This is a genomic window from Cyanobium sp. LEGE 06113, from assembly GCF_015207615.1.
Genome location: NZ_JADEWM010000005.1, coordinates 163424 through 221094, shown reverse-complemented (window position 1 = coordinate 221094; position 57671 = coordinate 163424). Strand labels below are relative to the sequence as shown.

The following is a 57671-nucleotide window of genomic DNA, read 5'->3' as shown; positions in this document are numbered from 1 at the left end:
GCCCGGCGGTTCAGCGCGGCCTCCAGCACCCGTATGAAGCGCAGCAGCTCCACCGGCTCACTGTTGCCCAGGTTGAACAGGCGATGGGGCGCCCAGCTGGTGGCGGGATCGGGAGCGGCCGGATCGAACTCCGGGTTGGGGGTGGCGGGTTGATCGAGGCAACGCACCAGCCCCTCCACGATGTCGTCGATGTAGGTGAAGTCGCGCCACATGGCGCCGTGGTTGAACACCCGGATCGGCTCGCCGGCCAGGATCGCCCGGGCGAACAGCATCGGCGCCATGTCCGGCCGTCCCCAGGGGCCATAGACCGTGAACAGGCGCAACCCCGTGGCCGGCAGTCCGTAGAGATGGCTGTAGCTGTGGGCCATCAGTTCATTGGCCTTCTTGGTGGCGGCGTAGAGACTCACCGGGTGGTTCACCGGCTGGGATTCCGTGAAGGGAAGCTGGGTGTTACCGCCATACACCGAGCTGCTGGAGGCATACACCAGGTGGGCCACCTGCTGCGCTCGGCAGGCCTCCAGCACCTGGGAGAAGCCCAGCAGATTGCTCTGGATGTAGGCCGCCGGGTTGGTGATCGAGTGGCGCACGCCGGCCTGGGCGGCCAGATGCACCACCCGGTCAAAGCGCTCCCGCTCGAACAGGGCGCTCATGAGGGAGGCCTCCTCAATGGCCCCGTCCACGAAGCGCCAGGCGCCCGAGGCGGCAAAGGGCTCCAGCCGCGTCAGCCGCGCCCGCTTGAGGTCCGGGTCGTAGTAGGGGCTGAGGTTATCGAGGCCCACCACCTGCTCCCCCCGCGCCAGCAGGCGCTCGCAGAGGGCCCCGCCGACGAAGCCAGCCGCCCCTGTCACCAGAACAGCCGTGGTCATGGGATGGGCATGGGGAGGCTGGCGCGAAAGAAGGCGATGGTGGGCTCGAGGCCCTGCTCAAGGGACACACCGGGCTCCCAGCCCAGCTCTCGCCGGGCCAGATCAATCACGGGCTGCCGCTGCAGGGGATCATCCTGGGGCAACGGTCGGCAGACAAGTTCCAGGGCTGGATTGATACGAGCCCGCACCTGTTCAGCCAACTGCCGAATCGTGAACTCGCCAGGGTTGCCCAGGTTGATCGGCCCCGTGGAGGCGCCGTTCATCAGGCGGATCAGGCCTTCCGCCAGGTCATCCACAAAACAGAACGAGCGGGTCTGGGAGCCATCGCCATAGAGGGTGAGCGGCTCGCCGCGCAGGGCCTGCACAATGAAATTGCTCACCACACGCCCGTCATCAGGGAGCATGCGCGGCCCGTAGGTGTTGAAGATGCGCGCCACCCGAATCTCGGTGCCGTGCATGCGGTGGTAATCGAAGCAGAGGGTCTCAGCCACCCGCTTGCCCTCGTCGTAGCAGCTGCGCGGGCCGATCGTGTTGACGCAGCCTCGGTAGCTCTCCGGCTGGGGATGCACTTCCGGATCGCCATACACCTCGCTGGTGGAGGCCAGCAGCAGCCGCGCCCCCACCCGCCGGGCCAGGCCCAGCATGTTGTAGGTGCCCAGGAAACTGGTCTTGGCCGTCTTGATCGGGTTGTGCTGGTAGTGCACCGGCGAAGCTGGACAGGCCAGATGCCAGATGCGGTCCACCTCCAGCCGGATCGGCTCGGTCACGTCGTGGCGCAGCAGCTCGAAACGCGGATGGCCGATCCACTGGGCGATGTTGGCTTTGCGGCCCGTGAAGTAGTTGTCGAGGCAGATCACCTCCTCGCCGGCCTCCATCAGCCGATCCACCAGGTGGGAGCCCACAAAGCCGGCTCCGCCGGTGATCAGGTTGCGCTGCAGCGCCTCCGCCATGGCCTCAGCCCTCCCCCACGCGCCAGACGTTCAGCCCAGCTGCCCGAGCGGCCTGCTGATCAGCACTGCCGCGGGCATCAAAGAGCCAGGCGGGACGGCGCATCAGGGCGGCGGTGGCGGCCCAGTCGATCCGGCTGAACTGCTGCCATTCGGTGAGCAGCAGCAGGGCGTCGGCTCCTGTCGCGCCCTGCTCCAGGGAGGCACAGGGCGCCCAGCTGGCCTCGCCCTGGCCGGGGGGCTGGCCGAGGTCGGCCTCGATCTGGGCTGGGCTCACCTTGGGATCGAGGATCTGCAGGTGGGCGCCCTCCTCGATCAGGTCGCGGGCGATCTGGATGGCGGGTGAGGCCCGGGTGTCGTTGGTGTCGGCCTTGAAGGCAAAGCCGAGCAGCACCAGGCGTTTACCGGTGACGGTGCCGAACAGGCGCTGCACCACCAGGCGGGCGATGCGGTGCTGCTGCCAGCTGTTGAGGCTCACCACCTGCTCCCAGTAGCCGGCCACCTCCTGCAGCCCGTAGTGGCGGCAGAGGTACACCAGGTTGAGGATGTCCTTCTGGAAGCAGCTGCCGCCAAAGCCCGGGCCGGCCTTGAGGAACTTGGGGCCGATGCGGCTGTCGCTGCCGATGGCGCGGGCCACCTCGTTGACGTCAGCGCCGCTGGCCTCGCAGAAGGCGGCGATGCTGTTGATCGAGCTCACCCGCTGGGCAAGGAAGGCATTGGCGGCCAGCTTGCCCAGTTCGCTGCTCCAGATGTTGGTGCGCAGGATGCGCTGCTGGGGCACCCAGTGGGCGTAGATGGCGGCGAGGGCCTCGATCGCCTCGGGGTCCTCACCGCCGATCAGCACCCGGTCAGGGGCCTCGAGATCGGCCACGGCCGTGCCCTCGGCGAGGAATTCGGGGTTGGAGAGCACTGCAAAGCTCTGGCCGGGCTCTGCGCAGCCGAGGATCGCCTTGACGGCCTCGGCGGTGCGCACCGGCAGGGTGCTCTTCTCCACCACGATCGTGTGGCCGCGGGCGGCCTTGGCCACAGTGCGGGCACTGGCCTCGATCCACTTGAGGTCACTGGCCTGACCGGCGCCCAGGCCCCTCGTCTTGGTGGGGGTGTTGACAGAGAGGAACACCATGTCGGCGGCGGCGATGGCCTCCTCCACGGCGGTGCTGAAGTGGAGATTGCGGCCGCGGCAGCGGGCCACCACGGCGTCGAGACCGGGCTCATAGACCGGCAGGCGGCTGAGGTCGTCGTGGTTCCAGAGGGCGATCCGCTCGGCGTTGAGGTCCACCACGGTGACGTCGATCTGCGGACAGCGATCGGCGATCACAGCCATGGTGGGCCCTCCCACGTAGCCCGCGCCGATGCAGCAGATGCGACGGGGTAGCTGTGCTGCCAAGGGAAGACACCTCGAATCCGATGAAGCTACGCCAGGCGTTTCTTGGCGCTCAGAGCTCGCCGAAGGCCCCTGGAGCAAACAGGAAGTTGTCACCGACGGTGCCGCACGGCAAGCGAGCCGGTCCACGCGTTGGCTGGCTGGAGACAGTGGGGTCGGCGTCAGCGAACCGCCGTGTGGGCGTCAGCCGTGATCGCCTGGTCGCTGGTGTTCGACATGGTGACGCCGAGGCCACGGTCTTCAGCGACGGATAGCGACAAGTGAAGTCCAGGGCCGAGAGAGATGTCACTCTCAAGGAGGCCAGCGTGAAGGCGAGACTCCCCCCACAGCCAAGTTTTCATCCTTCGCTTTTCCCGCCAGGGGGTGGCTGTTCAGAGGCTGATCCGGCTTGGCCCGGCAAAAAGGTCTTCCAGCCCAGATTGTTGATCGCCGCGAGTGGCCGGAAGTCGTCGTCTCCGGCCGCCGCCACCCCGAGATGATCAGGGCGGCCAGCCCGCACCCGCAAGCCTGTCCCCAGGGGAAAGCTGCGCTGATCGCCCTTGTTGAGCAGTTCAGCAAGAACAACCCGTCCACTCACTGTCTCCACTTCCACCCAGCAGGGTCCATCGGCTTTCAGCCGTAGATCCTGCGTGCCAGGTTTTGGGCTTACCGGCGGGTCATTGGGGCTGGGAGTGGCCGAGTCCGCCCCTTCGGCCTGGACGTTGCTCGCAGGCTTGCTGTCTACCCTGCTCCCGATGGACGGCCCTGCGCTAAGGGCATCCTGGCCCCTACGCCCCAGGGAGTCGACGCCCACCACCAGCAGGACAACTGCCGTCGTGGTGGTCATCAGCAGCGGCAACTGTTGTCGCAGCGACAACCGCCGAGTGGCCGATCTCCAGCGCCGGCGCAGGCCGATGCGCAAACGCCGCGTGCGCCTGGGAGGCAGCAGATCGGACCTGGCTGGGGCAGCATCCGCTGTGACTTCAGGCCTTGGAGAGGACGGGACCGCAGGGGGCGCAGGGCTCTCAGCAAGGGACAACTGGCCGGCGGGGAGCTGCTGATGCAGGCAGCGTCGCTCCTCAAGCAGCCGCCGGATTTCTAGGGCAAGGAGCTGAACTTGCTGACGAAACTTCGTCTCGTAGATGGAGGGGATTTCGTTAATCAGGGTCTGGTATTCCACCAGTTCAGCCTTGGCCCGCTCCAACTCCTGCTCCAGAAGCTGTGCAGCTTCCTCGCCAACAGAGGACTGATGGCTGGGTGATTCTGGGGAGGGTTGGGCCTTCAAAGCGGATGGATCATCAGAGGCAAGAGCAGAGATCAGCCTCTAAGCGATGGCGCCGCCGCAAGTAAAACCAGCCCATTAGAAGTCTCCATTGCCGAGGAATTCACGGCCTTGCCGGGTACCCGGCTGATAGCCATAGCCAAACGTGCCACCCGTTTCGTCGTTGATGATACGTGGTGTGACCATGATCACAAGTTCACGCTTTTCTTTTTGGTTGCCAGTGCTGCGGAAAAACTGACCGATCAAGGGAATATCCCCCAGAATCGGCCATTTGCTGACCACCGAGCGATCAAAGTCTGAAATCACACCGGTGAGAATGAGTGTCTGACCATCGCGCACCCGCAAGGCGCCGGTATCCAGACTTCGGATGCTGAGAATATTGAGATCCGAGCCACAACCTGCAGGAGCCGGTTCGCGATCGGTCACGGCAGAAACGCTCGGAGAAAGCACAAAGGTGATGAAGCCGTTGTCATCAATCTTCTCCACCCGTGCTCCCAGCACAAGCCCCGCGGTCGCCAGCCCCGGGGTGCACACCACATTTCCACCCTGGGCGGGAGTTTCCGTCTCGTAGCTGGTCACCACGTTCGTTCCTACCCTCACCACGCCTTCATTGGCCCGGCGCCGCCCAATCGGTGAATCAACACCAAATTCACGGATGCCCTGCCGCACTTCATCTGAATTCGTGCCGCTGGACATTTCATTCCCTTCCCTGAGCAAGGAAGGATTCTCCTGCAGGATCAGGGTGGGGCTAGCCAGCAGCTTGGTCGAACCCGAGACGATCTGGGCCCTGACAAAATCAAAGAACGTATCCGCAGGGTAGTTGGTACCAGGGTTGATCCTCCTGGTGCCCGTAAAGGTTGAGGATGAGATAGTGGATGTTTCTACATTGCGTCCGAGGGTGCGGGAGAGCACCCTGTTGACATTTCTCTGCAGAGAGTCGGAGCTGAGATTGGTGGAATTGTTAATCGGCTCCACGATGAACTGCCCGTCCTGCTCAACCAGGCGTGAGCCGGTTTCACTTGACAATGCCCGGTTGACATCCCGTAGCTGGCTGTTGGTGAGAGTCCTACCCAGCCCCCGCGTGATGGCAAGACTGTTGGAGGAGTTACGGGTAACGGTTTCCGTCTGTGCGAAGTCGGCCTCCCCGGGAGGCAAGAAACGACCGAAGGCCCCCAGCAGCTGGCCATTATCGTTGACGATAAAGTTATTACCGAATCGGAAAGCGAAGGAATTATCAATCGAGGCTTCATTCTCGAGATTAACATCGAGAATCCTCACATTCAAAGCAACCTGACGTTGCCTGAGGTCCAACTGTCTGAGGTACTGCTCACCGATGGCCACCACGGATGGATCACCCACCATGGTGATCGTGCCGAGGCGCGTATCAGTGGTGGCTCGCAGGCCGATGAGGGGGCCAGTGGTGGCGCCGAAGGCTTCCACGGTTTTGATTAAACTGGCCTGGGTGGTCTGGGCGTTGGGGGCGGAGGAGATCGCATCGGCCTGGGTCACACCCTGGGTGACCGAGGTGGTGACGGTGTTGGTCTTGGTGACCGTGGCTCCCAGGTTGGCCAGATAATCCGCAGCGGCATTCGGGCCCACCTGGTTGAGACGATACACTTTCGACACCTGGGCGCCGAAGCTCTTCGAAAGGGCATTCGGACCCGCCAGGATCATGTTGCCCTCAAGCTTTCCCTGCAGGCCTGCTGCCAGGAGGGTGGTATTCAAGGCGCGGGCATAGGACTCGCCGCGGAAGGCAATCGACAGGGGCCGATTATTCTGATTGGGCGGTGCTCCAGCGGGCGCCGCGGCGACAGAGGGCTCATCGACATAGGCAAAGCCGTAACCCCCCAGACTGGCCAGGGCCATCAGCGCGTCGCGGGCCGGCGCATTCTTGAGGGTCATCGTCACCGGCGGACCAGAGACATTGACGAAGCCGGGGTTGCGCAGGGTCATGGTGCCCACGGCCATGTCACCCAGGGGTGGCGCCACGGCCCTCGGCTGCAGGGGCGGCGCATAGGTGGGCAAGGGCACGGCGCCTAGACTGGCCAGGTTGAAGCTGTTGACCTGCAACGAGGCCTGGGGCTCAGGCGAGGGGAAGGAGAGGATCAGGGAGCGCCCATCGGCACTCACCACAGGCCTGCCCAGGGTGACCCCGGGCATGGGGGTGACGCTGATCGAGAACGAGGTGCCCCCGCCATCAAAGTTGATCGCCTGGAAGCCCACCTCCGGCAACGACAGACGCTGAGGACCCACCATCAAGGCCGCAGGCTCAGCGGTGAACAGCTGGCCCTGCCATCCAGCACCATCCGAATTCTGCTGCAGCTGGGGCGAGATCCCAGTGCCTTCAATCACCAGCTCCACCGTGTCCGGCAGGCGCCGCACCTTGAGCTGAACAGCGCCAGTCAGCTCCTCGGCTGGAGGGATGGTGCCCGCCGATGGCACCCTCGGAGCTGACCCAGCCGCTGTCTGGAGCAGTAGAGGCGTAAGACAGCCAGATGCGAGGATCAATGGCCAGCAGGTTTTTCCAGCGGCAGGCCCTAAACGCGTACCGCGCAGCACCACCATCACCTAAAGCGGGATTGGAAGAGCGTGAGCCTACGCGCGTTCAGGAGGCGAATACAGTCAATTGCTGTACAAAAACGGAGGCCTCCATCCCAGTAAACCGGTAGCAAATGCGGCAGCGACTCGCTTCTCTGTGAGTACGTCAACCTGCCGTGTTGCTCTGCTAGAGCCCTACTCGACCCCGGGCGGCGCCGGCGGAATAGGTGCTGGAGCGCTGGGAGCCGGAGGCGCCTCAGGGGCATCGGCGGCAGCCTCGACAGGCCGGGGCTTCAATCCTCCTTCGGGCACCTTGTAGTAGGTGAGCAGCAGCTTCAGCTCGGGCACGGCCGGAGTTCCGGGTGGGAGGCGGCCCTGCTGATTGGCTCCCGTGGCGGCTGCGGGGTTGACCAAAACCATCCTGAAGTCACTGGGGATGGCCAGCAGGCTGAGCTTCTCGACGGCCCGGAGAAAGCCGAGCAACCGCGGATAGCTTCCCCTGGCGCTGAGCAGCACCTGCTCCGCCGTCAATCCGGCCTGTTCAAGCGGGGTCTGGGACGGTGGAACCTGCTCCCCTTCCGCCTGGCCATCTGGCTGAGCAGCCGCACGGGTCGACACCGGCTCATAGAGCTCGAGCTGCACGCCGTTGCGGATGGCTTCGCGGTCGATCTGGCTCAGAAAGGTGAGAAACTCGCCGCTGCCCTGAATCAGGGCCAGGATTTTGCGCTGTTGCTGCTCGGCCTTGTCCCTGTCCAGGGCGGTCTGATCGAGCTGGCGGCGGATCAGCGGGATCCTCTGTTCCAGGACCTGGAGCTCGGCAAGCCGTTGGGAGTCCGAACGCAGACGCAGCAACTGGGGCACCAGCAAGCCTGCGCTGAGCACCGAAGCGATCAAGACCCCCACGCCGATCGGAACACCCAGCAGGATGCGCTGACGCAGGATCTGCTCCTCATGGGACTGGGAAGACTGGAGATTGGTCATGGCAGCAGTCCCTCCTTCTGGAGCAGGTCGAGGCGGCGGGAAAGGCCCTCGGCGCCCAGGTCTTCGAGGACGACCTTTTCAGCCGCCGCAGGGATCGGCTCGCGAAATGCAAAGCGAAGTTCGAACTCCACGGAAGGCGACACCCTGTTGTTGTTGGTCGCCGTCCGGTCACGGGCGGCCTTGATCAGGGTCACCCCCTTGTCGGCGTCGACCAGGGGCGAACGTTCGAGCACAAGCTGGAGGGCATTGATCCGAACGAAGGCTTCCGGATCGTTGGCCAGTCCTTTGAGCAGCATCTGCTGCTGGTCGTTCTGCTGGAGGGCGTCGGTGAGCTGAATCCCCTGCGGCACCCTCTGTTGCAGATCCCGCATCAGGCTGAGGAGGAGCGGGTTCCGATCAATCCGTTGACCAGAGCCGTGTTGCTCTGCTCCAGGGTCCGGAGGCCTTGGGCGCTGGCGGTGAACTTGCCCTGGAGCTGCTGCTCCTCTGCCTCCACCCTGGCGAGCCGATCGATCTCCGCCTCCACGAACAGGCCACGCAGCACCGCCAGACCGGTGAGACCAAGCAACAAGCCGATGAGGCCAGTACCGATCGCCGCGCCCTTGAGCATGGTCTGGCGATCGGACTGGCTGGCCAGCGCCGGTTGCTGAAGGCCCAGCTCCTCGCGCTTCTCGCGCAACAGATCGAAGGGGGCGCTGCTCATCGGGCCAACGCCACCTGAGCCAATCCTGCCAGCGCCAGGGTGCCGAAACCGCGCCGATCAACAAGTTCCAGCTCCAGGCCAGTCTCCTGCTCCACCGCTGCGGCGGCACTCAGCTCGTCGCTCACCAGCAGCCGGTCATGGGTGATGCCGAACTGATCACGGCAGAACTGCAGACAGCGTTGCAGGGCAGGCACCAGCTGGGTGGCCTCCAGGGGAAGCCGCCGCTGGAAGTGGGGGGCCCCGTCCACCCAAACGTCGAGCAGGCATTCGCTGCTGGTGGGCTGCAGCACGCCAAGCAGATCGCCTGGGGCCATCGCGTCAAGCTCTTCACGCAGGGCCAGCATCTGGCAGGCCTGGGAGGGCAGCAGGTGGCGCAGGCTTGAGCCGGCGATGGCGAACAGGTCGATCCAGGCTTCCACCGTGGTCCGCGGCGCCGCGACCACCACCGCCCTTCCCTCCCGACCGGGCACTGGTTGCACGTCGATGCGGGCCGCGCCCAAGGGATAAGGGAGCTTCAGATCGGGATTGAGCTCGCGCAGAGCTTCGATGGGGTCCTCAGGGCTGACGCCGCCGGGCCAGCTGATCAGGCGCCACTCACAGGCCTGGCGGGGCAGAGCCACCACCAGAGTCGCATTGGGAGCCTTCTGCTCCAACAACAGGTCTCCGACAAAATCCCCAAAGGCACCGGCAGCAATCGGCATGCCATCGCGCAGGGTGCGGGCCGGAACCGGTGCACTCCAGTTCTGTGCCTGAGGCTTGCCATTGCGCAACCCCTGACCCACCAGCAACTGCGGATCGGTGAAGTCCAGCAGCACAATCCTGGGCAACAGCTCAGCCCGCAGTTGCCGCCAGCGGTCCTTGATCCCGACGAGCACCACGTCAGGGAGCCCATGAACGTTTCAGAAATTAACCCATCCTTGCTCAATTGGATCTAACCAATCAGCCAACTCTCCACGGCAGGCCGGCCCCCACCGCCTGGCCCAGATGGGCCAGGCGGTGACACCCGAGCTGCCGACTGAGACCCTCCAGAATCCTGGGCACCAGAGCTGGGCCCCCATAGATCCAGCCGGTGTAGAGCTGAATCAGGGAGGCGCCGGCGGAGATCCGTTCCCAGGCGGCCTCTGGGGAGTCGATCCCTCCCACACCGATCAACGGCAGGGCAGGCCCCGCCGTGGCCCTGAGCCGGCGCAGCACTTCCAGGGCACGCCGTCGCAACGGAGCGCCGCTGAGCCCCCCCGCCTCCTCCGCCAGGCTGCGCCCCGTCTGGGCCAGGAGCCGCTGCTCCAGCCCGAGGCGGTTGAGGCTGGTGTTCACGGCAATCACCCCGGCCAGACCCTCCTCGTAGGCCATGCGGGCAATGGCGTCGATGGCATCGTCTTCGAGGTCGGGAGCGATCTTCACCAGCAGCGGGGGGCAGGCGGGCAAGCGCCGCAGCCGCTCCACCAAGCGGCGCAGCAGCACTTCGTCCTGAAGATCACGCAGCCCTGGGGTGTTGGGCGAGCTCACATTGATCACGGCGTAGTCGGCCTGGGGCGCCAGCAGCTCCAGAGAGGCGGCGTAGTCGTCCGGGGCCTGCTCCAGGGGAGTGAGCTTCGATTTGCCCAGGTTGATCCCCAGCACCGCGGGACGCTGGCCTGGCGCAGGCAGCCGCTGGCGCTCCAGGGTGCGCAGCGCTGCGGCCGCCCCCTGGTTGTTGAAGCCCATGCGGTTGAGGGCAGCCCGCTCTTCAGCCAGCCGAAACAGGCGAGGACGGGGATTACCGGGCTGGGCGTGCCAGGTGATCGTGCCCAGCTCGGCGAAGCCGAAGCCGAACTGGTGCCAGATCGCCGCCGCCACGGCGTCTTTGTCGAATCCCGCCGCCAGCCCAAGCGGGTTGCGGAAGCGGCAGCCGAACAGGGTCTGCTCCAGGCGCGGGTCAGGCCGGCACAGTTCCTGGCCGAGGCCGGCCAGGGCCCCGCTCAGCAGGGGCCAGCGCCGCCGCAACGAGGCCTGGCCCAGGGTCGTCAGGGTGAGGCGGCTGAGCTGTTCGGCGTCGGCCCCGGCATCGCGGCTGAGCAAAGGAGCCACGAAGCGGTCGTACAGCGCCCCTGTGGCGCTCTCTCCAGCCTTGGCGCCGGCCTGCTCACCATCTCCCATCACACCCGCCTACGGCCGATCGTCCAATCCTGCCGTCCCGCGCCGCAGGCGCCAGCGGCCATCCTCCAGTGGCTCCACCCGCCAGTCCCGCCAGGTCCAGGCACGGCTGCGGCGCTCCAGCGTGCGCAGGGGCTGCTCCACCAGCTGGGCAAGCTCCAGCAGGGAGAGGCCGTAGCCCCGATCCGCCACCCGGTCGGCCCACTCCAGCCGCGTCAGCAACTGCTGCAGTGGCGCCGGGGCAAGGCCCGCCTCGGGGGCGTCGGATCCATCAGCGCCGGAAACGACCTGTTCGGCCTGTCCGGAAGGAGCCGGCACTTCGGCCTCCAGCCTGGCGGTGGCCAGCACCTCTCCGGCCATCAGCGGCGGGATCTGGCCACGGGAAAAGGCCACGGCGATGGTGTCGCAACGCTCATTGTCCGGATCGCCGCTGTGGCCCTTCACGTGGCGCAGGGACACATCGGCAAGGCGGGCCCGGTCGAGCTGCTCCCAGAGATCACGGTTCAGCACCTGCCCACCGGAGGCAGTGCGCCAGCCCTTGCGCTTCCAGCCGTGAATCCACTTGCCGAGGCCATCAATCAGATAACGGCTGTCGGTTCGGATCGCCAGGTCGGGATGGCGGGGCAGATCGCGCAGAGCGTTCAGCAGCGCCAGGGCCGCCGTGAGCTCCATGCGGTTGTTGGTGGTGTGCTGGTCGGCGCCGCCCAGCTCATGGACGGAACCATCTTCAAAGCGCAGCAGCCCCCCCCAGCCGCCCGGGCCGGGGTTGCCACTGCAGGCCCCGTCACAGGCCGCCGCCACCACCCGCGCTGGCCGATCAGCCACTGGACATCCTCAAGATCGTCGCTAGACAGATCTTCCACTCTGAGCTGCCATCAGGGCAGAGCGTCGCCATGGTTAGCAGCCGAGCCTCAGTCAGCAGGCGTGCCTGCATGGCGCTTCGCGTCGCTATCACCGGCACGGCGATCACCGCCACAGGTGCCGCCGCCATCCTCAGTTCCAGCTGGCTGATGGGCCGCCAGGCCAGCGGCGCCAGGGCAGCGGCTCTGTTCGGAAGCGAGCCGATCGCTCCCGGTCAGGCCATCGCCGTAGCCCAGCCCCTGGCCGGCAACCGCTGGAACCTGATCGTGCTCGAGCAGCTTCAGGCGGCCCCGCCCTGCTGGCGGGAGTACCCGGATGGCTCGGTGATCTCCTACGACAACGACGTGGCCGAGGGCGTGTGCGGCCGCTACCTCTCCAGCAGTGCCTACTCGCTGAGGGTGGCCAACGACGATCTCAACAACCCCTGGCGGCTGCGGGTGGAGAGCGAGAACGGCCGCTTGCGGCTGCTGGCCTCCCACCCCCAGCAGACCACCCTGATCCCGGTGGCCAGCGGCAAGGCTCCTGCCAGTGGCCTGGCCAGCCTCAAGCTGGAGCCGGGCTGGACCTTCCAGCGCCGTACCTACGGCGAGCAAACCCTCAGGCATCTCTACATGGCCCACGCCGAGCCGCTTCCAGTCCTGCTGGCCCGGGCCCGGGGCGGCGGTCAGCTGGCGGCGCTGCCGTCCCTGGCCCCACCCCCGTTGCTGAACCAACCTGGCCCCGTGGCGGAGTCCAGCCCCAGCAGCACGCGGCGGGGCCTTGCCAGGGTGGAGCGCTCATCGGTGCTGTCCAGTCGATCCAGACTGCTGAGGCAGTCCAGCTCCAAGCGCCCCCGCCAGAGCGGCGTGATTGCCCTTGAGGTGGTGCCCTACGGCAGCTGAGCCGCCCCCGGGCCAGTTCAACGAGTGACCGACTCCCCCTGGCACCCTGAGATTCCCTCGTTAACGTCATGTTTGTGAGGAGTGGGGAACGACTCTTCCGGGTCGAAACGAGGACAGACTCCGAAAGACCGTTCCACAATCCTGCCCCGCCTTTGGCGGGGCATTTTTTTTGCAGATCAAGGTTCCTGAAGTTGGGGACCAGCAGGCTTCAGGTCGGGCGCGGGAGCTGCCAGCGGCCCAGCAAAAAGCCGGCCCACGAAGGAGCCGGCTGCTGAAGGCGCCGCCTGGGCGCCGGTGGGCGCGGGGCCGGCAAAGCCGACCCCAGGGTGATCACTTGATCGACACCTTGCCGCCCACCTCTTCGATGGCCTTCTTGAGGGCCTCGGCATCGGCCTTGGCGATGCCTTCCTTGACCGGCTTGGGAGCGGCCTCCACGAGGGCCTTGGCGTCGCCCAGGCCCAGGCCGGTGGCTTCGCGCACGGCCTTGAGCACCTTGATCTTGGCCGAATCTTCGAAACCCTCAAGGATCACGTCGAATTCGGTCTGCTCTTCAGCGGCCTCAGCGGCAGCGGCAGGAGCCGCGGCCATCATCACGCCAGCGGAAGCGGCGGCGGAGACGCCGAAGGCCTCCTCAATCTGCTTGACGAGCTCGGAAGCCTCAAGCAGGGAGAGGGATTTGAGTTGGTCGAGAATCTGGTCGGTCGTAGCAGACATGGTTGGGAATCAGCAACAGATCTGTGGGAAACAGTCGGATCGGTTGAACTCGGCAACAGCCGCTGGCATTGAGGCGGGCCTCAGGAGGCCTGGCCTTCGCCATCGGCGTGTTGCTGGAGCGCCCGAGCGAGACCGGAGGGAACCTCGTTGATGCCCACGGCCACCTTGGTGGCCACAGCGTTGATCGCACCGGCGATCTGAGCCATGAGCACCTCCTTGGAGGGCAGATCCCCGATGGCCTTGATGTCGGACTGGGAGAGGAGCTTGCCTTCGAAAAGGCCGCCCTTGGTTTCCGACTTCTTGCTGTCCTTCTGGAAGGACTGCACGGCCTTCACCGCACCACCCACGTCGCCCTTGACGAGCACGAAGGCGTTGGTGCCGGTGAGCAGGGATTCGAGATTCGACCAGGCACTGTCGCCATCAATAGCCCGACGCATCAAGGTGTTTTTGGTCACCTTGCACACACCGTTGCTGGCCTGCAGACGGGTCCGCAGATCAGACATCTCCTTGATGGACAGACCCTTGAAATCAAGGACCAGCGCCAGTTCGGCCTCGCCGAGGAGCCCCTTGAGCTCTTCGACGATCTGTTGCTTGTTCTCCAGCGTGCGGCCCATAGGAAAGGATCGGATCGGGGGAACAAGCCGGGTACGCGGCCCTGGACGCCAACGCCAACCACTCCGAGAGTGACTGCCGAAGGGCTCGAGGCCGCTGCATGCTCCTGACCCGATCAAGACACCCGTGGATCAACCCACTGGCGGCCTGGAGGCCGAAAACCTGTCGCGTACACCTCGGCAGGACTTACAGAAACGGATCATCCGGGGAACCGGAAGCCGTTCTCACCTGCTGTCTGGGGTAGGGCGCGTGCCCTTCTGGCCTAAGCCAGCTCATAAACATAACTCAGCGTGGGGCCAGCCTCTGATGCTGAACCCACCGGTTCCGGCTCAGCCCTCCTGCTTGATGTCCTGCAGGGCGGCGAAGTCCACCTGCACCGAGGGACCCATGGTGGAGGTGACGTAGAGGGAGCGCCAGTAGCGGCCCTTGGCACCGCTGGGCTTCTGGCGATCGATCGTCTCCTGCAGGGCCTTGAGGTTGTCGAGCAGCTTGGCGGAATCGAAGCTGGCCTTGCCGAAGCGCACGTGCACGATGCCACTGCGGTCGGCACGGAACTCGAGCTTGCCGGCCTTGAACTCGGCGATGGCGCCGACCAGGTCAGTGGTGACGGTGCCGGCCTTGGGGTTGGGCATCAGGCCCCGGGGGCCCAGCACCCGGCCCAGCTTGGCCACCTTGGGCATCATGTCCGGGGTGGCGATCAGCAGGTCGAAGTCGATCGTGCCACCGGCGATCTGATCCACCAGATCGTCGTCGCCGGAGAGCTCGGCGCCGGCGCTTGGCGGCAGCCACGGCCTCACCCCGGGCGATCACGGCAATGCGAATGCTCTGACCGGTGCCGTGGGGCAGGGCCACGGTGGTGCGCAGCTGCTGGTCGGTGTACTTGGGATCGATGCCGAGGCGCACGTGGGCCTCGATCGTCTCGTCGAACTTGGCGGTGGCATTGGCCTTCACCAGCTCGATGGCCTCCATGGGCTCATGGGCTCGCTCGGCGACCTTGGCCTGGAGGGCGGAAAAACGCTTGGAAACTTTTGGCATGGCGGGTATGGGGTGCGGGCGATGCAGGGCAGGGCTGGGGCGTCGTAGGCGCGGTGGGCCGCTGGCTGGATCTCCCCCTGGGGATGGATGGAAGGACTCAGTCGTTGACGGCGACGCCCATGTTGCGGGCGGTGCCTTCGATGATGCGCATGGCCGACTCGACGCTGGTGCAGTTGAGGTCGGGCAGCTTGGTCTTGGCGATCTCCTCGAGCTGGGCGCGGCTGATGGCACCCACCGCTCCTTTCGAGGAAGTGGCGGCACCCTTCTCAATGCCGGCAGCTTGGAGATCAGCACCGAGGCGGGAGGGGTCTTGGTGATGAAGGTGAAGCTGCGGTCTTCAAAGACCGAGATCTCCACCGGAATCACATAACCGGCCTTCTCCTGGGTGCGGGCGTTGTACTCCTTGCAGAACGCCATGATGTTGACGCCGTGCTGACCCAGGGCAGGACCCACAGGGGGTGCCGGGTTGGCTTTGCCGGCCTGGAGGGCCAGCTTGATCACGGCTACGATTTTCTTGGCCATCGTCTCGAACTACTGGGCGGAGCTGCGGATCACCTCCTGGAGGGAGGCGTGACGGGAACGGCCATCCTCCGCAGGGAGACGGCCGCTGAGCAGAGCCAGGGGCTCAGCTCTGCTTGCTGATCTGGGCGAATTCGAGTTCCACAGGCGTTTCCCGACCGAAGATCGAGAGCAGGGCCTTGAGCTTGTTGCGCTCGCCCGACACCTCGATCACCTCGCCCTGGAAGTCCTTGAAGGGCCCGGCCGTCACCAGGATCTGATCGCCCTCGGTGAGATCGACCTTCACCACTGCTTTCTTCTCAGCCGCCCGCTTGAAGATGCGGTCCACCTCCTGGCGGCTGAGGGGCCGCGGCTTGATGTGGCCGCGGGCGCGGGCCGTGGCCCGACGCTCCTCCGCCCCCACGAAGTTGATCACGTTGGGGGTGCTGCGCACCGCCATCATCGTGTCCTCGTCGAGCATCATCCGCACCAGCACATAGCCGGGGAACACCTTCTCCTCGGTGCTCTGGCGGCTGCCATCCTTCTTCAGCTTCACCCCGGGGGTCTGGGGGATCTCGATCTCCAGGATGCGGTTGTCCACCCCAAGGGTCACCGCCCTCTGCTCCAGGGTGGCCTTCACTTTCTTCTCGCAACTGGACGCCACCTGCACCGCATACCAGCGGGCCACCTGGCGCTTCTCGGTGGGGGCTTCAGCCGCGGGCTCAGAGCGCGTCTCTGCCTCCGGGCCAAGCGAGTCGGCAGCGGCGTCGGTTTGGGGTTCAGAGAGGGTCTCGGACACGGTGCTCAGGCTGGGGGCTCAGGAAAACAGGGGGGAGTGGGCGCTGCGGCTGGGGGCTGGAGGTCTGACAGGACTGGCGGAGGGTCAGCCGAACACCTGGGAGGAGGCCCAGCCGTAGAAGCGGTCGATGGCCGCGATCGCCGCCGCCGAGAGCCCCACCATCAGGATCACCGCCACCGACTCACTGAACAGCTGCTGGCGGCTGGGCCAGACCACCCGGCGCAGCTCCGCCAGGGTGGCGGCACCGAAACCCTTGGGGCTGGCCGCCTCGGCCGCTGCCAGCTGCTGGGCCTCCGAGCCGTCAGCGACCGCCGCTGCAGCTGCAGTGGACTCAGCCGCCACCTGGTCAGAGGCAGCCTGCTCAGCCGCAACGCTGCGTGGGGAGCGGTTGGGGTCGGAGCTGTTGGGATCGGGGCTGTTGGGGTCGGACAACACGGGCGCTGACGCACGCGGGCATCCGCGCGACTCGGCAAACAGTCACCCTACCGGACGCCCTTCCCCAGCGGCTCAAAGCACAGACCAGCGCCGGCGCCCTCGCCGAGGCTGATGTGAACGCCCCGGGCCCCCTCGTAGCGGTCCTCCAGCAGCTCAGTGGCCAGGGGATTCTCGATACGGCGCCGCAGCACCCGGCGCAGGGGCCTGGCGCCGTACTCCGGCTCATAGCCCTGGGCCGCGAGGGCCTGCACCACCGGCTCCTCCACCTCCAGCTGCAGCTGCTGCTCCGCCAGCAGGGCGGCCAGCTCGGCCAGCTGCAGCCGCACGATGCGCTCGAGATCGGCCTCCGAGAGAGGCCGGAAGCGGATCACCTCATCGATGCGGTTGAGGAACTCGGGCCGGAAGCTGGCCGCCAGGGCCTGGTCCATGGCCTGCTCCACCTGGGCTCCGTCCAAGGCGCCGCGGGCATGGTCGAGAATCGCCCGGCTGGCCAGGTTGCTGGTCATGATCACCACCGTGTGGCGGAAGTCCACGGTGCGGCCCTGGGAATCGGTGAGCCGGCCGTCATCGAGCACCTGCAGCAGCAGGTTGAACACCTCAGGGTGGGCTTTCTCCACTTCATCGAGCAGCAGCACGGCATAGGGACGGCGCCGCACGGCCTCGGTGAGCTGCCCCCCCTCCTCGTAGCCGACGTAGCCGGGCGGGGCCCCCACCAGCCGGGCCACGGCATTGCGCTCCATGAATTCGCTCATGTCGAGGCGCACCAGGGCCTCGTCCTCGTCGAACAGGGCCGCGGCCAGGGCCTTGGCCAGCTCGGTCTTGCCCACACCGGTGGGGCCGAGGAACAGGAACGAGCCCACGGGCCGCCGCGGCGACTGCATGCCGGCCCGGGCGCGCCGGATCGCGGCCGCCACCGCCGCCACGGGCTCCAGCTGGCCGATCACCCGCTCGCCGAGGCGGCTGTCGAGCTCCAGCAGCTTCTGGCGTTCGCCGGCCAGCAGGCGCTGCACCGGAATGCCGGTCCGGCGGGCCACCACATCGGCGATGTCGCCGGGCTCCACCTGCTCGCGCAGCATGGCGTCTGTCTGCATCGCCTCCTCCAGGGCGCGGCGGCGCTGCTGCACGCCGTGGAGCTGGTCGTACTGGAGGCGGGCCGCCTCCTCGAGATCGCCGCAGCGCTCCGCCTCGGCGATGGCATGGCGCAGGTCTTCGTCCTGCTGGAGCAGTTCGCGCAGCTCCGCCACCCGCTGCCGCTCCGCCTGCCAGCGCTGCTTGAGGCCCTGCAGCGCCTCGGAGGCCTGGCGCCGTTGCTCCTGCAGGGCAATCCGTTCGGCTTCCGGCGTCGCCTCGGCCGAGAGCAGGGCCAGCTCCACCCGCCGCAAGGCCACCTCGGCCTCCTCCACCGGGCGCGGTTTGGAGGTGACCTCCATGCGCAGGTTGGCGGCGGCCTCATCCACTAGATCGATGGCGGAATCGGGCAGGCAGCGATCGGCGAGATAACGGTCCGCCAGCCGGGCGGCGGAGGCCAGGGCGGCATCGGTGATGGTGACGCGTGGTGGAGTTCGTAGCGCTCCTTGAGGCCGCGCAGGATCTCCACGCTGGTCTCGATGCCGGGCTCGCGGATCACCACCTGCTGGAAGCGACGTTCCAGGGCGGGGTCTTTCTCGATGCTGCGGCGGTACTCCTCCGGTGTGGTGGCCCCCACACAGCGCAGCTCGCCGCGGGCCAGGGCCGGTTTGAGGATGCTGCCGGCATCGGCGTTGGAGCGGTCGCTGCTCACCACCGCATGCAGCTCATCGATGAACACGATCACGCCGGGGTCGGCATCGCGCACCTCCGCCAGCACCGAACGCAGGCGCTCCTCGAACTGACCGCGGAATTTGGCACCGGCGATCAGGGCGCCCAGGTCGAGGGCCACCAGCCGCTGCCCCAACAGGGCATCGGGCACCTCCCCGGCCACGATCCGCTGGGCCAGGCACTCCGCCACGGCGGTCTTGCCTACGCCCGGCTCGCCGATCAGCACCGGGTTGTTCTTGCTGCGGCGCGACAGCACCTGGATCAGACGGCGGATTTCGGCGTCGCGGCCGATCACCGGATCGAGTTCGGCGGCCCGGGCGGCGGCGGTGAGGTCGCGGCCGTAGCGCTCCAGCGCCGTGGGCTCGGGGCCTTCCGGCTCCAGCTGCAGCGGCGGAGCGGCGGCTGGCGCCCGCTCCGCGGCTGGGGTGGGGGCGACGGGAGCTGGTGGAGCCGCCACGGGCGCGGCGGGGGCATGGTCGGGACGACGCGGCGGAGCGGGCGCCTGGGCCCCCGGGCGCAGCTGGCGCAGCAGCAGCTCCTCGGTGAGGCCCTGCTGGGCCAGCAGGCTGGCACCGATGCGGGGCTCCTCCACCAGGGCCAGCAACAGGTGAGGCAGATCGAGCAGCCGCGACCCCCAGCCGGCGCGGCGGCGGTCGGCCTCCTCAAGCAGATCCTCCAGGGCATCGCCGATGAACAGCTGATCGGACGTGCTGGTGGGTTGCTGGGCGCAGAAGCTCTCCAGCTGGTCGAGCAGCTGATCGGCATCGAGGGGCAGGCGGTCGGCCCAGGCCCCGAAGCGCCGCTCCAGCAGCAGGGCCTGCAGCAGGTGCTCCACATCGAGCACGCCGTGGCGCCAGCGGCGGGCCCCGTCCTGGCCGGCCAGCAGCAGCTCCCAGGCCTCGGCGCTGAAGCGTTCGGGCTTGCCGGTGAGGCTGGCCGGGGCCGCAGGAGCCGCAGCGGTTCTGCCCCCGGAACGCACCACGGAGGACACGTCGCGACCCAGCTCAGCCGGCATCGGATCTGGACCCCAGCTGGATCAACTCCACCTTGTAGCCATCGGGATCCTCCACAAAGGCAATCACGGTGGTGCCGTGCTTCATCGGGCCCGGCTCCCGCACCACCCGGCCTCCCTTGGCCGCGATCGCGCCGCAGGTGCCATGGATGTCGTCGACGCCCAGGGCGATGTGGCCATAGCCCTCACCGAGGTCGTAGCGCTCGGTGTCCCAGTTCTGGGTGAGCTCCAGCACGGTGTGGTCGCTCTCCTCGCCATAGCCCACGAAGGCCAGGGTGAAGCGGCCGGAGGGGTAGTCCTTGCGGCGCAGCAGCGTCATCCCCAGCACTTCGGTGTAGAAGGCGAGGGAGCGATCCAGGTTCCCCACCCGGAGCATGGTGTGCAGCAGACGCATCGGCTGGCCGAGGCAGAGGTCGTGCCCCCATTCTGGCCAGCAACCCGGCCCACAGTGCCCGTTGCCACACATGGGCGGGAGGGGGTGGCCCATAGGATCCTGCCCTGACAGCACCAGGCCGGCTCCAGTGATCGACTCCCTCGACCTCGTGATCGACACCGTGGTGGCCAGGGAGGTGCTCGACTCCCGCGGCACCCCCACGGTGGAGGCGGAAGTGCTGCTCGAAGGCGGCGCCAGCGGCCGGGCCATGGTGCCCAGCGGCGCCAGCACCGGCGCCCACGAGGCGCACGAGCTGCGCGATGGCGGCAGCCGCTACATGGGCAAGGGCGTGCTGCAGGCCGTGGGCAACATCGAGGAGAAGATCGCCCCGATGCTCTGCGGCCTTTCCGCCCTCGACCAAGGCGCCGTGGACGCGGCGATGATCGAGCTCGACGGCTCTGACAACAAGAGCGCGCTCGGCGCCAACGCCATCCTGGCGGTGAGCCTGGCGACCGCCCGGGCCGCGGCCAATGGGGTGGGGCTGCCGCTCTACCGCTACCTGGGCGGGCCGATGGCCAGCCTGCTGCCGGTGCCGCTGATGAACGTGATCAATGGCGGCGCCCACGCGGCCAACAGCCTCGATTTCCAGGAGTTCATGCTGGTGCCCCACGGAGCGAACAGCTTCAGTGAGGCCCTGCGGATGGGCACCGAGGTGTTCCACATGCTCAAAGGCCTGCTCAAGGACAAGGGCCTCAGCACCGCCGTGGGGGACGAGGGCGGTTTCGCGCCGGACCTGGGCAACATCGCCGCCGGCGAGCTGCTGGTGCAGGCGATCGAGCAGGCCGGCTACCGGCCGGGGGATCAGATCTCCCTGGCCCTCGATGTGGCCAGCACCGAATTCTTCCAGGACGGCCGCTACGCCTTCGACGGCGGCAGCTACACCAGCGCCGAGATGGTGGACCAGCTGGCCGAGCTGGCAGGCCGCTTCCCGATCGTGTCGATCGAGGACGGGCTGGCGGAGGACGACTGGGATGGCTGGGCCCTGCTGAGCGAGAAGCTCGGCGCCACGGTGCAACTGGTGGGAGACGACCTGTTTGTGACCAACACCCAGCGGCTGCAGCGCGGCATCGATCTGAGCCTGGCCAATTCGATCCTGATCAAGGTGAACCAGATCGGCTCCCTCACCGAAACCCTGCAGGCGATCGATCTGGCCGGCCGGGCCGGCTACACCAGCGTGATCAGCCACCGCAGCGGCGAAACCGAAGACACCACCATCGCCGACCTGGCCGTGGCCACCCGCGCCGGCCAGATCAAGACGGGCTCCCTCAGCCGCAGCGAGCGGGTGGCCAAGTACAACCAGCTGCTGCGCATCGAAGACGAACTGGGCAGCCAGGCCGTCTATGCCGGCGCCGTGGACCGGGGCCCCCGCGGCAGGGCCTGAGGTCTCAGTCTGGATCGGTGGTGCTGGTGGCGATGCCAGGCAGCTGATCCAGGCGGCCATCGCGGGACAGCCGGGACTGGAGCTTGAGCCAGCCCAGCCCCACCGGCAGCGAGGCCACGGCGGGGATCACCACCAGGGCCGGTTGGCGGCTGGTGGCCAGCAGCGACGCCGCGACCGCCAGCCCGGCCAGCAGCATCGACTGTCCGGCGGACTGCTGGGCCAGGGCGAGGCGCCGCAGCAGCCGGTCGGTTTCGCCGGCCCGGATCTGCACCTGCAGGTCCCCCTGCTCGATGCGGGCCAGGCTGTCGTCGAGGCGGCGCGGAATGCCGAGGGCGCGGCTGCCCACCTCGGCCGCCTGGCGGGAGAGTTCGCCGAGGAGGTCACCGCCGCCGTTGCCGCTGGAGGTCATCAGGGGGAGCAGGTAGGGGCGGGCAATCGCCACCAGGCTAAAGCCAGGATCGAGGCTGCGGCCCACCCCCTCGAAGGTGGAGAGAGCCCGCATCACGAAGATCAGCTCGGGCGGCACCCGAAAGGGCTGGCCATAGACGAGGTCGTAGAGGTCACCGGAGAGCTTCTGCAGCACGTTGGCCGAGAAGGGCGGCGTGAGGGCGTCGTTGAGCATCACCCGCACCAGCCGCCGCACGGGGCCTGGATCCGCTTCGGGGGCGATGACCCCGGAAGCCTGCAACTCCTTCACCAGGGTGGAGGCATCGCGGGCGGCGGCGGCGCGCACCATGCGCCCCAGGCGGGAGCGCAGCCGGCCGGAGAGCTGCCCCATCATGCCGAAGTCGTAATAGATGAGGGTGCCGTCTGGGGCGACAGCGAGGTTGCCGGGGTGGGGATCGGCGTGGAAGAAGCCGAAGCGCACCAGCTGCTGCAGATAGCTGGCCGCCCCTTTCTCAGCCACGGCGGCGGGCACGATGCCTGCGGCCAGCAGGGCGTCGCGGTCGTTGATCTTGATGCCGGGCACGTAGTCGAGGCACAGCACCCGGCGGGAGCTCAGCTCCCACACCACGGCCGGGATGCGGATGCCGGGGTCGTCCAGGAACTGCTGGCGGAACCGGGCGGCGTGCTCGGCCTCGAGGCGGAAATCCAGCTCGCGCAGCAGCACGCGGCGGCACTCCTGGGCGATGCCCACCCAGTCGCGGCCACGGCCCCAGCGGGGGTGACGCTGCACCACGGCGGCCAGCTGCTGCAGCACCTCCAGGTCCAGCCGGAACAGCCGCTCCAGCCCAGGGCGCTGCACCTTGAGCACCACCTGGCGGCCACTGCGCAGGCTGGCGCGATGCACCTGGGCGAGGCTGGCCGAACCGAGCGGCAGCTCCTCGAGATCGATGATCTCGGCACAGCGCTCGCCCAGCTCCTCTTCCAGCAGGGCCTGCACCACGGCAAAGGGGAAGGCGGGCACCTGGTCCTGCAGGGAGGCCAGCTCCTCCACCAGTTCAGGGGGCAGCACGTCCGGCCTGGCCGAGAGCAGCTGGCCGAGTTTGATGAAGGCCGAGCCGAGGGCCAGGAACTCGCGGGTCAGCCAGCGGGCCCGTCGCCTGGCGCGGCGGCTGCGCCGTTCGGGGGTGGGGCCACCCGGGTAGGTCCAGCCCTTGCCGTCCCACCAGAGTCCGGCGCTGAGGCGCAGGGCCAGCCACCAGATGCGCAGGGGGCGCTGGATCACGGGCGCCGATCCAGACGCTGACCCAGCCCTGCCACCTGGGCCCGCAGGGCATCGATCTGCTCCTGGACGGACAGCCCCGCAACCACAGCGGCGGGGCGCTGGAAACCATCGCCAGGGCGATCTGGATCCACGGGCGTGGAGGCAGAGCCAGACGCACCGCCCTGGCCATCGCGCTCCAGGCGGCCGGCCTCCAGCTCCACCTCCTCCCAGAAGAGCTGCAGCTCCTGGCGCACTTTCTCAGGGGCGTCCTGCACCACGAGGGCCAGGCTGGCGGCCGCATCCACCAGGCCGCTGCCGAGGCGTGCCCCCAGCCGGGCCACGGCGGCCTGCATCAGGATCTGGGGCGCCGTCATGGGGCCTGAGCTGCTGCTCGAACTGTGCCAGATGGGCGCTGCCAGTGCGGGGCCAGGCGCCGGGTTCCGCTCGGGATGACCTCAGGGACTGGGCTCCGGCAAGGCAGGGGCTGGGGGTGGGGAGGAGTCGGGCTCAGGGGTGGCATCGGCGCCTGGGTCAGCAGCAGGGTTGAGGGGCGGGATTTCGGGGAGGGTTTGGAGGGCCCGCTCCTGCTCGGCCTGCCGCTCATCCCGCTGGCGCTCGGCGGCCTGCTCGCGCTCGGCAGCCTGGCGTTCCTGTTCGCGCTGCTTGGCCTGGCGCTCCAGCTCGAGCAGCTCCAGATCGCCGCGGATCTCCTCGTTGTCACTGCCGAAGCGCAGGCGCAGGCTCTCGAGGCTGGTGCCCGGGAACTCGCGCACATCAAACCCCTGCTGCAGCTGCACCAGCCCCGGCAGCTGCAGCACCAGCAGCCGCTGGGTGATGCCATAGCCCAACCCGAAGCAGAATCCGGCCAGCAGCGGACCGCGCCAGCGGTGGCGGGGCCGGACGGGCCGGGCAGCGGCGGCAGCTGAACTCGACTGGGGCATGGAGGGAGGCTACGCGCCGCGCTCAGGTGGTGTAATCGGCGTTGATGCGCACGTACTGATCCGAGAGGTCGCAGCCCCAGGCCCTGCCGCTGCCGGGGCCCTGCCCCAGCCGCAGGCGAATCAGCACTGTGTCACCGCCAGGCCCGCTGCCACCCAGATAGGTGCCGGCGGCGCAATCGCGCAGGTAGGCGGAGGCGGCGGACCGATCGAAGCGCAGGGGCTGGCCGGCGGCCATCAGCTGGTGCTCCCCCAGCCACAGGGCCACCGCCTCGGGATCGAAGACCACCCCGGCGCGGCCGGCGGCAGCCACGATCCGGCCCCAGTTGGGATCGCGGCCATGCACGGCGCACTTCACCAGCGAGGAGCCGCAGACGGTGCGGGCCACGGCAATGGCGCCGGCCTCGTCGGCGGCCCCCTCCACCTGCACCTCGATCAGGCAGGTGGCCCCCTCGCCATCGCGGGCGATCGCCCGGGCCAGGTGCTGCGACACCGCCGTCAGGCCGGCCTCCAGCGCCTCAAGGTGCTCGGGGCTCAGGGGCTCGCCGGCTGCAAAGGCCAGGACCGTGTCGTTGGTGCTGGTGTCGCCGTCCACCGTGATCGCATTGAAGGAGCGATCCACCGCCCGCCGCACCATCGCCTGCCACAGGGGCGCCGGCACGCCGGCATCGCAGCTGAGGTAACCCAGCATCGTGGCCATGGCGGGGTGGATCATGCCCGAGCCCTTGGCCATGCCGCCGATCCGCACCCGGCGGCCGCCCAGGTCGGCCTCCAGGGCGATCTGCTTGGCCGTGAGGTCGGTGGTGAGGATGGCGGTGGCCGCGGCCTCGCCACCCTCGCGGCTGAGGGCCTCGGCCAGGGGATCGAGGCCCGCCAGCAGGGTGTCCATCGGGATCGGCACGCCGATCACGCCGGTGGAGCAGATCAGCACCTGCTCGGCCGCCAGCCCCAGCCGATCGGCCAGGGCCGCGGTGGCGCGCAGGCTGTCGATCAGGCCGCGATCGCCGGTGCAGGCATTGGCCTGGCCGGAGTTGGTGAGCACCGCCCGGGCCCGGCCGCCGCTGGCCGCCAGCCGCTCGGCGCAGAGGTCCACGCAGGCCGCCCGCACCAGCGAGGTGGTGAAGCTGCCGGCGCACACGGCCCCCTGCGGGGCCAGCAGCAGGCAGAGATCGGGATTGCCCGACGGCTTCAGCCCGGCGGTGATGGCAGCAGCCAGGAAGCCGGCGGGGGCGGTGACGCCGCCGGGGATCGGGTGCCAGGTGGGGGTCACGGCGCCAGGATGAATCGCCCCATCCTGCCGAGCCGCCGTGGCGGAGCTGAACGCCAACACCAGCCCCTCCACCGGTGAGGGCAAGCGCTTCAGGCTCGAACAGCTCGGCCCGCCGGCCATGCTCCCCGGGCTGAACCGTCGCCGCTGGAGCGGCCGCCAGCGGCGCATCGGCCTCACGGGCGGCATCGCCAGCGGCAAGAGCACCGCCGGCCGCTGGCTGGAGCAGCAGGCCGGCCTGCCGGTGCTCGACGCTGACCTCTACGCCCGTGCAGCCCTGGCATCAGGCTCTCCCGGCGAGGCGGCGGTGCTGAAACGCTATGGGCTGGAGGTGCAGGAGGCCACGGCCGGCGGGGAAACCCCCCAGCTCGACCGCGCCGCCCTGGGGCGCATCGTGTTCCCTGACCCGGTGGAGCGGGCCTGGCTGGAGCAGTTGGTGCATCCGCTGGTGCGCGAGCGGTTCGAGGCGGAACTGGCCCGGCTGGCGGAGGCCCCGGTGGTGGTGCTGATGATCCCCCTGCTGTTCGAAGCCGGTCTGGAGGTGCTCTGTAGTGAAGTGTGGCTGGTGGACTGCGACGCGGACCAACAGCTGAGCAGGCTGATGAATAGAAACGGGCTCAGCGAAGCCGAGGCCCGCGGCCGCATCGCTGCGCAGTGGCCCCTGGAGCGCAAGCGAACGCTGACGGATGTGGTGCTCGCTAACCGGGGCGAGGTGAGCGCCCTGGAGACTGCCTTGGCGGATGCCTTGGAACCTGGTTCTGTCAGAGCCCAGCCAGGTTCGCCCGCCTAGCGACAGCTGACACATCCCTGGACCTGCCGACGCATCCGCAGAACCGCTTCAAGACCCGTGGGCAGCTCGGACAGCCTGCCCGGTGGGGCTGGACGCTTGGCCTCGGCGACAGGCTCAGCCCTTCAGCTTCTCGGCCAGGATCCGGTTGGCGAGTTTGGGGTCGGCCTTGCCGCCGGTCTGCTTCATCAGCTGGCCCACGAAGAAGCCCTGCAGCTTGGTCTTGCCGCCCCGGAAGGCCTCCACTTCGCCAGGGTGAGTCGCCAGCAGCTCCTCCACGATGGCGCTGATCGCCATGGGATCGGAGATCATGCCGAGGCCGCGTTCGGCCACGATCGCCTTCACGGAGCCACCCTGCTCCAGCAGCTCGGGCAGGAGGTCTTTGGCGATCTTGCCGCTGATCGTGCCGTTCTCGATCAGCTGCACCATCTCGGCCAGCTGATCGGGGCGCAGCGGCAGCTCCCCATAGGCCAGGCGGTTGGCGTTCACGTGGGCGGCGATGTCGCCGGTGATCCAGTTGGCGGTGACCTTCGGATCGGCACCGGCCGCCACCACCGCTTCGAAGTAAGCGGCCATGGGGCGCTCATCGGTGAGCACCCGGGCGTCGTACTGGGAGAGGCCCAGGCTGTCGGCGTAGCGGTGCCGCTTGGCCGCCGGCAGTTCGGGCAGTTCGGCGCGCCAGCCTCCCGCTGCTTGGTGCTCACCTCAATCGGGCCGAGGTCGGGATCGGGGAAGTAGCGGTAGTCGCTGCTGCCCTCCTTGGAGCGCATGCTCTTGGTGAGCTGCTTGCTCTCATCCCAGAGGCGGGTTTCCTGCAGCACCGGCTCGCCGCTTTCGTAGGCCTTGATCTGGCGCTGGATCTCGAAATCGATCGCCTTCTGGATCGCCGAGAAGGAGTTCATGTTCTTGATCTCCACCTTCGTGCCGAAGGGGGCCTCGGGTCCACGGCGCACCGAGATGTTCACATCGCAGCGCAGCGATCCCTCCTGCATGTTGCCGTCGCTCACGCCCAGATAGCGCATGATGCGGCGGATCTCCGAGGCGTATTCCGCCGCCTCACGACCGGTGCGCAGATCGGGCTTGCTGACGATCTCCGCCAGCGCCACCCCGGCGCGGTTGTAGTCCACCAGGGAATGGGTGGAGCCGGCCAGGCGGTCGCTGCCGGCGTGCACGAGTTTGCCGGCGTCCTCCTCCATGTGCAGCCGCTCGATGCCGATCCGCTTCAGGTAGGTGTCTTTCCCCTTCTCGGCCACCTCCACTTCGATCCAGCCATCTTCGGCAATGGGCTCATCGAACTGGGAGATCTGATAGTTCTTGGGCAGATCGGGATAGAAATACTGTTTGCGGTCGAACTTGCTGTGCTCGGCCACCTGCAGGTTGAGCGCCAGGGCGGCCTTCACCGCATACTCGAGCACCTTCTGGTTGAGCACCGGCAGGGTGCCCGGCAGGCCGCACACCACCGGGTCGATGTGGGTGTTGGGCTCATCGCCGTAGGTGGTGGAAGCCCCGGTGAAGATCTTGCTGTCGGTGCCCAGCTGCACGTGGGTCTCCAGGCCGATCACGGCCTCCCAGGCCGCTCCAGCACCCTCTGATCCGGCCCCTGATCCTGCCTTGGTCCCCGGTGCCGGCCCCTCCAGGGCTGTGGCCTGGGCTGTGCCTGCCATCTGAACTCTCCAGCGCCATTGCGTGGAGCGATCCTATGGAACCCGGGCACCGGCCCTGCGCTTGGCAGGATGCCTGGGGCCTGCCGACCCCGCCTGTGAGCGCAGCCAGCGAAACACTGATCCTGGGTGGGGGCCTGATGGGCCTGGCCATCGCCCACCACCTGGCCCGCGCAGGCGGGCGCGTGCGGGTGCTCAGCCGCCGCCGCCAGGAGGCCGCCGGCTTCGTGGCGGCGGGGATGCTGGCGCCTCACGCGGAAGGCCTGGAAGGGCCCCTGCTCAGCCTGGGACAGCGCTCCCTGGCCGCCATTCCCGGCTGGGTGGCGCGGGTCGAGGCCGACGCCGGCCTGCGCTGCGGCCTGCGCCCCTGCGGCATCCTGGTGCCCTTCGCCACGGCTGCTGAGCGGGATCGCTACCCCACGGCCGCCCTGGGGGAGGCCCTCGATCGCGCCGGCCTGGAGCGGCAGGTGGCGGGCCTCGGCCCCCGCTGGCAGGCCGGGCTGCTGTTCCCCCAGGACGGCCAGATCGACAACCGCCGCGGCCTGATGCGGGCCCTGGAGCGGGCCTGCGTGGAGCGGGGCGTGGGCTTCGAGGAGGGCGGTGAGGTGCTGGCGCTGCAGCGCGACGGTTCAGGAGCGCTGGAGGCCGTGGGCTGGCGCAGTGCCGCCGGCCGCCAGGAGCTGCTGCGCTGCAACCAGGCGGTGCTGGCCTGTGGCGCCTGGAGCGGCCGGCTGCTGCCCCAGCTGCCGATCGCGCCGGTGAAGGGGCAGATGCTCTCCCTGCAGGGGCCCCGCCAGGCGCTGCAGCGGGTGATCTTCGGGCCAGGCACCTATCTGGTGCCCCGCCAGGACGGTCTGCTGGTGGTGGGCGCCACCTCGGAACCCCGGGCGGGGTTCGCCGGCGGGCTCACCCCCGACGGCCAGCGGCAGCTGGAGGCCGGCATCGCCGCCCTGCTGCCTGAAGCCAGCCACTGGCCGCCGATGGAACGCTGGTGGGGCTTCCGGCCCTGCACGCCCGACCAGGCGCCGATCCTGGGGGCCAGCCCCATCCCAGGACTGTGGCTGGCCACCGGCCACCACCGCAACGGCGTGCTGCTGGCCGCGATCACAGCCGAACTGGTGGGGGAGCCGCTGCTGGGGCGCTCGCTGGACGCCGACGCCGCCGAGCTGCTCAGCCAATTCCGCTGGGACCGCTTCAGCTCTGCGGCAGGCTGCTGAGGGTGAACACGGGCAGCGCCCCCATCCCCTTCACCGCCTGCTCCCCCAGGGCCTGCACCGGCAGCACCGCCTGCACCAGCTCGGCGGTGGCGGCATCGAACAGCAACGGCGCCCCGACCGTGCGGGTGAGGCCCTCCATACGGCTGGCCAGGTTCACCTTGTCGCCGATCACGGTGAACTCCATACGCCGCGGGCTGCCGATCTGCCCCACGATCACCTCGCCTGAGGCCAGGCCGATGCCGCTGTCCAGGGGTTCCAGCCCCTCGGCGCGCCAGGCCCCATTCAGCCGCTGCAGGGCCTGGCGCATCGCCACCGCACAGCGCACGGCGGCGGTGGCCTCCGCCTCGGGGCCGCGGCCGATCGGGGAGCCGAACACGGCCATCACGGCATCGCCGATGAACTTGTCCACCGTGCCGCCATGGGCATTGATCACCTCCACCATCTCGCCGAGGTAGCGGTTGAGCTGGCGCACGTGCAGCTCGATCTGGCCCCGGCCGCTGCGGGCGTTGGTGAGCTGGGTGAAGCCCTTGAGGTCGGAGAACAGCACCGTGACCGGCAGCTGCCGGCCCCGCAGGATGCCCTCGGCCTCGGCCGGGTCCGAGAGGATCTCGGCCACCACGCTGGGGGCCACGTAGCGCTCAAAGGTGCGCCGCAGCCGCCGCCGCTCGCCCTCTTCCGCCAGGTAGGCCTCCCCGCCGTAGAGCACGCCCAGCAGCACCAGGGCGGAGCCGGGCACCAGCAGGGGCAGCCACACGGCGAAGCGATCGAAGCTCACCCAGGCCAGCCCCAGCTGCAGGACCAGGGCCGCCCCCACCAGACCGAGCCGCCAGCCACCCCGCCCCGCACCAGGGCCAGGCTCCCCACCAGCAGCAGCGGCAGCATCGCCAGCAGGCCGCGCGGCAGGGGGCGCGCCGGCCACGACCGCAGGCCATCGCCCTGCAGGGAATTGGCCGTGGCGGTGGCCAGCATCTCGAGCCCCGAGAGGCTGCCGAACGGCGTGGCGGTGCCGGCACCGCCCTGGGCGCCCACCGGCCCGATCAGTACCACGGCATCGCGGATCAGGCTGCGCTTCGGATGGTTGCGCCAGCGCTCCGGATCCAGCACTTCCCAGGCCGGGATCCGCACAAAGGTTCCTTCGGGCCCGTAGAAATTGAGCTGGCGCTGGGCATCGTCCTGGCGGCTGCGGCGCCCGGAGCGCTCCAGCACCGCCTCGGACAGCGGCTTCTGGGGACTGGCCCCCACCAGCGCCAGCACCCGTTCGCTGTAGGTGCGCGGATGGGGGTGGGCCTCGCCATGGCCGCCGGGCAGGGTGTTGGTGATGCCGATGGCGTCGGGTCCGGCCGCCAGGCGCAGGGGTTCGGCGGGCGGCGCCAGGCTCAGCCCCACGTAGCTGGTGTCGCGCACCTCCATCACCTCAGCGGCCAGCACCACGCGCCCCTCGCGCCTGCGGATGGCCGCAGCCAGGGCCTGATCATCGGCGTCACCCTCGCCGCTGCTGCCCTCGAACACCACGTTGATCGCCACGGCGGCCGGCCTGGCCTCCCCGAGGCGATCGAGCAGATCGCCGTAGCGGGCTCGCGGCCACGGCAGAGTGCTCAGACCCTCAGCCCAGGGCGGGATCGCCGCGGCCCCCTGCGACTGGTCGGCGAACCAGGCCCCCTGCTGCAGGGTGGAGTCGTCGATGGCGATCAGCACCACCGCCTGGGGCCCGGCCCGGCGGCCCCGCAGACGCACCAGCTGATCCTCCAGGCCCCGCTCCACCACCCGCAGCGGCTGGGGCGGGCGCGCCGTCAGCCAGCCGGCCGCCACGGCCACCAGGCCGGAGGCGAGGGCCAGAGCATGGGCACGGCGCATGGCGAAGACGAAGCGGAGCAGAGCGGGCCTCAGAAGAAGCTGGGCAAGCCGAAGATCGGCAGGGAGGGCGTGAGCGAGGAGCCGCCAGGCAGGGGCACACCCGGCATGGCCCGGCGCAGATGGCTCTCCAGGGAGCCCATCCCCGGCAGGGACACGCTGAATCCCCTGAACAACGGCCCGCCCAGGATCGAGCTGTAGTCGCCCGAGCTGAGCCGCAGCAGGGTGAGCACCACCCCGGCAGGCGACAGCGTCACCCGCTGGCCCGCCACCACGCGGGTGGGGGGGGCGGCGCCGGGCTCATCGGCGGGAATCGGTTCGCCGTCCCGCAGCGGCTCGATCTCCACCGCTCCCTCCAGCACGGAGAGCTCAGCCTCGCCGTCGTCACGCACCTCCAGCAGGTAATTGGTGCCCCGCACACTCATGCGCGATGAGCGCGTGCAGCCGCTCTGGGGGCCGGACACCAGGATCTGCCCCTTCTTGAGCAGGAAGCAGCCGCTGCCCAGGCGCAGCTGGGAGAAGCGGTTCACCCGGCCCGCCGCACCGGTGTCGAAGCGGATCTGACCGCGGCTCTTGCGGGTGCTGATCTCCTGGGGCGCGGTGGCCCGCTGCTTCACCCGGGCCTCCCGGCTGTCGATGTAGAACTCGCGGCCGTCGAGGATTTCCTGCACTGTGGCCGCCTCCCGGGCCTGGGCGGGGGCGAGGGGGACCAGCAGCAGTGGCAGCACCAACAGCCTGAAGGCAGGCGTTGAGGCCGAGGCAGCCATTGGGGCCCTGACAGCCGCTGCGGCAGAGATGTCGGCATTCCAGCCCCTGAACCGAATCGGGGCATTCTCACCCGTGAATCATCCTTGGGCTGCCAGGCCACGCGGGGCCGCCATGGCCCCCCCTGGCGGCTCAGCCCTCGCTGCGCCAGCCCTGGTCTGAGGGGGTCCAGTCGCTCAGCTCGGAGGGCTGGAACCAGAGACCGATCTCAAACAGGGCCGTTTCAGGGGCATCGGAGCCGTGGATCACGTTGCGGCCGATGTTCACGGCCAGGTCGCCGCGGATCGTGCCGGGTTCGGCCTCGAGGGGTTTGGTAGCGCCGATCAGCTTGCGGGCGCTGGCAATGACGCCGTCGCCCTCCCAGACCATCGCCACCACCGGCCCCGAGGTGATGAAATCCACCAGCCCGGCGAAGAAAGGACGCTCCCGGTGCACGCCGTAATGGTTCTCGGCCAGCTCACGGCTGGGGGTGAGCTGCTTGAGGCCCACCAGCTTGAAGCCCTTGCGCTCGAAGCGGCCCAGGATTTCAGCCACCAGGCCCCGCTGAACACCATCGGGCTTGATGGCGATGAAAGTGCGTTCGGCGGCCATGGGGTGATCGAAGGGGGTGGCGCCATCGTCCGTGGCCAGGCGGCCGCTTGGCAAGCAGCCCGCTTGGCAAGCAGCCCGGCCTCAGCGGCTCTGCTGCGCCCTGCCTACATTCCTTAACGCCACACGCACGGTGCCGGGCCATGGTGCTCACCGCTCCTCCCAGCACCTGGAGCGCCGAGGACGGCGCCAGCCTCTACGGCCTGGATCGCTGGGGCGACCCCTACTTCTCCGTCAACGCCCGCGGCCACGTGATCGTGCAGCCCCGCGGCGACCGGGGGGGCTCCCTGGATCTGGTGGAACTGGTGCGGGAGCTGCAGGGCCGCGATCTGTCGCTGCCGCTGCTGATCCGCTTCGACGACATCCTCGAAGACCGGCTGGAGCGGCTCCACGCCGCCTTCGAGCGGGCCATCGCCCAGTACGGCTATGCCGGTCGCTACCAGGGGGTGTTCCCGGTGAAGTGCAACCAGCAGCGCCACGTGGTGGAGCAGCTGGTGGAGAGCGGCCGGCGCTGGCATTTCGGCCTGGAGGCCGGCAGCAAGGCCGAGCTGCTGATCGCCCTCTCCCTGGTGGACGACCCCCAGGCCCTGCTGATCTGCAACGGCTACAAGGATCAGCGCTACATCGAGACGGCGATCCTGGCGCGGCGGCTGGGGCGGCAGCCGGTGGTGGTGATCGAGCAGGCCGATGAGGTGGAGCGCATCATCCGGGCCAGCCATGAGCTCGGCGCCGCGCCGCTGATCGGCATCCGCGCCAAGCTCTCCAGCCGCAGCACCGGCCGCTGGGGCAGCTCCGTGGGGGAGCGGGCCAAGTTCGGCCTTTCGGTGCCCGATCTGCTCAGCACGGTGGAGGCCCTGCGCCAGGCCGATCTGCTCGGTGAGCTGCGCCTGCTGCACTTCCACATCGGCAGTCAGATCAACGACATCGCCGTGCTCAAGGACGCCCTGCAGGAGGCGGGTCAGATCTACGTGGAGCTCACCCGGCTGGGAGCGCCGATGGGCCTGCTGGATGTGGGCGGCGGCCTGGGGATCGACTACGACGGCAGCCGCACGGCCACCGCCGCCTCCAAGAACTATTCGCTGCAGAACTACGCCAATGACGTGGTGGCCACGGTGCGGGAGTGCTGCGCCCCCCATGGAGTGGCCGTGCCCACCCTGGTGAGCGAGAGCGGCCGGGCCATCGCCAGCCACTTCTCGGTGCTGGTGTTCGACGTGCTCGGCACCGGCCACCCCCCCGGCGGCGTGCCCCCTGAGGAAGCCGACGAGCCGCTCACGGTGCACAACCTGCGTGAAACGCTGGCCACGATCGAGGCCAGCGCCGCGCCTGAGGCCGGCACCAGGCCTGAGCTGAGCTGCGAGCTGTTGCAGGAGGCCTGGAACGATGCGCTCAAGTTCAAGGACGATGCCCTGGCCGCCTTCCGGCTGGGTTACCTGGGCCTGCCCCAGCGAGCCCGGGCCGAGCAGCTCACCTGGGCCTGCGCCGAGGCGATCGCCGCCCGGCTCACCGCGCTGCCGGAGGGCACCGAGATCCCCGAGCAGCTGGGCGCCCTGCAGGCCGCCCTGGCCAGCACCTACTACGCCAATCTCTCGGTGTTCCGCTCGGCGCCGGACACCTGGGCCATCGACCAGCTGTTTCCGGTGCTGCCGATCCAGCGCCTCGACGAGCGCCCCACGGGCCTGGGCAGCTTCGCCGACCTCACCTGCGATTCCGACGGCAAGCTGGCCCGCTTCATCGACCGGGGCCAGGTGAAGTCGCTGCTGGAACTGCACCCGCCCCGCGCCGGAGAGCCCTACTGGGTGGGCCTGTTCCTGGCCGGGGCCTACCAGGAGGTGATGGGCAACCTGCACAACCTGTTCGGCAGCACCAATGCGGTGCACATCCGCCTCGGCACATCAGGGCACTACGTGGTGGATCACGTGGTGCGGGGTGACACCAATGCCGAGGTGCTCGAGGTGATGGAGCACGACCCGCGCCAACTGCTGGAGCGGCTGCGGCTGGCCAGCGAGGAGGCAATCAACGGCGGCCAGCTGAAGATCAGCGACGCGCGCCGGCTGATGGCCCACCTGGAGCACAGCCTGGGGCAGACCACCTACCTGCAGTCCTGAGGGCTTCAGCGCAGCAGCAGCACGGCCACCCAGAGCAGCTTGCAGCCCAGGTGCAGCATCTGGTCGATGCCGATGCTGTAGAGGCGACGGCACTTGCCCAGGTCGATGCCGGCGTGGAGGATCCACTCGGCGAGGCCCAGCAAGGGCACGCCGCTGATCACCGCCACCAGGAAGCCATGGATGCCGGCGTGGGCCACCAGCCACCAGCCCCAGGGCAGCACCCCCCTCACCCCCGGGCACTTCTCCAGGGCCATGCGGTCGCTCTGCAGGGCGAAGTCGCCGAGGAAATGGCCCATGGCCAGCAGCAGAAACAGATCCAGGCCTGCCTGGAGATCGGCCACAGGAAACGGAACAGCGATCGGAATGGAGGCCAGCGGGGAGGCTGTTGCAGCGTGGTTCCACTCTGACCCAGGCTGGGTACGGCGGTATGAGCGCGTTGTTGCCGATGGCGATCCCCGGGCTGGTGCTCACCCCGCTGCTGGTGCTCGGGCTGCTGGGGCTGCACGCCTGGCTGAGGCGACGCACCCGGCTGCCGGATCTCCCCCTGCTGCTGCCCCTGGGCGCGGCCCTGGTGCACGGCGCCGTTGCCACCATCCCGGCCGGCCTGGTGGGGGCCACGGCCAGCCGCTGGCTCGCCAGCCTTGACCAGCTGCTGCTGGGCTATGCCCTGATCCGGCTGGCCACCTGGGCCGGCGTGCAGGTGCCCGGCAGCCTGGGCTGGTGGCCCCAGCCGCCGAAGATCCTGCGCGACCTGGCCATGCTGGTGCTGGCCGCCGCCTACACCGCCCTGGTGCTGCGCGAGCGGGCGGGGGTGAATCTGGTGGGGCTGTTCACCACCTCGGCGGTGCTGACCGCCGTGGTGGGCCTGGCCGCCCAGGAAACGCTCAAGGACATGGTCGCCGGCATCAGCCTGCAACTCGATGCCCCCTTCAGTGAGGGCGACTGGATCGAGGTGAATGGAGAGGCGGGCGTGGTCAAGAGCGTCACCCTGATGAACACCTACCTGCAGCCCGCCGACGGCAGCCTGCTGGTGATCCCCAACGACACCGTGGCCCAGGCGATGGCGCGCTGTTTCGCGCCGCGGGCGCCGGTGGGCAACCGCTTCAGCATCGGTCTCGACTACGCCCTGCCGCCGGGCCAGGCCTGCGCCCTGCTGGAGGCGGCGATGGCCGACTGCCCCGGGGTGCTGACGGAGCCGCCGCCGCGGGCCTGGGTGGGGAGCTACGCCGACAGCGCCATCACCTATGAGCTGATGGTGTGGCACCAGGGTGCCGGTGAGCTGCAACGGCTGGAGGTGCGCAGCGCCGTGCTGCAGCACATCTGGTACGCCCTCAGCCGCGCCGGCCACAGCATTCCCTACCCGGTGCGGGAGCTCAGGCCCAAAGACCCGGCCCCGGCGGCCGATGATCCCGCCCTGATCGATGTGGCCGCCCGGGCCAGGCTGCTGGGCCGCAACGGGCTGTTCCAGGAGCTGGGGGCTGAGCAGCTGGCGCGCCTGGCGCCGCTCACCCGCTGCCTGCGCTTCGGGCCGGGGGAACTGGTGATGCGCGAGGGGGATCCGAGCACCGCCCTGTTCCAGGTGGTGCAGGGCGGCGTGGACGTGCTCAAGACCAACCCCCAGGGGAGCCAGACGCGCCTGGCCAGGCTGGGCGTGGGCGACGTGTTCGGAGAGATGGGGCTCTGCACCGGCGCCCGCCGCAGCGCCAGCGTGCGCGCCACGGCGGACACCGTGCTGCTGGAGGTGGAACGCGACGACCTGCTGCCCCTGGTGGAGGCCGAACCGCAGTTCCTCGAGCAGCTGGCCCATCTGGTCAACCGCCGCCGCTGCGAACAGGAGCAGGTGTCGGCGGAGCAGGAGGCGGAGCGGGAGCTGAACCTGCTGCAGCGGATGCAGCAGCTGTTCGGCGCCATGGGGCCCGTCAGCGGGCGCAGAACCACACCTGCAGGCTGAGGCGATCGATCGGGGGCGGCAGTTCGGCGGGGTCGAAGGCGGCAGGGGCGGCATCCGCCATCGCCCGTAGCGGCACCGGGCGCTGGGCGCCCTCCACCTGCACCTGGATCGGCCGCAACGCCTCCAGGCCCATCACCGCCGTGAGGTCGCGGGCCTGCTGCTGGGCGTCCTGGTAAGCGGCCCGCAACAACTGCTGACGGGCGGCCCGGTCCTGTTCGGGGCTGGCCTCGGTGCTCACCGGCGACAACCGCACCCCCGGCAGGCCCCCCACCCGGCGCACCAGGGGCTGCAGCTGCGGCAGGGCAAGGCTGCCGCTCACCCGCAGGCTGGCCACCCAGGCGGCGGGATCCCTGCCGCGGCGACCCCGCTCCCAGGTGTTGGGGGAGCTGACCTCCAGCTCATCCACGGCCAGGGTGCTGAGCTCCTGCCGCAGGGTCACCAGCCGAGCTTCGAGGGCCGCCAGGGCTTCGTCACTGCTGGCCGCCTCGGCCTCCAGGGCCAGGGAGAAGCGGAAGCGACTGGCTTCACGCCGGAGCTCCGCCGCGCCGCGGGCCTCCAGCAGGGTGCCGCTGCACTGGAGCTGCACCTGGGCCTGGGCGAGGGCCGCCGAAGGGTGAGCAACCTGGACCAGCGCAGGCAACAGCAGGGCGGAGAGCCAACGCATGGCAAGCGGGGACGACTGCTGACCAGCATGGTCTGCGTCCGGCAGAGCCGATCCAACCCGGCCCGGCCGCTCAGAAGATGCCGCGAAGCAGATTGAAGGCTCCCCGGTGAAACAGCGGTGGTTTGCGGGGACCCACCCGAGCCCCTTCAGCCGGCGACAGGGTGGGGATGTCCTCCAGCAGGGGCTGGATCAGCACGGCCTGCCGTTCCAGGCGCAGGCGCCAGGCGGGCACAACCCCAGGCGCCTGCCGCTGCACCGGCTCCCCCAGGGCGCTGAACTGCAGCACGGCCGTCTGCAGCTGAGCGGTGGCCTGGGGACTCAGGCTGCAGGCGGTGCGCTGGGGTGCCAGCAGCCGACCCTCGTCCGCCATGAAGCCGCTCGCCAAAGCTGCTGGAGCCAGGGCCCCCAGCAGCGAGCCATCCCCCAGCTCTCCTGCATTGGAGGTCCAGATCACCAGGTCCCCCTCCTGTTGTCCGGGGCCGGCCACCATGACCTGGTAGCCGAGCACCCCGGTCTGGGGCGCCCAGCTGAGCTGCCAGCGCCCTGCCACCAGGGCGGCCTGCATGGCGATGGGCTGCATGAAGTCGTCGCCGGGATCGAGCGCGAAGGCAATCTCCGGGATGGCCTCGCCACGCACCGTGTGGGAACCCACCAGGGAGGCCGGGGCGGGGAGGGGCGGCGAGGAGAGGCTGTTGGGCCAGCGGCCCACCACCGCTCCGGGGGCCCAGTCGGGGTTGGCGGACTCCATCAGGCGGCCGAGGCGGGTCATCGCCATGGCCATGGCCCGCTGGTCTGGCAGCAGCTGGGCCAGCTCGATCACCTCCACCGGTGGGGTGGGCCCGTCCTCCGTGCAGCCCCGGTACAGCAGCAGCCGCCCCTGGGCCTGGGAAGCATCCCAGTCGTCGGCGCTCGGCTGAGTTGCCCTGGAGTCCGTGGCGACCGGAGGCAGCAGGGGCAGGGCCTCACCCAGGCCGAGGCCGGCGGGAATCCGGTGTTCCGCGCTGCGTTGCGACGGCAACGGCCCGGCGCTGCGCAGGGTGAGCTCCAGGCTGCGCATGGAGGCGGGCGCCTCGGCCCGGATCAGCTCCAGCACCGCGGCCGCCGAGAGGCCGCCCCCGGCGGCCGCGGCACCGAGGCCCGAGACGGTGCGGGCCTGGATCTCGTAGCTTACCGGGGTGGCCGTGGCCGCCGCTGTGGCCAGGGGCCCCAGCAGAGCGGCCGTGGCCAGAGAGCCCCACAGACCGCAGAAGTGCCGGGCCATGTCACCGTTCGGAGGGCCCTGCACCCTAGGCAGCCCCTGGCTGCTCAGCTGAGGGCCTTGCGCAGCTGCAGCAGGGCCTCGGCCAGCGCCCCATCGAGGGCGGCCCCATCGCGGCCGCCGGCCTGGGCCAGGTTGGGGCGGCCGCCCCCGCCGCCGCCACAGGCCTTCGCCACCGCACCGATGAAGGATCCCGCCTTGGGGCCGGCGGCGACCACGGCAGCACCGAAGGCGGCCACCAGCACCACCTTGCTCAGGTCCGCCGGATCGGGCAGGCCACCAAGCACCACGGCGGCACCGTCGCCGAGCCGGGCGGCCAGGTCCTGGGCTGCCCCCTGCAGGCCGGTGCCATCCACTCCGTCGAGGCGCGTCACCAGCAGCCGGCAGCCAGGCTGATCCCCCTCGGCGCCCACGCGTTCGGCCTGCTGCACCAGGGCTGAGGCCTTGGCCACGGCCAGCTCGGCGCGGGCGGCCGCCAGGGCCTTGCCGGCGCCTTTGAGCTCCTCCTGCAGGGTCGCCACCCGCTCCACGATCTCGCCCGGCTGGGCCTTGAGTCGCTCCCCCAGCTGGCGCACCACCGCATCGCGCTGCTTGAGGTAAGCCAGCGCCGCCGGACCGGCCACCGCCTCGATGCGGCGGATGCCGGCGGCCACACCGCTCTCGGCCACGATCGTGAACAGGCCGATTTCCGTGGTATTGGCCACGTGGGTGCCGCCGCACAGCTCCATCGACACACCGGGCACATCCACCACCCGCACCACGTCGCCGTACTTCTCGCCGAACATCGCCACGGCGCCGGCGGCGCGGGCCGCCTCGATCGCCATCTCCCGCACCTCCAGGCGGTGGGCGTCGCCGATCCAGCCGTTGATCAGCGCCTCCACCTGCTCCAGCTCCTCGGCCCGCAGGGCCCGGGCGCAGTGGAAGTCGAAGCGCAGCCGCTCGAAGTCCACCAGGGAGCCGGCCTGGCTGATGCCCTGGTCCACCACCTGCTTCAGCGCCGCCTGCAGCAGGTGGGTGGCGCTGTGGTGGGCCTGAACCCGCCGGCGGCAGGCCGGGTCCACCCGGGCCGTCACCAGATCCCCCACCGCCAGGCTGCCCCGCTCGACGCGGCCGTCGTGCACGAACACGCTGCGGTTGCGGCTCACCGAGGCGATGCTCACGATCACGCCGGCATCGGCGGCGGTCTGGTCGCCACCGCCCAGCAGCAGGCCGCGGTCGCCCACCTGGCCGCCCCCCTCGCCGTAGAAGGGCGTGCCATCCAGCACGATCTGCACCCCATCCCCCGCCATGGCCCGCTCGGCCGGGGCGCCGTTCACCACCAGGGCCAGCACGCAGCTGGGGTGCTCCAGGGCCTCATAGCCCTTGAAGGCCGTGGGCTGCAGCGACGCCGCCAGCTGCTCGATGGCGCCCTGCAGGGTGAGATCGAGGCTCACCGCCGCGGCCTTGGCGCGCTGGCGCTGGGCCTCCATGGCCGCCTCGAAGCCCGGCAGATCCACCGTGAGCCCGTGCTCCTGGGCGATCTCCTCGGTGAGCTCCAGGGGGAAGCCGTAGGTGTCGTAGAGCTCGAAGGCCTGCTCGCCGCTGATCTGGCGGGGCCGGGCCGCCAGCACTTCAGCCAGCAGCTTCTCGCCCCGCTCGAGGGTGCCCAGGAAGCGGGCCTCCTCCCGCTCCAGCTCGCCGAGGATCAGCTCGCGGCGCTCCCGGAGCTGGGGGTAGGCCTGGCCCATCAGGGCGATCGACGCCTCGCCCATGGCCGCCAGGAAGGGCCGGTCGATGCCCAGCAAGCGGCCGTGGCGCACCACCCGCCGCAGCAGCCGGCGCAGGATGTAGCCGCGGCCCAGGTTGCTGGCGCTCACCCCATCGCCGATCAGCTGGGTGATGGCGCGGCTGTGGTCGGCGATCACCTTGAGGCTGGTCTTGCCCTTTTCGTCGAGGCTGGGGTAGGCCACGCCGGCCAGGCCCGCTGCCGTTTCGATCAGCGGATAGATCAGATCGGTTTCGTAGTTGTTGGCCGCGCCCTGCAGGATCTGGGCCATGCGCTCCAGGCCCAGGCCGGTGTCGATGTTGCGGCTCGCCAACGGCGTGAGCCTGCCGCCTGCGTCGCGGTTCGACTCCATGAACACCAGGTTGTAGAACTCGATGAAACGGCTGTCGTCCTCCAGATCGAGGTCCTCGTCGCCCCGTTCGGGCTGGAAGTCGTAGTAGATCTCCGAGCAGGGGCCGCAGGGGCCGGTGGGGCCGGAGGCCCAGAAGTTGTCAGCCTCATCCATGCGGATGATGCGCTTCGGGTTCACCCCCACCAGGTCGCGCCAGATCGCCGCCGCTTCGTCGTCGTCGCGGAACACGCTCACCACCAGGTTCTGAGCTGAGAGGCCGAACACCTCGGTGCTCAGCTCCCAGGCCCAGCGGATCGCCTGCTCCTTGAAGTAGTCGCCGAAGGAGAAGTTGCCCAGCATCTCGAAGAAGGTGTGGTGCCGCGCCGTGCGGCCCACGTTCTCGATGTCGTTGGTGCGAATGCACTTCTGGCTGCTGGTGGCCCTTGGCGCCGGCCGCGGCGCCTGGCCCAGGAACACCGGCTTGAAGGGCAGCATGCCGGCGATGGTGAGCAGCACCGTGGGGTCATCGGGAATCAGCGAGGCGCTGCCCAGGCGCCGGTGGCCGCGCTGCTCGTAGAAGTCGAGAAAGGCCGCGCGGATCTCGGCGCCGCTGCGGGGGCGGGCGGCCCCGGATCGGGGGGCTGAAGGGGTGGCGGCGGCCATGGCTGAGGTCATCTACCCACTGGGGGCATGATCGCTCAACAGCTCGATGCGACGGGTCTGCTGGCGCAGCAGGCTGCGGGCAAAGCCGGAGGACTGGTGCAGCAGCTGCTCGAAGGCGGCGGCATCGAACACCAGGGCGCGCAAGGGCTCGAGGGCCGTGACGGACGCCGACCGCGGGCGGCCGCTGAGCAGGGCCATCTCGCCGAGGGTCTCCCCCGCCGCCACCCGCGCCTGCCAGTCGTCGCCGCTGACGCGGGCGCTGCCCTCCAGCAGGATCGCCATCCAGGTGGCCTCCTCGCCCGGCCGCAGGATCGCCGCGCCGGCCTGCCAGGCGCGCAGCTGGCCCCAGGCCGCCACGTTGAACAGGGCCGAAGGCGACAGCTCCGCGAACAGGGGCACCTGCACCAGCAAGTGGAGCAGCTCGGCTTCGGCCGGCGGTGTGCCGGCCTGGAGGGTCTCGAGGTGGGCCGAACTGGGCAGGCCGCCGCGGGGCGTGCGCCGCAGCCGCGCGGCGCGGGCGGGGTCGCGCTGGTCGAGCAACCAGAGCGCCCAGAAGGCGTTCTCGGGATCGGGGTCGCTCCAGAGGTCCTCCAGCACGGCCAGCGGATCCGGCAGCGGCTCCAGCGCCAGGGGGGGCTGGAGTTCTGGAGTGGATTCGGGCTGCGGCTCAGCGTGGGGCAACAGGGTGAGGTCGCGGCGATGCACCTCGCCCACCACCCCGGGCGACAACAGGGCCTGCAGGGCAGCGAACTGGCGCAGCAGGGGATCGTCAGCCTGGAACTCGGCCAGCAGAGGCAGCAGCGGCAGCAGGCGGCCAACGATGCGCAGATCGATCACCGGCAACAGCGGCCTCAGCAGGCCGTCGGCGGCAGCTCCGGCCTCCATGGCGCTGCGTCGGGCCAGCTCGCCGCGCAGCTCCTCGAGGCCGGCACTCAGCTGGCGCTGGGCGAAGGTCGAGCGCGGCCCGAAGCGCAGCAGCAGCGCCTGCCAGGCGCCATCGTCGAGACCGGAATCCTGGCGGATCATCTCCAGCCGCAGGCTCTGGGCGGCATCGAGGGCGCCGGGACGCAGATCCCGCTGGCCGGCGACCTGCAGCAGGTCGTGGACCGCCTCGGCGGCAGCCTCCTCGCGCAGGTTGAGGCTGGCCCGCTGGCGGGCGTCGAGCTGCAGCAGCTGCGGGTCCTCCAGGGTGAGTTCGCGCAGGGCGGCGTGGTGGTCGGCCTCCTCCAGGCCCAGGGCCAGGCGCAACTCCTCGAGCTGCACGGCGCTGGTGGCCCGCTCCAGGCGGCCGCTGCGCACCAGATCGGCCAGCACGTCGCGGTAGAGCGACTGGTTGGTGGCGGCGAGCTGGGCGGGCAGCGCCTTGGCCAGGGTGAACACCTCGCCGGGAGTGAGCTCATCGAGGGTGCGTCCATCGAGATGGGCCTCCAGATCGGGAAAGCGTTTCCTGAGCTGGGTGCGCAGGCTGGCACTGGTGTTCTCCCGGCGGTAAGTGTCGGCGTCGCGGGGCCAGCCGCGGAACAGCCAGATGGCGCTGGCGATCAGCACCAGGGAGCGGATCAGCTGGCCCACCTTGCCCGCCGCCAGCCCGAGGCTGGGGTCGGCGAACCAGAAGAACAGGTTCACGGCCAGGAAGGTGGCCAGCAGCCGGGTGCGCGAGCGGGCCATGGCCCGGGCGCGCTCGGGGCTGTGGTCGGCGCTCAGCCCCTGGCGCAAGCCGCTCTCCAGCCAGCTGAACAGAGCCACGCTGCCGGCCCCGGCGGCGCTCAGCAGCGCCGGGATGGCCAGCAGACGCGGCACCCCCCAGCCGGCCTCGGCCCGGGGCCAGAGGTCGAGGGCGCGGGCGGGCAGATCGGCATCGAAGGCCCAGAGGCCACTGCGCAGCATCTCGACCGTCTCCGGCCCCTGCTGGCGGGCGAGCAGAAAGAAGGCCAGCACCAGCCCCGGGTAGGAAAGCCAGGCCCAGCGCAGGCCCCGCTTGCCCTCCAGGCCGGCCCAGTAGCTGCGTTCGGCGTCGATGTCGAGGCAGGGCGACTGGCAGGCCACGCAGGCGGAGCGCTCACGGCCGTCCTCGGCCACGGTGCGGCACATCGACTGGGTGAGGCGGCTGGCATCGAGGTGGGCGGCACCGGCCAGGGGCCCGCGGGGACCGGTGACCACCTGCTGCACCGCTCCCATCGGGCAGACGTACTGGCACCAGGCCTTGCCGGCGTAGGCCCAGCCCACGGCGACCGCCGCCACCACGGTGAGGGCCAGCAGCAGGCCCAGGCCCAGGGGACTGCTGTTGACCGCCAGAAGGCGCAGGCACAGGCCCGCGATCAGCAGGCTCCACTGCAGGCTCAGGTGGTGGCGTCCCAGCCAGGAGTCGCCCTCCACCTTGGCCAGCTGGGGCTTGCCGTTGCGGCCCGGCACGCGGCGCTGGCGGTCCAGGGCCCGGAACAGCTGCGAGGCGAAGGCCAGCGGGCAGATGCGGCGCCAGAGCTCATGGCTGCCGGCCGCCAGGATCAGCAGACCGCTGGGCACCACCATGCCCCAGAACAGCTGGTTGCCGCCGTGACCATGGCAGGCCAGGCCCTCAGGGCAGGGCGGCCGCCGCAGGGCCCAGTCGCTCAGGGCCGGACTCAGCAGCGAGGCGATCAGGGCCAGCCAGCCCAGCAGCAGCAGCCAGCGCACCAGGTGGGCCTGCCGTTCCGGCCACCGCGAAAACAGCCACATGGGGAGCGGATGGGTAGGCCGCAGGCTAAGGGCGGCAGACCCGGCTAGCCGGGGAGCATGATCGGTTCGCAGAGGCTCTGCCCCACCGGGGCGCCGCCGTGAGTCAGGCCGCCAGCCCGCCATCCCGCCGCCAGTTGCGCCTGCGCTCCGTCACCTGGGCGCTGGGGGCAGGCGCCGCCGCCCTGGTGCTGGGGCTGCCGCTGGGACTGGAGGCAGCCCTGCGTGCCGGAGGCTGTGGCTTCTTTTACGGCCTGCTGGCCTTCCACCTGCAGCGGGTTGACCCCGATGACGGCCACCTGCAGGCGGGGCTGGTGGGGGCGGTGTGCGGCATCCACAGCCTCGGCCTGGCGGCCCTGACTCCATGGCCGCCGGGCCTGCCGCTGCCGGCCGCACTGGTGGCGGTTGCGCCAACTGTGATGATGGGGCTCATCCGAGCCTGGCTGCCGCTGGTCGGCGCCGCCCTGCTGCTGCACGGATCGCGCCTGCTGGCGCAACGCGTCCAGTCGGCCGAGGGGCCGACCCCCACGCCCTGACCTGCCGGGTCGAGAGACCGGTTCTGAACACCCTGGGATGAGCCTGCTGCACGCCACCTGGCTGTTTCCCCCCGAAGGACCCGGGGGCCGGCTGTTCCTGTGGGCCGACACCTGGAAAGTGGCCTCCCCGCTGCAGCCCGCCGCCGAGGCCCCCGAGCATCCCCTGGCCCTCAACGCCGACGAACTGGCCGACTGGCTCGACGACAACGGCTACTGGGCCGAGGCCCTCAGACCCGCCCGCGCCACCCTCACCCTGCCCAGCCGCACCCAGGCGGCCCGGGGCCGCCGCGGCAGCCATGGCCAGAGCTGGTCTGGGCTGCCCCTGCAGGCCGGCGAGCCGATCCCCCGCGAGCTGCAGTGGTGGCCCTGGCAGGTGGAGGGCTGGGCCCTGCATCCGGCCAGCGCCGCCGACTGGCTCAGCCAGCTGCCCCTGGCGGGCAAGCACCCGGAAATGGCCGATGAACTGCGCTGGTGGAGCCATCTGCAGCGCTGGGCCCTGAGCCTGATCGCCCGCGGCCGCTGGCTGCCCCAGATCGAGGAGGGCAACGGCCGCTGGCTGCCCCTGCTCAACCAGGAGGGCGACCGCCATCGCCTCGAGCAGCTGGCCATGGGGATTCCCCAGGTGGCCACCTGCGCCCTGGCGGCCGGGCCCGAGGGCGATCCCTGCCTGGCCTGCCGCAGGCCCGGCAGTGGCCGGCTGCGGGTGGCCAGCCTGGTGGAGGCCCTGCTCGATGGCCAGCTGCGGGAGACCTTCAGGCCAGCCCCTGAAGGCCTCGATCCACTGCTGCAGGCCTGGCAGAAGGCCCTGGCCAAGGGCGATGGCCGTCTTCACCTCGACGAGGAGGACGAGGAGCGCCTCGTGATCGCCACCCACCACTGGCGCGAGGCCGTGGCCGGCAAGGTGGCACCGGCCCGGGCCTGCCTCGAGCTGTTCACCCCAGCCGAGGGGGATGAGCTCTGGGAGCTGAGTTTCAGTCTCCAGGCTGAGGCCGATCCCAGCCTGCGGGTGCCGGCGGCTGTGGCCTGGGCGGCGGGCACCCGCGGCCTGCAGCTGGGCGAGGTGGCCGTGCCCCAGCCAGGTGAGCTGCTGCTGGAGGGCCTCGGCCGCGCCCTCACGGTGTTCCAGCCCCTCGAACGGGGCCTGGACTCGGCCACCCCCACCACGATGCAGCTCACCCCGGCGGAGGCCTTCGTGCTGGTGCGCACCGGTGCCGCCCAGCTGCGGGATGTGGGGGTGGGCGTGGTGCTGCCCGCCAGCCTCTCCGGCGGCCTGGCCAGCCGCCTGGGCCTGTCCATCACAGCCGAGCTCTCCAAGAGCTCCCGAGGCTTCACCCTCGGCGAAACGCTCGACTGGAGCTGGGACTTCATGATCGGCGGGGTCACCCTCACCCTGCGCGATCTGGAGCGGCTCGCCGCCAAGCGCAGCCCCCTGGTGCAGCACAAGGGGGTCTGGATCGAGCTGCGTCCCAACGACCAGCGCAACGCCGGTCGCTTCTGCACCGCCGACCCCGAACTCAGCCTCGACGACGCCCTGCGGCTCACCGCCACCGACGGCGACACCTTCCACCGCCTGCCGGTCCATGCCTTCACGGCCGGCCCGCGGCTGCAGGCGGTGCTGGAGCAGTACCACCAGCAGAAGGCCCCCGATCCACTGCCGGCCCCACCAGGCTTCGCGGGCCAGCTGCGGCCCTACCAGGAGCGCGGCCTGGGCTGGCTGGCCTTCCTGCACCGCTTCGACCAGGGCGCCTGCCTCGCCGATGACATGGGCCTGGGCAAGACGATCCAGCTGCTCGCCTTCCTGCAGCACCTCAAGGCCGAGGAGGAGCTGAAGCGGCCGGTGCTGCTGGTGGCCCCCACCTCGGTGCTCACCAACTGGAAGCGCGAGGCCCATGGGTTCACCCCCGATCTGGCGGTGCGCGAGCACTACGGCCCGCGGCGGCCCAGCAGCGAGGCGGCCCTGAAGAAGGCCCTCAAGGGCGTGGATCTGATGCTCACCAGTTATGGGCTGGTGCAGCGCGACAGCGAGCTGCTGGAGAGCATCGACTGGCAAGGGGTGGTGATCGACGAGGCCCAGGCGATCAAGAACCCCGGCGCCAAGCAGTCGATGGCGGCCCGCGACCTGGGCCGGCCCGGCCGCAGCAGCCGCTTCCGGATCGCCCTCACCGGCACCCCGGTGGAAAACCGGGTGAGCGAGCTGTGGGCCCTGATGGACTTCCTCAATCCGAAGGTGCTCGGCGATGAGGCCTTCTTCCACCAGCGCTACCGGCTGCCGATCGAGCGCTATGGCGACATGGCCTCGCTGCGCGATCTCAAGGCCAGGGTGGGGCCCTTCATCCTGCGGCGCCTGAAGACCGACCGCTCGATCATCTCCGACCTGCCGGACAAGGTGGAGCTGCACGAATGGGTGGGGCTCAGCCCCGAGCAGAAAAAGCTCTACACCCGCACCGTGGACGAGAGCATGGATGCCATCGCCCGGGCACCTCTGGGCCAGAAGCACGGCCAGGTGCTGGCCTTGCTCACCCGGCTCAAGCAGGTGTGCAACCATCCCGCCCTGGCCCTGCGCCAGCAGCCCAGCAGCGACGACCCCCAGTTCTTCGAGGGGTTCTCCGCCCGCAGCGCCAAGCTGCAACGCCTGGAGGAAATCCTCGAGGAGGTGATCGAGGCCGGAGACCGGGCCCTGCTGTTCACCCAGTTCTCCGAATGGGGCCTGCTGCTGAAGGCTCACCTGGAGCGCAGCTGGCGCCAGGAGGTGCCCTTCCTCTACGGCAGCACCAGCAAGGCGGAACGCCAGGCCATGGTGGATCGCTTCCAGGACGATCCCCGCGGCCCGCAGCTTTTCCTGCTGTCGCTGAAGGCCGGTGGTGTGGGCCTCAACCTCACCCGGGCCAGCCACGTGTTCCACATCGATCGCTGGTGGAATCCGGCCGTGGAGAACCAGGCCACCGACCGCGCCTACCGCATCGGTCAGCAGAACCGGGTGATGGTGCACAAGTTCATCACCAGCGGCTCGGTGGAGGAGAAGATCGACAGGATGATCACCGAAAAGGCCCGACTCGCCGAAGACATCGTGGGCTCCGGCGAAGAGTGGCTGGGGGGCCTGGACGTGGGCCAGCTGCGTGACCTGGTGGCCCTGGAGGAATAATCCTCCCCAGCCTGATCCCAGCGATTCCCACCGTCATCCTGTTGCCATGACCAGCACTCCGATCACCACCCAGCTCGGCAACGAGGGCCTCGGCCAGCAGGCCTGGTGGGTGGCCCAGTGGATGGAGCTGATCAACTCCTACCGCTTCAAGAAACGGCTGGAGCGGGCCTGGGAGTATGCCCGCTCCGGCAACGTCACCTCGATCCGTTTCGAGGGGCGCCGGGTGCACGCCCGGGTGCAGGGCAGCGGCGACGATCCCTACAAGGTGAAGCTCTGGCTCGACGTGCTCAACGACGACGACTGGGGCTATGTGCTGGAGGCCCTCAGCCAGAACGCCCGCTGGTCAGCCCAGCTGCTGGCCGGCGTGATGCCGGAGGACATCGAGCGGGCCTTCGCCGCCTCCGGCAAACGCCTCTTCCCCTTCAAGCTGCAGGAGGTGCGCAGCGAGTGCACCTGTCCGGACAAGACGAACCCCTGCAAGCACGTGAGCGCGGTGTTCTACCTGATGGGGGAGCGCTTCAGTGAGGACCCCTTCGTGCTGTTCCAGCTGCGGGGCCGGTCCCGCGCCCAGCTGCTGGCCGACCTGGCCAAGCGACGCCAGACGATGCTGGCCAGACAGGCCCGCGGCAAGGGCAGCCGGCCTGCCGCGGGCCTCGCCACAGCGCAGCCCGTGCATCCGGCCATCCGCGATCCCAGCCGCTGGTGGCGCTACGAAGCCCCCCTGCCGCCCGATCTGGTGGTGATCACGCCGGCGATGGAGGGGGAAACCGGGCTCGATGCCGCCGGCCGACTGCCCCTGGCGGAGTCGCCCCGCTTTCCCGAGGCCAACGGACTGTTTCTCGAGCACCTGCTGACCTACAGCCGGGAGCGCTCCAACGAGGCCATGGCCCGGGCCATGGACAGCGGCAATGAGGAGAAGGAGAAGGAGAAGGAGAAGGAGGCTGCGGGATCAGCCGCAGGCACTGGCTCCTGAACCGGCCACGCCCCAGCCCCGCCCGATCGCAGCCCACCGATGATCTCCTCCCAGGCGAAGCAGAACGTCCTGGCCGGCTGGTTGCAGCCGGACGCGCTGCAGACGGTCTGCTCGATCCTGCAGTCCCACCAGCAGGCCTTCGGCAGGCCCCTGCTGGCGGGCCTGGCCGCGGACGCCTCCGACCTGCAGCGGGCCCAGGCCCTGTTCGCCTCTCCGGCTGCGGTGCTCGCCCATGACGGCGCCGATCCAGACACCGACCCCGGCCCCCGGCTGATCTACGCCAACCGCAGCGCCCTCGTGCTGTGGCGCCGGCGCTGGGGGGAGATGGTGGGCCTGCCCTCGAAATTCACCGCCGCAGCCCAGGAGCGCAGCGGCCGGCAGCAGGCTCTGCGCCAGGCCAGGGCGGCTGAGGCCCTCAGCGGCTATGGCGGGGTACGGATCGACAGCCGGGGGCGCCGCTTCCGGATTGAGGGGGCCCGGCTGTGGACCCTGCGCGACGCCAACGGCTGCCCCAGGGGCCAGGCCGCCCGCTTCAGCGCCTGGTACTGGCTCTGAGCGGCAGGTGTCGGCGGCGACAGGGATCGGTGCGGCCGATCGAGACAACGATCCGCAGGCGTTACCTACAGTCATGTTTCTTCCCGAGGGTGTCCATGGCAGCTGTCACCTCCCCATCCGCCGCGGCCAGGCCTGATGGTGCCGTTGCCCAAGCCGCCGGGTCGCCGCGCCTCAGCCTGCAGTGCGAGGCCATCGCCGACGACACCACCGCGATCCGCTCCCTGGACTGGGACCGCAGCCGTTTCGACATCGAATTCGGGCTGCGCAACGGCACCACTTACAACGCCTTTCTGGTGCGCGGCGCTCAGACGGCCCTGGTGGACACCAGCCACCTCAAGTTCGCCGATACCTGGCTGCCCCTGCTGGAGGAGCAGATCGATCCGGCCGCGATCGACTACCTGATCGTGTCCCACACCGAGCCCGACCACTCCGGCCTGATCGGCCACCTGATCGATCGCAACCCCGACATCCAGATCGTGGGCTCCAAGGTGGCGATCCAGTTCCTCCAGGATCAGGTGCACCGGCCCTTCCAGAGCCGCGCCGTCAAGAGCGGCGACGAGCTCGACCTGGGCACCAACCCCGAGAGCGGCTGCGCGCACCGCTTCTCCTTCCTGAGTGCGCCGAATCTGCACTGGCCCGACACGATCTTCTCCTTCGATCACGGCACAGGCACCCTCTACACCTGTGATGCCTTCGGCCTGCACTACTGCTCCGATGAGCTGTTTGACAGCGACCCCGGCGCCATCGCCCCGGACTTCCGCTTCTACTACGACTGCCTGATGGGGCCCAATGCCCGCAGCGTGCTGCAGGCCCTCAAGCGCATGGACGCTCTGCCGCAGATCAACACAGTCGCCGTGGGCCATGGGCCCCTGCTGCGCCACCACCTCAGCCTGTGGCTGAACGACTACCGCGACTGGAGCAGCGACCGCAGCGCCGGTGAGACCTATGCCGCCGTCTGCTACGTGAGCCAGTACGGCTTCTGTGACCGGCTCAGCCAGGCGATCGCCCGCGGCATCGGCAAGGCCGGTGCCCAGGTGCAGCTGGTGGATCTGCGCGCCACCGATGCCCAGGAGCTGAGCGCCTGGTGGGGGAGGCCAGCGCCGTGGTGGTGCCCACCTGGCCCGCCAGCCCCGACGCCGAGCTGCAGGCCTCGATCGGCACCCTGCTGGCCGCGATCAAGCCGAAGCAATGGGTGGCCTGCTACGACGCCTTCGGCGGCAACGACGAGCCGATCGACACCGTGGCCTCCAGGCTGCGCAGCCTCGGCCAGAAGGCCGCCTTCGAGCCTCTGCGCATCCGCCAGGTGCCCCATGCGGACGACTACCAGCGCTGTGAGGAGGCCGGCACCGATCTGGGCCAGCTGCTCACCAAGGCGCGCACGATCGCGGCCATGAAGGCGCTCGACGGCGACCTGGACAAGGCCCTGGGCCGCCTGAGCGGCGGGCTCTACGTGGTGACGGCCCAGCAGACCACCGAGGATGGCGGCAGCCTCAGCAGCGCCATGGTGGCCAGCTGGGTGAGTCAGGCCAGCTTTGAGCCACCCGGCCTCACCGTGGCCGTGGCCAAGGACCGGGCGATCGAATCCCTGCTCCAGGTGGGCGATCGCTTCGTGCTCAACATCCTGCGGGAGGACAACCACCAGCTGCTGCTGCGCCACTTCCTCAAGCGCTTCCCGCCCGGGGCCGACCGCTTCGCCGGAGTGGCCACCGTGGAGGGCGCCGCCGCGGGCGGGCCCGTGCTCGGGGATGCCCTGGCCTTCCTGGGATGCCGCGTGGCCCAGCGGATGGAGGGGCCTGACCACTGGATCATCTACGCCGAGGTGGAAGTGGGGAACGTGGCCGACACTGAGGCCGCCACCGCCGTGCACCACCGCAAGGTGGGCAACCACTACTGATGACAACCTCGATCGGCGGATCGCCCGCCCAGGCTGCCCCGACAGCCGAGCGCCGCGTGCTGGTGATCCGTCTGGAGCCCACGCTGGTGTGCCTGCGGGGCCTGAGTCCACGCCGTTCGCGCTTTGAGGTGGAATACGGCCTCGAACGGGGCACCACCGCCAACAGCTTCCTGTTTGAGCAGGGCAGCACCAGCACCGGCCACACGGTGCCGCCGGTGCTGATCCATCCCCCCGGCATGACCTACGCCGAACCGTTCTTCGCTGCTCTGGCGGAGCTGGTTCCGAGCCATGAGGCGCTGAAGGTGGTGGTGGGAGTGGTGAACCCCAACAGGGTGGAACTGCTGAGGGCCCTGGCCGCCCGCTGGCCGAACCTGGCCCTGGTGGCCTCGAATGCCGGGGCCAAACTGGTGCGTGAGCTCTGGGATCAACGCCGTCCGCCGGCCCCGGGCGCACCGGAGCTGGCGCCGCTGCCGCCCCAGCCGCCGATCGATGTGGTGAAGCAGGAGGCCAGCCGCCCCCTGGCCGGTGGGCTGCAGCTGCGCCTGATCCCCGTTCCCACCCCCCGCTGGCCCGGCGCCCTGATGGCGTTTGAGGAGTCCACGGGTCTGCTGATGAGCAGCAAGTTCTTCTCCGCCCACATCTGTCAGGAGGGGTTCGCCGAGGCCAACCGCACGAGCGCCGAGGAGGACCGGCGCTGGTTCTACGACTGCCTGATGGCCCCCATGGCCCGGCAGGTGGAAACCGTTCTCGATCGGATCGACGAATTGCCGATCCGAACGATTGCCCCATTCCACGGCCCGGCCATCGCCGAGAGCTGGCGCAGCCTTCTGGCCGATTACCGCCGCTGGGGGGAGGGCCAGAACCGATCGAGCTCTCGGTGGCGCTGCTCTACGCCAGTGCCTACGGCAACACCGCCACCATCGCCGATGGCCTGGCCCGGGGCGTTTCCCGCACCGGCGTGCGGGTGGAGAGCATCAACTGTGAATTCAGCGAGCCGGATCAGCTGCAGGCGGCGATCCGCTCCTGCGATGCTCTGCTGATCGGCTCTCCCACCCTGGGCGGCCATGCGCCCACCCCGATCGTGGCGGCCCTGGGCACGGTGCTGGCGGAGGGCGACCGGGCCAAGCCCGTGGGGGTGTTCGGCAGCTTCGGCTGGAGCGGCGAGGCGCTGGATCTGCTCGAGAGCAAGCTGCGCGATGGCGGCTTCCAGTTCGCGTTCGAGCCGATCAAGGTGAAGTTCAGCCCCGATGCCCTGGCCCTCAAGGCGATCGAGGAAACCGGCACCGCCCTGGGCCGTGATCTGCAGACCGTCCGCAAGCGCCAGGAGCGCCGCAGCGGCGGCGGCCTGCACGAAAGCCGCAGCGATCCAGCCCTCAAGGCCCTCGGCCGGGTGGTGGGTTCCCTGTGCGTGCTCACGGCCCAGAAGAGTGCTGCGGACAGTCCCGACCTCGGGGGGGCCATGGTGGCCAGCTGGGTGAGTCAGGCCAGCTTCAGCCCACCTGGTTTCACCGTGGCAGTGGCCAAGGACAGAGCCGTGGAGGGCCTGCTGCACATCGGCGACCAGTTCGCCCTCAACGTGCTGGCAGCCGGGCGGGAAACCGGGCCGATGAAGCGGTTCCTGAAGCCCTTCAGCCCCGGTGCCGATCGCTTCGCCGGGCTTGAGCTGGAGCACACCCCCGGCGGTCAGCCGGTGCTTCCTGAGGCCCTGGCCTGGCTGGAGGCCACGGTGCAGCAGCGGATGGAGTGCGGCGATCACTGGCTGATCTACGCCCAGGCCCAGGAGGGTGGCGTGCTCGACCCCGAGGGCACCACGGCGGTGCACCAGCGGCGCACCGGCTCAAACTACTGATCCGCTCTCAACCCTGAGTGGCTCAACCCGTGGCGGCTCAGGCCGCCTGGGGTGGCGGCGTGGGGTCGCCACCGACAGCGTGGAAGGGCAGCACCAGGGTGGCCCAGTGGTCGGGGCGCTCCGGGCGCCTGCGCCGGGCCTGCCGCACCCCGAAGCACCCGCACCACGTTGGTGCCTTCCACCGGGCCCACGCTGCGGCCGCCGGAACTGATCAGCGGACGGGCGCTGGAGGGGCCCGTGCTCGGCTTGACGCTGGCCAGTTTCAGCCCAAGCCCAGGGGCCTTGCCGGCCCCCTGGGGGCCAGCTTCCGCGCTGACTGGGCCGCCGCTGCGGCCTCGGCCATCGTTGCTGTCGTTACCGCTCATGGATCCCCAGTGATGGATGGCGGAGGGCCGAGGCCTGCTCCGGGACTGAACCGAGCCCGTTGAACAGCAGTTGCAACAGATCGGGCTGAAAAGGCAATGGCCCAAGTCTAAAGAAAAGCTTTTGACTTGAACGTTCCGGTGAGCCAGTGTGGCCGATCACCGCTCAGGCCGCCGTAGCCAAAGGCTCCTTCAGAGCCAGTTCCTCAACCGACGGGCAGGTGCAGACCAGGTTGCGATCGCCATAGGCATTGTCGATCCGCGCCACGCTGGGCCAGAACTTGCTCGCCTGCTGCTGCTCTCCGGCCGGGAACGCCGCCTGGCTGCGGCTGTAGGGCCTGTCCCAGACGTCGGCGGTGACGGCAGCCAGGGTGTGAGGGGCCCGCCGCAGCGGGTTGTTGTCGCGGTCCACCGCGCCCGACTCGATAGCGGCCGCCTCGGCCCGGATCGCCACCATCGCGGCGCAGAAACGATCCAGCTCGGCCAACCCCTCGCTCTCGGTGGGCTCCACCATCACGGTGCCGGCCACCGGCCAGCTCACGGTGGGGGCGTGGAAGCCGTAGTCCATCAGCCGCTTGGCCAGATCATCCACCTCCAGGCCGCAACTGCGCTTGAGGGGCCGCAGGTCGAGGATGCACTCATGGGCCACCCGCCCCCCCGCGCCCCGGTAGAGCACGGGGAAATGGGGATCAAGGCGCTCGGCCAGCACGTTGGCGCTGAGCAGGGCCACCTGGCTGGCGGCCCGCAGGCCGGAGCCTCCCATCATGCGGATGTACATCCAGCTGATCGGCAGGATGGAGGCGCTGCCCAGGGGCGCCGCTGCCACCGGCCCAGCCCCGGCGGCAGCCGGCTGCAGCTCGGAGGGGTCGCCGGGCAGGAAGGGCACCAGATGGGCTGCCACCGCGATCGGACCCACCCCGGGGCCGCCGCCGCCATGGGGGATGCAGAAGGTCTTGTGCAGGTTGAGGTGGCAGACGTCGGCGCCGTAGAGACCCGGCTTGCAGAGGCCCACCTGAGCATTGAGGTTGGCGCCGTCGAGATACACCTGACCGCCCTGGGCATGCACCAGCTCACCGATGCGGCGAATGGCGGTTTCGAACACGCCGTGGGTGGAGGGATAGGTGACCATCAGAGCGGCGAGGCGCTCGCCATGGCGGCTGGCCTTGGCCTCCAGATCGGCCAGGTCGATGTTGCCCTGGGCGTCGCAGGCCACCGCCACCACCTGCATGCCCGCCATCACCGCGCTGGCGGGATTGGTGCCGTGGGCACTGGTGGGAATCAGGCAGATGTCGCGGTGCTGCTCGCCACGGCTGTGGTGCCAGGCGCGGATCGCCAGCAGGCCGGCGTACTCGCCCTGGGAGCCGGCGTTGGGCTGCAGCGAGACGCCCGCGAAGCCGGTGATGGCTGCTAGCCACTGCTCCAGGTCGGCGGCGAGGCGGCGGTAGCCCTGCAGCTGCTCGGCGGGAGCGTAGGGGTGCAGGCGGGCGAAGGCGGGCCAGCTCACCGGGGCCAGCTCGGCGGCGGCATTGAGCTTCATGGTGCAGCTACCCAGCGGGATCATGCCGTGCAGCAGGGAGAGATCCCGGCTTGCCAGCTTCTGGATGTAGCGCAGCAGCTCGGTTTCGCTGCGGTGTTCCTGAAACACGGGCTGCTGCAGCCAGGCCCCCTGCCGTTGGGGGATGCCCTGCCAGGCCTGGCGCCAGTCGGCCTGGTGCAGGCTCTCCTGGCAGGCCAGCCGGGCGCGCTCGGCGGCCAGCTCAGCCGCACTCGCGTGGCCGGAGGCCCCACCAGCTGAGGCCGTGACCGTCGCCAGGCAGGCCAGCAGCCGGGCCAGCTCCTCAGCACTGCTGGCCTCGTCGAGGCTGATGCCCACGGCGCCCTCCAGGCGCCGCAGGTTGAAGCCGCCCGTCCTGGCGGCCTGCAGCAGCTGCTCAGAGCGGGGGCTGTGCAGCAGCACCGTGTCGAAACCAGGGCCCGGCTCCGGGACCAGATCCAGGGCCCGCAACCCGGCCACCAGGGCCAGCCGCAGCCGGGTGACCCGCTCGGCCATGGCGGTGAGGCCGGCCGGACCGTGGTGCACGGCATAGAAGCCGGCGATCACCGCCAGCAGCACCTGGGCGGTGCAGATGTTGCTGGTGGCCTTGTCGCGGCGGATGTGCTGCTCGCGGGTCTGCAGGGCCAGCCGCAGGGCCGGCCGGCCCTCGGCATCGATGGAGCGGCCCACCAGGCGTCCGGGGATCTGGCGCTTGTAGGTCTCGCGGGTGGCGAAGAAGGCCGCATGGGGCCCGCCACAGCCCATCGGCACGCCGAAACGCTGGGCGCTGCCGATGGCGATGTCGGCCCCCAGCTCGCCCACGGGAGCGAGCAGCACCTGGGCCAGGGGATCGATCGCCACGGCACTCACCACCCCCGCCACGGCCGCCGCCGCCAGCAGTGGCGCCGGGTCCCAGAGGCGGCCGTCCTGGCCGGGGAGCTGCAGCAACAGCCCGAAGGCTTCCGCCCACAGGCCTTGGTCACTGCCCGCCGCCAGGTCGCCAGCCAGGCCGGCGGCATCGATCGGGCGGATCGTGATGCCCAGCGGTTCCGCCCGGGTGCGCAGCACGGCCAGGGTCTGGGGCAGCACCTGGGCATCCACCAGGAACGTGTTGGCCGTGGTGCGTTTGCTGACGGCCCGGGCCAGGGCCATCGCCTCAGCAGCGGCGGTGGCCTCATCGAGCAGGGAGGCGTTGGCGATCGGCAGGCCCGTCAGCTCGCTGATCAGGGTCTGGAAGTTGAGCAGGGCCTCCAGTCGTCCCTGGGCGATTTCGGCCTGGTACGGGGTGTAGGCGGTGTACCAGGCGGGGTTCTCGAACACGTGGCGCTGGATCAGCGCCGGCGTGATGGTGGCGTGGTAGCCCTGGCCGATCAGGGAGCGCACCACCCCATTGGCGGCGGCGATCTCGGCCAGCTCCGCCAGGGCCGTGGCCTCGTCGCAGGGGGCGGGCAGCCCTTCGGCGGCCTGCTCGGAGCTCAGCAGGATGTCGGCCGGCACCACCTGGCGGGCCAGCTCTTCGAGGCTGGTGAGGCCCAGCTCGGCCAGCAGCTGGCTCTGTTCAGCCCCATCAGGGCCGATGTGCCGTTCCACAAAGGTGGGGCGGGGCAGGGGGTCCAGCTGAAGCTCAGGAGCTCCTGAGTTCCCGTTCGCCGGAACGGGCAGGGCTGCGGCATCGGCCTCAGCTGTCGACTGAGCTGCGGTGTTGATCAGCGATGACGACATGCTCAGTGGCCCTCCACCTTGGCGGCGTAGGCCGTCGCCTCCAGCAGGTTCTCCAGCTGGGCCGGCTCGCTGGGCTGCAGCAGCAGCAGCCAGCCCTCGCCGTAGGGATCGTTCTGCAGTTCTTCGGGGCTGGCGATCACGGCCTCGTTGCGGGCCTGCACCACCCCGGAGATCGGAGCCAGCAGGTCTTCGACCGCCTTCACCGACTCGATGCTGCCGCAGCTCTGGCCCTGGGTGAGCGCATCCCCCACCGCAGGCAGTTCGACAAAGACGATGTCGCCGAGCTGGTCGATGGCGAAGGCGCTCAGGCCCAGACGCACGTTGTCGCCATCGGGGCGCACGTATTCGTGGCTGTCGGCATAGCGACAGTCGCTGGGATAGGAGAGCGCCATCGCACGCGGGGGGCAGGACAGTGCGCGTCAGTCTGGAGGACCATGCCCGGATTCGGCGAGGGCCGCCAGGGCCCGTTCCAGGGCGATGCGGGCATGGGCCCGGTGGGTACCGCCCTGGGCAAACAGCACATAGGGCTCCCGCAGCGGCGCATCGGCGGAGAACTCACTGGTGCTGCCGTCGATGAAGGTGCCGCCCGCCATCACCAGCTCACTGGCGTAGCCGGGCATCGGCGCCGGCACAGGATCCAGGTAGGCACCCACCGGGGAAGCGGCCTGAAAGGCGCGGCACACCGTGGCCAGCCGCTCGGGGCAGCCCAGCCGCACCGCCTGGATCACATCGCTGCGCGGTTCCCCGGGCCGCGGCTGGGTGGCATAGCCGAGGTCACTGAACACCTGGGCCACCAGCTCGCTGCAGATCAGGGCCTCGGCCACCATCTGGGGCGCCAGAAACAGCCCCTGGAACAGCAGGCGGTTGAGGTCGAAGCTGGTGCCGCCCTCGGCGCCGATGCCCGGGGCGGTGAGCCGGCAGCAGGCCTGCTCCACCAGCTCGGCGCGGCCGGCCACGTAGCCGCCGGTGGGGGCAATCGTGCCGCCCAGGTTCTTGATCAGGGAGCCGGCGATCAGATCGGCCCCCACGGCGGTGGGCTCCTGCCCCTGCACCAGTTCGCCGTAGCAGTTGTCCACGAACACCACACAGCCGGGCTGGCGCCGCTTCACCCGCTCGGCCAGCTCGGCGATCGCCGTGATCGAGAGGGAGGGCCGCCAGCTGTAGCCGCAGCTGCGCTGGATCAGCACCATCCGCGTCGGTTCACCCAGGGCCAGGTCCACCGCCTCCAGATCCACCCGGCCGGCGGCGCTCAGAGGCACTTCGGCGTAGCGGACGCCGAACTCGGCCAGGGACCCCTGGCCCTGCCCGCGCAGGCCGATCACCTCCTCGAGGGTGTCGTAGGGGCGGCCCGTGAGGGAGAGCAGCCGATCCCCCGGCCGCAGCACGCCGAACAGGGCGGCGGCGATGGCATGGGTGCCACTGACGAACTGCAGCCGCACGGCGGCGGCCTCGGCCTGCAGCACCCGCGCGAACACCCGATCGAGCACCTCGCGGCCCTGGTCGCCATGGCCGTAGCCGCTCACCGAGGCGAAGTGCTGCACCCCCACCCGCTCCGCCGCCAGGGCCGCCAGCACCCGCTCCAGTCTTGGCTGCACGGCGGCCGTGTGGCGCTCGGCGAAGGGGGCGATGCGGGCGCTGGCGCCATCGAGCTGGTCGCGGGCC

Annotated in this window: 42 protein-coding genes and 6 pseudogenes (2 of these 48 running past the window's edge); 12 read left to right on the top strand and 36 right to left on the bottom strand. The window is 69.8% G+C overall.

Translation table 11 applies throughout. The features are described 5' to 3' along the window. From IQ220_RS10490 to IQ220_RS10440, 11 genes are all read right to left on the bottom strand, one after another. A protein-coding gene (locus IQ220_RS10490) for an NAD-dependent epimerase (RefSeq protein ID WP_193914845.1) crosses the window boundary here: on the bottom strand, positions 1–866 show its 5' portion. The gene continues 214 nt to the left of window position 1, outside the view; 866 of the gene's 1080 nt are visible here — the first part of the coding sequence; the start codon lies at positions 864–866; its stop codon lies beyond the left edge, outside the window. Continuing rightward, on the bottom strand, positions 863–1816 hold the full coding sequence (locus IQ220_RS10485; RefSeq protein WP_193914843.1) for a UDP-glucuronic acid decarboxylase family protein: 954 nt from the start codon (positions 1814–1816) through the stop codon (positions 863–865). Before IQ220_RS10485 ends, IQ220_RS10490 begins: the two co-directional genes overlap by 4 nt. A gap of 4 nt (positions 1817–1820) precedes the next feature. Further along, a complete protein-coding gene (locus IQ220_RS10480; RefSeq protein ID WP_193914841.1) occupies positions 1821–3200 on the bottom strand; it encodes a nucleotide sugar dehydrogenase in 1380 nt (459 codons plus the stop codon). Between the two features lie 334 nt (positions 3201–3534). Further along, entirely contained in the window at positions 3535–4461 is a 927-nt protein-coding gene (locus tag IQ220_RS10475; protein WP_193914839.1) for a DUF4115 domain-containing protein, read from the bottom strand. A 75-nt stretch (positions 4462–4536) separates the two neighbouring features. Continuing rightward, positions 4537–7023 (bottom strand): type II secretion system protein GspD, encoded by a 2487-nt coding sequence (locus IQ220_RS10470; protein ID WP_193914837.1) that lies wholly within the window; start codon positions 7021–7023, stop codon positions 4537–4539. A gap of 168 nt (positions 7024–7191) precedes the next feature. Then, complete coding sequence (locus IQ220_RS10465; protein ID WP_193914835.1) at positions 7192–7977, bottom strand: hypothetical protein; 786 nt, start codon at positions 7975–7977, stop codon at positions 7192–7194. Next, positions 7974–8348: a PilN domain-containing protein gene (locus IQ220_RS10460; RefSeq protein WP_193914833.1), complete on the bottom strand. Its 375-nt coding sequence runs from the start codon at positions 8346–8348 to the stop codon at positions 7974–7976. The genes IQ220_RS10465 and IQ220_RS10460 overlap by 4 nt, the downstream gene beginning before the upstream one ends. Further along, the gene (locus IQ220_RS10455; RefSeq protein ID WP_193914831.1) at positions 8348–8680 is read right to left on the bottom strand and encodes a hypothetical protein; all 333 of its coding nucleotides are present in this window, start codon (positions 8678–8680) and stop codon (positions 8348–8350) included. The genes IQ220_RS10460 and IQ220_RS10455 overlap by 1 nt, the downstream gene beginning before the upstream one ends. Then, the gene (locus IQ220_RS10450; protein ID WP_193914829.1) at positions 8677–9558 is read right to left on the bottom strand and encodes a hypothetical protein; all 882 of its coding nucleotides are present in this window, start codon (positions 9556–9558) and stop codon (positions 8677–8679) included. Before IQ220_RS10450 ends, IQ220_RS10455 begins: the two co-directional genes overlap by 4 nt. A 61-nt stretch (positions 9559–9619) precedes the next feature. Beyond that, complete coding sequence (locus tag IQ220_RS10445) at positions 9620–10816, bottom strand: quinone-dependent dihydroorotate dehydrogenase (RefSeq protein WP_186697479.1); 1197 nt, start codon at positions 10814–10816, stop codon at positions 9620–9622. Between the two features lie 9 nt (positions 10817–10825). Further along, the gene (locus IQ220_RS10440) at positions 10826–11638 is read right to left on the bottom strand and encodes a ribonuclease H (RefSeq protein ID WP_193814490.1); all 813 of its coding nucleotides are present in this window, start codon (positions 11636–11638) and stop codon (positions 10826–10828) included. A gap of 107 nt (positions 11639–11745) precedes the next feature. Here IQ220_RS10440 and IQ220_RS10435 point away from each other — a divergent pair, with 107 nt between their 5' ends. After that, a complete protein-coding gene (locus IQ220_RS10435; RefSeq protein ID WP_193914827.1) occupies positions 11746–12555 on the top strand; it encodes a DUF3747 domain-containing protein in 810 nt (269 codons plus the stop codon). A 330-nt stretch (positions 12556–12885) separates the two neighbouring features. Here IQ220_RS10435 and rplL read toward each other — a convergent pair whose 3' ends face one another. From rplL to gloA, 8 genes and pseudogenes are all read right to left on the bottom strand, one after another. After that, positions 12886–13269 carry a 50S ribosomal protein L7/L12 gene (gene rplL, locus IQ220_RS10430; protein ID WP_186697485.1) on the bottom strand — a complete coding sequence of 128 codons (384 nt, stop codon included), beginning with the start codon at positions 13267–13269 and terminating at the stop codon, positions 12886–12888. Between the two features lie 80 nt (positions 13270–13349). Then, a complete protein-coding gene (gene rplJ, locus IQ220_RS10425) occupies positions 13350–13883 on the bottom strand; it encodes a 50S ribosomal protein L10 (protein WP_193814487.1) in 534 nt (177 codons plus the stop codon). 327 nt (positions 13884–14210) lie between these two features. Next, positions 14211–14916: pseudogene (gene rplA / locus IQ220_RS10420) on the bottom strand (50S ribosomal protein L1). A 97-nt stretch (positions 14917–15013) separates the two neighbouring features. Continuing rightward, a pseudogene (rplK, locus tag IQ220_RS10415) lies at positions 15014–15438 on the bottom strand (50S ribosomal protein L11). A gap of 103 nt (positions 15439–15541) precedes the next feature. Beyond that, complete coding sequence (nusG, locus tag IQ220_RS10410; RefSeq protein ID WP_225875688.1) at positions 15542–16213, bottom strand: transcription termination/antitermination protein NusG; 672 nt, start codon at positions 16211–16213, stop codon at positions 15542–15544. Between the two features lie 84 nt (positions 16214–16297). Beyond that, on the bottom strand, positions 16298–16495 hold the full coding sequence (gene secE, locus IQ220_RS10405) for a preprotein translocase subunit SecE (RefSeq protein ID WP_228009125.1): 198 nt from the start codon (positions 16493–16495) through the stop codon (positions 16298–16300). 200 nt (positions 16496–16695) lie between these two features. Next, positions 16696–19460 (bottom strand): annotated as a pseudogene (locus IQ220_RS10400) (ATP-dependent Clp protease ATP-binding subunit). After that, complete coding sequence (gene gloA, locus IQ220_RS10395) at positions 19450–19851, bottom strand: lactoylglutathione lyase (protein ID WP_186697497.1); 402 nt, start codon at positions 19849–19851, stop codon at positions 19450–19452. Before gloA ends, IQ220_RS10400 begins: the two are co-directional and overlap by 11 nt. Positions 19852–19978: 127 nt before the next feature. Here gloA and eno point away from each other — a divergent pair, with 127 nt between their 5' ends. Continuing rightward, the gene (gene eno, locus IQ220_RS10390; RefSeq protein ID WP_193914825.1) at positions 19979–21271 is read left to right on the top strand and encodes a phosphopyruvate hydratase; all 1293 of its coding nucleotides are present in this window, start codon (positions 19979–19981) and stop codon (positions 21269–21271) included. Between the two features lie 4 nt (positions 21272–21275). Here eno and IQ220_RS10385 read toward each other — a convergent pair whose 3' ends face one another. From IQ220_RS10385 to argJ, 4 genes are all read right to left on the bottom strand, one after another. After that, positions 21276–22940: an AarF/ABC1/UbiB kinase family protein gene (locus tag IQ220_RS10385; protein ID WP_193914823.1), complete on the bottom strand. Its 1665-nt coding sequence runs from the start codon at positions 22938–22940 to the stop codon at positions 21276–21278. Next, positions 22937–23293: a hypothetical protein gene (locus IQ220_RS10380; RefSeq protein ID WP_193914821.1), complete on the bottom strand. Its 357-nt coding sequence runs from the start codon at positions 23291–23293 to the stop codon at positions 22937–22939. The genes IQ220_RS10385 and IQ220_RS10380 overlap by 4 nt, the downstream gene beginning before the upstream one ends. 81 nt (positions 23294–23374) lie before the next feature. Continuing rightward, positions 23375–23860, bottom strand: a complete 486-nt coding sequence (locus IQ220_RS10375) for a hypothetical protein (RefSeq protein WP_193914819.1) — start codon at positions 23858–23860, stop codon at positions 23375–23377. 22 nt (positions 23861–23882) lie between these two features. After that, positions 23883–25127 carry a bifunctional glutamate N-acetyltransferase/amino-acid acetyltransferase ArgJ gene (gene argJ / locus IQ220_RS10370; protein ID WP_193914817.1) on the bottom strand — a complete coding sequence of 415 codons (1245 nt, stop codon included), beginning with the start codon at positions 25125–25127 and terminating at the stop codon, positions 23883–23885. Positions 25128–25164: 37 nt separating this feature from the next. Here argJ and coaE point away from each other — a divergent pair, with 37 nt between their 5' ends. Beyond that, positions 25165–25914 (top strand): dephospho-CoA kinase, encoded by a 750-nt coding sequence (gene coaE, locus IQ220_RS10365; protein WP_370566423.1) that lies wholly within the window; start codon positions 25165–25167, stop codon positions 25912–25914. Positions 25915–26028: 114 nt separating this feature from the next. On the opposite strand, the pseudogene gatB reads toward coaE, so the two are convergent. Beyond that, a pseudogene (gatB, locus tag IQ220_RS10360) lies at positions 26029–27575 on the bottom strand (Asp-tRNA(Asn)/Glu-tRNA(Gln) amidotransferase subunit GatB). Positions 27576–27670: 95 nt separating this feature from the next. Here gatB and IQ220_RS10355 point away from each other — a divergent pair. Then, on the top strand, positions 27671–28789 hold the full coding sequence (locus IQ220_RS10355) for an FAD-dependent oxidoreductase (RefSeq protein ID WP_370566422.1): 1119 nt from the start codon (positions 27671–27673) through the stop codon (positions 28787–28789). Here the strand turns inward: IQ220_RS10355 and IQ220_RS15795 are convergent. The 4 genes from IQ220_RS15795 to ndk all read right to left on the bottom strand — a co-directional run bounded on the left by IQ220_RS15795 (position 28767) and on the right by ndk (position 31996). Then, positions 28767–29603, bottom strand: a complete 837-nt coding sequence (locus IQ220_RS15795; RefSeq protein ID WP_370566421.1) for an adenylate/guanylate cyclase domain-containing protein — start codon at positions 29601–29603, stop codon at positions 28767–28769. The genes IQ220_RS10355 and IQ220_RS15795 overlap by 23 nt on opposite strands. Beyond that, the gene (locus tag IQ220_RS15790) at positions 29561–30643 is read right to left on the bottom strand and encodes a CHASE2 domain-containing protein (RefSeq protein ID WP_228009106.1); all 1083 of its coding nucleotides are present in this window, start codon (positions 30641–30643) and stop codon (positions 29561–29563) included. Before IQ220_RS15790 ends, IQ220_RS15795 begins: the two co-directional genes overlap by 43 nt. A gap of 29 nt (positions 30644–30672) precedes the next feature. Next, positions 30673–31368: an iron dicitrate transport regulator FecR gene (locus tag IQ220_RS10345; protein WP_370566434.1), complete on the bottom strand. Its 696-nt coding sequence runs from the start codon at positions 31366–31368 to the stop codon at positions 30673–30675. A gap of 169 nt (positions 31369–31537) precedes the next feature. Continuing rightward, positions 31538–31996 (bottom strand): nucleoside-diphosphate kinase, encoded by a 459-nt coding sequence (gene ndk / locus IQ220_RS10340; RefSeq protein ID WP_186697514.1) that lies wholly within the window; start codon positions 31994–31996, stop codon positions 31538–31540. A gap of 140 nt (positions 31997–32136) precedes the next feature. On the opposite strand from ndk, the gene speA reads away from it, so the two are divergent. After that, positions 32137–34098, top strand: a complete 1962-nt coding sequence (gene speA / locus IQ220_RS10335; protein WP_193914810.1) for a biosynthetic arginine decarboxylase — start codon at positions 32137–32139, stop codon at positions 34096–34098. A 5-nt stretch (positions 34099–34103) separates the two neighbouring features. Here the strand turns inward: speA and IQ220_RS10330 are convergent, their stop codons facing one another. Continuing rightward, on the bottom strand, positions 34104–34439 hold the full coding sequence (locus IQ220_RS10330; protein ID WP_370566420.1) for a DUF3307 domain-containing protein: 336 nt from the start codon (positions 34437–34439) through the stop codon (positions 34104–34106). A 104-nt stretch (positions 34440–34543) separates the two neighbouring features. Between IQ220_RS10330 and IQ220_RS10325 the strand changes: the two genes are divergently transcribed. Next, entirely contained in the window at positions 34544–36049 is a 1506-nt protein-coding gene (locus IQ220_RS10325; RefSeq protein ID WP_193914808.1) for a mechanosensitive ion channel family protein, read from the top strand. Here the strand turns inward: IQ220_RS10325 and IQ220_RS10320 are convergent. From IQ220_RS10320 to IQ220_RS10305, 4 genes are all read right to left on the bottom strand, one after another. Beyond that, on the bottom strand, positions 36018–36713 hold the full coding sequence (locus IQ220_RS10320; RefSeq protein WP_193914806.1) for an SIMPL domain-containing protein: 696 nt from the start codon (positions 36711–36713) through the stop codon (positions 36018–36020). The genes IQ220_RS10325 and IQ220_RS10320 overlap by 32 nt on opposite strands. Positions 36714–36783: 70 nt before the next feature. Continuing rightward, positions 36784–37998: a hypothetical protein gene (locus tag IQ220_RS10315; protein ID WP_193914804.1), complete on the bottom strand. Its 1215-nt coding sequence runs from the start codon at positions 37996–37998 to the stop codon at positions 36784–36786. Between the two features lie 20 nt (positions 37999–38018). Next, positions 38019–40730 carry an alanine--tRNA ligase gene (alaS, locus tag IQ220_RS10310; RefSeq protein WP_193914802.1) on the bottom strand — a complete coding sequence of 904 codons (2712 nt, stop codon included), beginning with the start codon at positions 40728–40730 and terminating at the stop codon, positions 38019–38021. 12 nt (positions 40731–40742) lie between these two features. Beyond that, positions 40743–43445 (bottom strand): cyclic nucleotide-binding domain-containing protein, encoded by a 2703-nt coding sequence (locus IQ220_RS10305; RefSeq protein ID WP_193914800.1) that lies wholly within the window; start codon positions 43443–43445, stop codon positions 40743–40745. 98 nt (positions 43446–43543) lie between these two features. On the opposite strand from IQ220_RS10305, the gene IQ220_RS10300 reads away from it, so the two are divergent. The 6 genes and pseudogenes from IQ220_RS10300 (at position 43544) to IQ220_RS10275 (ending at position 52391) form a co-directional block, all read left to right on the top strand. After that, positions 43544–43978, top strand: a complete 435-nt coding sequence (locus IQ220_RS10300; RefSeq protein WP_193914798.1) for a hypothetical protein — start codon at positions 43544–43546, stop codon at positions 43976–43978. A gap of 37 nt (positions 43979–44015) precedes the next feature. Then, positions 44016–47120: a DEAD/DEAH box helicase gene (locus tag IQ220_RS10295; RefSeq protein WP_193914796.1), complete on the top strand. Its 3105-nt coding sequence runs from the start codon at positions 44016–44018 to the stop codon at positions 47118–47120. A 46-nt stretch (positions 47121–47166) separates the two neighbouring features. Then, on the top strand, positions 47167–48093 hold the full coding sequence (locus IQ220_RS10290) for an SWIM zinc finger family protein (RefSeq protein ID WP_193914794.1): 927 nt from the start codon (positions 47167–47169) through the stop codon (positions 48091–48093). Between the two features lie 39 nt (positions 48094–48132). After that, on the top strand, positions 48133–48648 hold the full coding sequence (locus IQ220_RS10285; RefSeq protein ID WP_193914791.1) for an MEKHLA domain-containing protein: 516 nt from the start codon (positions 48133–48135) through the stop codon (positions 48646–48648). A gap of 95 nt (positions 48649–48743) precedes the next feature. Next, a pseudogene (locus IQ220_RS10280) lies at positions 48744–50542 on the top strand (diflavin flavoprotein). Beyond that, positions 50542–52391: pseudogene (locus tag IQ220_RS10275) on the top strand (diflavin flavoprotein). The pseudogenes IQ220_RS10280 and IQ220_RS10275 overlap by 1 nt, the downstream one beginning before the upstream one ends. 528 nt (positions 52392–52919) lie before the next feature. On the opposite strand, the gene gcvP reads toward IQ220_RS10275, so the two are convergent. The 3 genes in view from gcvP to IQ220_RS10260 are tightly spaced (at most 27 nt apart) and all read right to left on the bottom strand, a layout consistent with a single transcriptional unit that may run on beyond the window. After that, positions 52920–56009, bottom strand: coding sequence for an aminomethyl-transferring glycine dehydrogenase (gene gcvP / locus IQ220_RS10270; protein ID WP_193914789.1), 3090 nt, complete (start codon positions 56007–56009; stop codon positions 52920–52922). Positions 56010–56011: 2 nt separating this feature from the next. Further along, a complete protein-coding gene (gcvH, locus tag IQ220_RS10265) occupies positions 56012–56401 on the bottom strand; it encodes a glycine cleavage system protein GcvH (protein ID WP_193814525.1) in 390 nt (129 codons plus the stop codon). Between the two features lie 27 nt (positions 56402–56428). Beyond that, positions 56429–57671 carry the 3' portion of an aminotransferase class I/II-fold pyridoxal phosphate-dependent enzyme gene (locus IQ220_RS10260; protein WP_193914787.1) on the bottom strand. 17 nt of this gene lie beyond the right edge of the window, so only the last 1243 of its 1260 coding nucleotides appear in the window; its start codon lies off the right edge, out of view; the stop codon is at positions 56429–56431.

Coding starts and splice junctions, on each gene's coding strand:
- IQ220_RS10485 (WP_193914843.1), bottom strand. CDS start 1,816: ATGGCGGAGGCGCTGCAGCGCAACCTGATCACCGGCGGAGCCGGCTTT.
- IQ220_RS10470 (WP_193914837.1), bottom strand. CDS start 7,023: ATGGTGGTGCTGCGCGGTACGCGTTTAGGGCCTGCCGCTGGAAAAACC.
- IQ220_RS10465 (WP_193914835.1), bottom strand. CDS start 7,977: ATGACCAATCTCCAGTCTTCCCAGTCCCATGAGGAGCAGATCCTGCGT.
- IQ220_RS10460 (WP_193914833.1), bottom strand. CDS start 8,348: ATGCGGGATCTGCAACAGAGGGTGCCGCAGGGGATTCAGCTCACCGAC.
- IQ220_RS10455 (WP_193914831.1), bottom strand. CDS start 8,680: ATGAGCAGCGCCCCCTTCGATCTGTTGCGCGAGAAGCGCGAGGAGCTG.
- IQ220_RS10445 (WP_186697479.1), bottom strand. CDS start 10,816: ATGGGAGATGGTGAGCAGGCCGGCGCCAAGGCTGGAGAGAGCGCCACA.
- IQ220_RS10435 (WP_193914827.1), top strand. CDS start 11,746: ATGGCGCTTCGCGTCGCTATCACCGGCACGGCGATCACCGCCACAGGT.
- rplL (WP_186697485.1), bottom strand. CDS start 13,269: ATGTCTGCTACGACCGACCAGATTCTCGACCAACTCAAATCCCTCTCC.
- rplJ (WP_193814487.1), bottom strand. CDS start 13,883: ATGGGCCGCACGCTGGAGAACAAGCAACAGATCGTCGAAGAGCTCAAG.
- gloA (WP_186697497.1), bottom strand. CDS start 19,851: ATGCGTCTGCTGCACACCATGCTCCGGGTGGGGAACCTGGATCGCTCC.
- IQ220_RS10380 (WP_193914821.1), bottom strand. CDS start 23,293: ATGACGGCGCCCCAGATCCTGATGCAGGCCGCCGTGGCCCGGCTGGGG.
- IQ220_RS10375 (WP_193914819.1), bottom strand. CDS start 23,860: ATGCCCCAGTCGAGTTCAGCTGCCGCCGCTGCCCGGCCCGTCCGGCCC.
- IQ220_RS15790 (WP_228009106.1), bottom strand. CDS start 30,643: ATGCGCCGTGCCCATGCTCTGGCCCTCGCCTCCGGCCTGGTGGCCGTG.
- ndk (WP_186697514.1), bottom strand. CDS start 31,996: ATGGCCGCCGAACGCACTTTCATCGCCATCAAGCCCGATGGTGTTCAG.
- speA (WP_193914810.1), top strand. CDS start 32,137: ATGGTGCTCACCGCTCCTCCCAGCACCTGGAGCGCCGAGGACGGCGCC.
- IQ220_RS10325 (WP_193914808.1), top strand. CDS start 34,544: ATGGCGATCCCCGGGCTGGTGCTCACCCCGCTGCTGGTGCTCGGGCTG.
- IQ220_RS10320 (WP_193914806.1), bottom strand. CDS start 36,713: ATGCGTTGGCTCTCCGCCCTGCTGTTGCCTGCGCTGGTCCAGGTTGCT.
- alaS (WP_193914802.1), bottom strand. CDS start 40,730: ATGGCCGCCGCCACCCCTTCAGCCCCCCGATCCGGGGCCGCCCGCCCC.
- IQ220_RS10305 (WP_193914800.1), bottom strand. CDS start 43,445: ATGTGGCTGTTTTCGCGGTGGCCGGAACGGCAGGCCCACCTGGTGCGC.
- IQ220_RS10295 (WP_193914796.1), top strand. CDS start 44,016: ATGAGCCTGCTGCACGCCACCTGGCTGTTTCCCCCCGAAGGACCCGGG.
- IQ220_RS10290 (WP_193914794.1), top strand. CDS start 47,167: ATGACCAGCACTCCGATCACCACCCAGCTCGGCAACGAGGGCCTCGGC.
- IQ220_RS10285 (WP_193914791.1), top strand. CDS start 48,133: ATGATCTCCTCCCAGGCGAAGCAGAACGTCCTGGCCGGCTGGTTGCAG.
- gcvP (WP_193914789.1), bottom strand. CDS start 56,009: ATGTCGTCATCGCTGATCAACACCGCAGCTCAGTCGACAGCTGAGGCC.
- gcvH (WP_193814525.1), bottom strand. CDS start 56,401: ATGGCGCTCTCCTATCCCAGCGACTGTCGCTATGCCGACAGCCACGAA.